Source organism: Cronbergia sp. UHCC 0137 (genome assembly GCF_034932285.1).
Taxonomy (GTDB): Bacteria; Cyanobacteriota; Cyanobacteriia; order Cyanobacteriales; family Nostocaceae; genus Cronbergia.
On sequence record NZ_JAYGHC010000023.1, the window covers coordinates 1 to 57,671 of the forward strand.

General features: G+C 40.3%; 52 protein-coding genes and 2 tRNA genes. 22 read left to right on the top strand and 32 right to left on the bottom strand.

Annotation, left to right across the window (positions count from 1 at the left end; all coding sequences use genetic code 11):
• The 7 genes from VB711_RS13565 to VB711_RS13595 all read right to left on the bottom strand — a co-directional run.
• A partial coding sequence (locus VB711_RS13565; RefSeq protein ID WP_323286606.1) for a protein kinase domain-containing protein occupies nucleotides 1-1,219 on the bottom strand: 1,219 nt, incomplete at its 3' end.
• Between the two features lie 237 nt (nucleotides 1,220-1,456).
• Nucleotides 1,457-2,896, bottom strand: a complete 1,440-nt coding sequence (locus tag VB711_RS13570; RefSeq protein WP_323286608.1) for an MlaD family protein — start codon at nucleotides 2,894-2,896, stop codon at nucleotides 1,457-1,459.
• Nucleotides 2,897-2,958: 62 nt separating this feature from the next.
• On the bottom strand, nucleotides 2,959-3,741 hold the full coding sequence (locus VB711_RS13575; RefSeq protein WP_323286609.1) for an ABC transporter ATP-binding protein: 783 nt from the start codon (nucleotides 3,739-3,741) through the stop codon (nucleotides 2,959-2,961).
• A 130-nt stretch (nucleotides 3,742-3,871) separates the two neighbouring features.
• The gene (gene prmC / locus VB711_RS13580; RefSeq protein WP_323286610.1) at nucleotides 3,872-4,759 is read right to left on the bottom strand and encodes a peptide chain release factor N(5)-glutamine methyltransferase; all 888 of its coding nucleotides are present in this window, start codon (nucleotides 4,757-4,759) and stop codon (nucleotides 3,872-3,874) included.
• 336 nt (nucleotides 4,760-5,095) lie between these two features.
• Nucleotides 5,096-5,866, bottom strand: coding sequence for a Tic22 family protein (locus tag VB711_RS13585; protein ID WP_323286611.1), 771 nt, complete (start codon nucleotides 5,864-5,866; stop codon nucleotides 5,096-5,098).
• 638 nt (nucleotides 5,867-6,504) lie between these two features.
• Nucleotides 6,505-6,578, bottom strand: a tRNA-Pro gene (locus tag VB711_RS13590).
• Nucleotides 6,579-6,941: 363 nt separating this feature from the next.
• The gene (locus VB711_RS13595; protein ID WP_323286612.1) at nucleotides 6,942-7,469 is read right to left on the bottom strand and encodes a GNAT family N-acetyltransferase; all 528 of its coding nucleotides are present in this window, start codon (nucleotides 7,467-7,469) and stop codon (nucleotides 6,942-6,944) included.
• Between the two features lie 665 nt (nucleotides 7,470-8,134).
• On the opposite strand from VB711_RS13595, the gene VB711_RS13600 reads away from it, so the two are divergent.
• Complete coding sequence (locus tag VB711_RS13600; protein WP_323286613.1) at nucleotides 8,135-8,854, top strand: hypothetical protein; 720 nt, start codon at nucleotides 8,135-8,137, stop codon at nucleotides 8,852-8,854.
• A 52-nt stretch (nucleotides 8,855-8,906) separates the two neighbouring features.
• Entirely contained in the window at nucleotides 8,907-9,821 is a 915-nt protein-coding gene (locus tag VB711_RS13605) for an alpha/beta hydrolase (RefSeq protein ID WP_323286614.1), read from the top strand.
• A 134-nt stretch (nucleotides 9,822-9,955) separates the two neighbouring features.
• Here the strand turns inward: VB711_RS13605 and tsaD are convergent, their stop codons facing one another.
• Nucleotides 9,956-10,999 (bottom strand): tRNA (adenosine(37)-N6)-threonylcarbamoyltransferase complex transferase subunit TsaD, encoded by a 1,044-nt coding sequence (gene tsaD / locus VB711_RS13610; protein WP_323286615.1) that lies wholly within the window; start codon nucleotides 10,997-10,999, stop codon nucleotides 9,956-9,958.
• 273 nt (nucleotides 11,000-11,272) lie between these two features.
• Here tsaD and VB711_RS13615 point away from each other — a divergent pair, with 273 nt between their 5' ends.
• The 3 genes from VB711_RS13615 (at nucleotide 11,273) to VB711_RS13625 (ending at nucleotide 12,662) form a co-directional block, all read left to right on the top strand.
• Nucleotides 11,273-11,767 carry a Photosystem I reaction center subunit III gene (locus tag VB711_RS13615; protein WP_323286617.1) on the top strand — a complete coding sequence of 165 codons (495 nt, stop codon included), beginning with the start codon at nucleotides 11,273-11,275 and terminating at the stop codon, nucleotides 11,765-11,767.
• Between the two features lie 49 nt (nucleotides 11,768-11,816).
• Complete coding sequence (psaJ, locus tag VB711_RS13620) at nucleotides 11,817-11,966, top strand: photosystem I reaction center subunit IX (protein WP_010994285.1); 150 nt, start codon at nucleotides 11,817-11,819, stop codon at nucleotides 11,964-11,966.
• Nucleotides 11,967-12,140: 174 nt separating this feature from the next.
• The gene (locus VB711_RS13625; protein WP_323286618.1) at nucleotides 12,141-12,662 is read left to right on the top strand and encodes a photosystem I reaction center protein subunit XI; all 522 of its coding nucleotides are present in this window, start codon (nucleotides 12,141-12,143) and stop codon (nucleotides 12,660-12,662) included.
• A gap of 605 nt (nucleotides 12,663-13,267) precedes the next feature.
• Here VB711_RS13625 and gmk read toward each other — a convergent pair.
• The 5 genes from gmk to hetZ all read right to left on the bottom strand — a co-directional run bounded on the left by gmk (nucleotide 13,268) and on the right by hetZ (nucleotide 19,422).
• Nucleotides 13,268-13,867, bottom strand: a complete 600-nt coding sequence (gene gmk / locus VB711_RS13630; RefSeq protein WP_323286619.1) for a guanylate kinase — start codon at nucleotides 13,865-13,867, stop codon at nucleotides 13,268-13,270.
• 131 nt (nucleotides 13,868-13,998) lie between these two features.
• The gene (gene remA, locus VB711_RS13635; RefSeq protein ID WP_323286620.1) at nucleotides 13,999-14,265 is read right to left on the bottom strand and encodes an extracellular matrix/biofilm regulator RemA; all 267 of its coding nucleotides are present in this window, start codon (nucleotides 14,263-14,265) and stop codon (nucleotides 13,999-14,001) included.
• A gap of 267 nt (nucleotides 14,266-14,532) precedes the next feature.
• The gene (locus tag VB711_RS13640) at nucleotides 14,533-16,863 is read right to left on the bottom strand and encodes a DUF3488 and DUF4129 domain-containing transglutaminase family protein (protein ID WP_323286621.1); all 2,331 of its coding nucleotides are present in this window, start codon (nucleotides 16,861-16,863) and stop codon (nucleotides 14,533-14,535) included.
• Between the two features lie 401 nt (nucleotides 16,864-17,264).
• Nucleotides 17,265-18,239 carry a PatU gene (locus VB711_RS13645; RefSeq protein WP_323286622.1) on the bottom strand — a complete coding sequence of 325 codons (975 nt, stop codon included), beginning with the start codon at nucleotides 18,237-18,239 and terminating at the stop codon, nucleotides 17,265-17,267.
• Complete coding sequence (gene hetZ / locus VB711_RS13650; RefSeq protein ID WP_323286623.1) at nucleotides 18,232-19,422, bottom strand: heterocyst differentiation protein HetZ; 1,191 nt, start codon at nucleotides 19,420-19,422, stop codon at nucleotides 18,232-18,234. The genes VB711_RS13645 and hetZ overlap by 8 nt, the downstream gene beginning before the upstream one ends.
• Nucleotides 19,423-19,695: 273 nt before the next feature.
• Between hetZ and VB711_RS13655 the strand changes: the two genes are divergently transcribed.
• Nucleotides 19,696-20,166 (top strand): hypothetical protein, encoded by a 471-nt coding sequence (locus VB711_RS13655; RefSeq protein ID WP_323286693.1) that lies wholly within the window; start codon nucleotides 19,696-19,698, stop codon nucleotides 20,164-20,166.
• Between the two features lie 192 nt (nucleotides 20,167-20,358).
• Here VB711_RS13655 and sds read toward each other — a convergent pair whose 3' ends face one another.
• Nucleotides 20,359-21,330, bottom strand: coding sequence for a solanesyl diphosphate synthase (sds, locus tag VB711_RS13660; protein WP_323286624.1), 972 nt, complete (start codon nucleotides 21,328-21,330; stop codon nucleotides 20,359-20,361).
• Nucleotides 21,331-22,277: 947 nt separating this feature from the next.
• On the opposite strand from sds, the gene VB711_RS13665 reads away from it, so the two are divergent.
• The gene (locus VB711_RS13665) at nucleotides 22,278-22,427 is read left to right on the top strand and encodes a hypothetical protein (RefSeq protein ID WP_323286696.1); all 150 of its coding nucleotides are present in this window, start codon (nucleotides 22,278-22,280) and stop codon (nucleotides 22,425-22,427) included.
• Nucleotides 22,428-22,804: 377 nt separating this feature from the next.
• On the opposite strand, the gene murI is transcribed toward VB711_RS13665, so the two are convergent.
• From murI to VB711_RS13700, 7 genes are all read right to left on the bottom strand, one after another.
• The gene (murI, locus tag VB711_RS13670) at nucleotides 22,805-23,653 is read right to left on the bottom strand and encodes a glutamate racemase (protein WP_323286625.1); all 849 of its coding nucleotides are present in this window, start codon (nucleotides 23,651-23,653) and stop codon (nucleotides 22,805-22,807) included.
• Nucleotides 23,654-23,924: 271 nt separating this feature from the next.
• The gene (ccsB, locus tag VB711_RS13675) at nucleotides 23,925-24,977 is read right to left on the bottom strand and encodes a c-type cytochrome biogenesis protein CcsB (protein WP_323286626.1); all 1,053 of its coding nucleotides are present in this window, start codon (nucleotides 24,975-24,977) and stop codon (nucleotides 23,925-23,927) included.
• 253 nt (nucleotides 24,978-25,230) lie between these two features.
• Nucleotides 25,231-25,560: a helix-turn-helix transcriptional regulator gene (locus tag VB711_RS13680; protein WP_323286627.1), complete on the bottom strand. Its 330-nt coding sequence runs from the start codon at nucleotides 25,558-25,560 to the stop codon at nucleotides 25,231-25,233.
• Between the two features lie 10 nt (nucleotides 25,561-25,570).
• The gene (locus VB711_RS13685) at nucleotides 25,571-25,927 is read right to left on the bottom strand and encodes a type II toxin-antitoxin system RelE/ParE family toxin (protein ID WP_323286628.1); all 357 of its coding nucleotides are present in this window, start codon (nucleotides 25,925-25,927) and stop codon (nucleotides 25,571-25,573) included.
• A 22-nt stretch (nucleotides 25,928-25,949) separates the two neighbouring features.
• Nucleotides 25,950-27,596 (bottom strand): DUF3352 domain-containing protein, encoded by a 1,647-nt coding sequence (locus VB711_RS13690; RefSeq protein ID WP_323286629.1) that lies wholly within the window; start codon nucleotides 27,594-27,596, stop codon nucleotides 25,950-25,952.
• A gap of 16 nt (nucleotides 27,597-27,612) precedes the next feature.
• Nucleotides 27,613-28,239, bottom strand: coding sequence for a chorismate lyase (locus VB711_RS13695; RefSeq protein WP_323286630.1), 627 nt, complete (start codon nucleotides 28,237-28,239; stop codon nucleotides 27,613-27,615).
• Between the two features lie 363 nt (nucleotides 28,240-28,602).
• Nucleotides 28,603-28,683 (bottom strand) — tRNA-Leu (locus VB711_RS13700).
• Between the two features lie 270 nt (nucleotides 28,684-28,953).
• Between VB711_RS13700 and accC the strand changes: the two genes are divergently transcribed.
• The gene (gene accC / locus VB711_RS13705; protein ID WP_323286631.1) at nucleotides 28,954-30,306 is read left to right on the top strand and encodes an acetyl-CoA carboxylase biotin carboxylase subunit; all 1,353 of its coding nucleotides are present in this window, start codon (nucleotides 28,954-28,956) and stop codon (nucleotides 30,304-30,306) included.
• Nucleotides 30,307-30,480: 174 nt separating this feature from the next.
• Here the strand turns inward: accC and VB711_RS13710 are convergent, their stop codons facing one another.
• Nucleotides 30,481-30,774, bottom strand: a complete 294-nt coding sequence (locus VB711_RS13710) for a YggT family protein (RefSeq protein ID WP_323286632.1) — start codon at nucleotides 30,772-30,774, stop codon at nucleotides 30,481-30,483.
• A gap of 579 nt (nucleotides 30,775-31,353) precedes the next feature.
• The gene (locus VB711_RS13715; protein WP_323286634.1) at nucleotides 31,354-32,082 is read right to left on the bottom strand and encodes a choice-of-anchor E domain-containing protein; all 729 of its coding nucleotides are present in this window, start codon (nucleotides 32,080-32,082) and stop codon (nucleotides 31,354-31,356) included.
• A 680-nt stretch (nucleotides 32,083-32,762) separates the two neighbouring features.
• Here VB711_RS13715 and psbX point away from each other — a divergent pair.
• The 4 genes from psbX (at nucleotide 32,763) to VB711_RS13735 (ending at nucleotide 35,365) form a co-directional block, all read left to right on the top strand.
• Nucleotides 32,763-32,882 carry a photosystem II reaction center X protein gene (gene psbX / locus VB711_RS13720; RefSeq protein ID WP_028083398.1) on the top strand — a complete coding sequence of 40 codons (120 nt, stop codon included), beginning with the start codon at nucleotides 32,763-32,765 and terminating at the stop codon, nucleotides 32,880-32,882.
• A 415-nt stretch (nucleotides 32,883-33,297) separates the two neighbouring features.
• Complete coding sequence (locus VB711_RS13725) at nucleotides 33,298-34,209, top strand: Ycf66 family protein (protein ID WP_323286636.1); 912 nt, start codon at nucleotides 33,298-33,300, stop codon at nucleotides 34,207-34,209.
• Between the two features lie 44 nt (nucleotides 34,210-34,253).
• Nucleotides 34,254-34,814, top strand: coding sequence for a hypothetical protein (locus VB711_RS13730; RefSeq protein WP_323286637.1), 561 nt, complete (start codon nucleotides 34,254-34,256; stop codon nucleotides 34,812-34,814).
• 14 nt (nucleotides 34,815-34,828) lie between these two features.
• Nucleotides 34,829-35,365 (top strand): Tol biopolymer transporter periplasmic protein, encoded by a 537-nt coding sequence (locus VB711_RS13735; RefSeq protein ID WP_323286638.1) that lies wholly within the window; start codon nucleotides 34,829-34,831, stop codon nucleotides 35,363-35,365.
• Between the two features lie 26 nt (nucleotides 35,366-35,391).
• Here VB711_RS13735 and VB711_RS13740 read toward each other — a convergent pair whose 3' ends face one another.
• On the bottom strand, nucleotides 35,392-36,387 hold the full coding sequence (locus VB711_RS13740; RefSeq protein ID WP_323286639.1) for a succinate dehydrogenase/fumarate reductase iron-sulfur subunit: 996 nt from the start codon (nucleotides 36,385-36,387) through the stop codon (nucleotides 35,392-35,394).
• A 1,421-nt stretch (nucleotides 36,388-37,808) separates the two neighbouring features.
• Here VB711_RS13740 and VB711_RS13745 point away from each other — a divergent pair.
• From VB711_RS13745 to lpxD, 6 genes are all read left to right on the top strand, one after another.
• Nucleotides 37,809-38,255, top strand: a complete 447-nt coding sequence (locus VB711_RS13745; RefSeq protein ID WP_323286640.1) for an AbrB family transcriptional regulator — start codon at nucleotides 37,809-37,811, stop codon at nucleotides 38,253-38,255.
• Nucleotides 38,256-38,430: 175 nt separating this feature from the next.
• Nucleotides 38,431-39,306 (top strand): CPBP family intramembrane glutamic endopeptidase, encoded by an 876-nt coding sequence (locus VB711_RS13750; protein ID WP_323286641.1) that lies wholly within the window; start codon nucleotides 38,431-38,433, stop codon nucleotides 39,304-39,306.
• 61 nt (nucleotides 39,307-39,367) lie between these two features.
• Nucleotides 39,368-40,030, top strand: a complete 663-nt coding sequence (locus VB711_RS13755) for a ParA family protein (protein ID WP_323286642.1) — start codon at nucleotides 39,368-39,370, stop codon at nucleotides 40,028-40,030.
• A gap of 9 nt (nucleotides 40,031-40,039) precedes the next feature.
• The gene (locus VB711_RS13760; RefSeq protein ID WP_323286643.1) at nucleotides 40,040-40,501 is read left to right on the top strand and encodes a hypothetical protein; all 462 of its coding nucleotides are present in this window, start codon (nucleotides 40,040-40,042) and stop codon (nucleotides 40,499-40,501) included.
• 7 nt (nucleotides 40,502-40,508) lie between these two features.
• Entirely contained in the window at nucleotides 40,509-40,976 is a 468-nt protein-coding gene (locus VB711_RS13765; protein ID WP_323286645.1) for a restriction endonuclease, read from the top strand.
• A 44-nt stretch (nucleotides 40,977-41,020) separates the two neighbouring features.
• On the top strand, nucleotides 41,021-42,067 hold the full coding sequence (gene lpxD / locus VB711_RS13770; protein ID WP_323286646.1) for a UDP-3-O-(3-hydroxymyristoyl)glucosamine N-acyltransferase: 1,047 nt from the start codon (nucleotides 41,021-41,023) through the stop codon (nucleotides 42,065-42,067).
• Nucleotides 42,068-42,107: 40 nt separating this feature from the next.
• On the opposite strand, the gene VB711_RS13775 is transcribed toward lpxD, so the two are convergent.
• Nucleotides 42,108-45,404 (bottom strand): HsdM family class I SAM-dependent methyltransferase, encoded by a 3,297-nt coding sequence (locus tag VB711_RS13775; protein ID WP_323286647.1) that lies wholly within the window; start codon nucleotides 45,402-45,404, stop codon nucleotides 42,108-42,110.
• A 123-nt stretch (nucleotides 45,405-45,527) separates the two neighbouring features.
• Here VB711_RS13775 and VB711_RS13780 point away from each other — a divergent pair, with 123 nt between their 5' ends.
• Nucleotides 45,528-45,800, top strand: a complete 273-nt coding sequence (locus tag VB711_RS13780; RefSeq protein WP_323286648.1) for a hypothetical protein — start codon at nucleotides 45,528-45,530, stop codon at nucleotides 45,798-45,800.
• Nucleotides 45,801-45,910: 110 nt separating this feature from the next.
• Here the strand turns inward: VB711_RS13780 and VB711_RS13785 are convergent, their stop codons facing one another.
• Both VB711_RS13785 and VB711_RS13790 read right to left on the bottom strand, forming a co-directional pair.
• Nucleotides 45,911-46,816: a CoB--CoM heterodisulfide reductase iron-sulfur subunit B family protein gene (locus VB711_RS13785; protein WP_323286694.1), complete on the bottom strand. Its 906-nt coding sequence runs from the start codon at nucleotides 46,814-46,816 to the stop codon at nucleotides 45,911-45,913.
• Nucleotides 46,817-47,099: 283 nt separating this feature from the next.
• Nucleotides 47,100-47,660, bottom strand: a complete 561-nt coding sequence (locus VB711_RS13790; protein ID WP_323286649.1) for a pentapeptide repeat-containing protein — start codon at nucleotides 47,658-47,660, stop codon at nucleotides 47,100-47,102.
• A gap of 280 nt (nucleotides 47,661-47,940) precedes the next feature.
• Here VB711_RS13790 and VB711_RS13795 point away from each other — a divergent pair, with 280 nt between their 5' ends.
• Both VB711_RS13795 and fabF read left to right on the top strand, forming a co-directional pair.
• Complete coding sequence (locus VB711_RS13795; protein ID WP_323286650.1) at nucleotides 47,941-48,192, top strand: acyl carrier protein; 252 nt, start codon at nucleotides 47,941-47,943, stop codon at nucleotides 48,190-48,192.
• Nucleotides 48,193-48,443: 251 nt separating this feature from the next.
• Nucleotides 48,444-49,694, top strand: coding sequence for a beta-ketoacyl-ACP synthase II (gene fabF, locus VB711_RS13800; RefSeq protein ID WP_323286652.1), 1,251 nt, complete (start codon nucleotides 48,444-48,446; stop codon nucleotides 49,692-49,694).
• Nucleotides 49,695-49,840: 146 nt separating this feature from the next.
• Here fabF and VB711_RS13805 read toward each other — a convergent pair whose 3' ends face one another.
• Together VB711_RS13805 and VB711_RS13810 are read right to left on the bottom strand one after the other, a co-directional pair.
• Entirely contained in the window at nucleotides 49,841-50,020 is a 180-nt protein-coding gene (locus tag VB711_RS13805) for a hypothetical protein (protein ID WP_323286653.1), read from the bottom strand.
• Between the two features lie 143 nt (nucleotides 50,021-50,163).
• Nucleotides 50,164-50,934: an Rpn family recombination-promoting nuclease/putative transposase gene (locus VB711_RS13810; RefSeq protein WP_323286654.1), complete on the bottom strand. Its 771-nt coding sequence runs from the start codon at nucleotides 50,932-50,934 to the stop codon at nucleotides 50,164-50,166.
• 244 nt (nucleotides 50,935-51,178) lie between these two features.
• Here VB711_RS13810 and tkt point away from each other — a divergent pair, with 244 nt between their 5' ends.
• The gene (gene tkt, locus VB711_RS13815) at nucleotides 51,179-53,191 is read left to right on the top strand and encodes a transketolase (RefSeq protein WP_323286655.1); all 2,013 of its coding nucleotides are present in this window, start codon (nucleotides 51,179-51,181) and stop codon (nucleotides 53,189-53,191) included.
• A gap of 349 nt (nucleotides 53,192-53,540) precedes the next feature.
• On the opposite strand, the gene VB711_RS13820 is transcribed toward tkt, so the two are convergent.
• From VB711_RS13820 to VB711_RS13830, 3 genes are all read right to left on the bottom strand, one after another.
• Nucleotides 53,541-54,125, bottom strand: a complete 585-nt coding sequence (locus VB711_RS13820) for a heme-copper oxidase subunit III (RefSeq protein ID WP_323286656.1) — start codon at nucleotides 54,123-54,125, stop codon at nucleotides 53,541-53,543.
• 219 nt (nucleotides 54,126-54,344) lie between these two features.
• On the bottom strand, nucleotides 54,345-55,982 hold the full coding sequence (ctaD, locus tag VB711_RS13825; protein WP_323286657.1) for a cytochrome c oxidase subunit I: 1,638 nt from the start codon (nucleotides 55,980-55,982) through the stop codon (nucleotides 54,345-54,347).
• 35 nt (nucleotides 55,983-56,017) lie between these two features.
• A complete protein-coding gene (locus VB711_RS13830) occupies nucleotides 56,018-56,956 on the bottom strand; it encodes a cytochrome c oxidase subunit II (RefSeq protein WP_323286658.1) in 939 nt (312 codons plus the stop codon).
• Between the last annotated feature and the right edge of the window lie 715 nt (nucleotides 56,957-57,671).

The following is a 57,671-nucleotide window of genomic DNA, read 5'->3' on the forward strand; positions in this document are numbered from 1 at the left end:
GTAATAAAGGATCATCTCCAAAGTTGCGGGGAAGATATCCTGTTAACATATTATATAAAGAAGCTGCTGCTGCCCAAACATCTACCTCTGGTTTGGATTCTCTATATTTAAGTACCTGTTGACGGGGAATAAAACCGGGTGTTCCTCCTACGCTTTTGGTGATAGTTTGTCCACTTAGACCAGCTAAATCAAAGGATTTTGCTAAACCATAATCACCGATTTTGGCGATTAATTGGCCGTTAATAATAGAGAGAAAGATATTACTTGGTTTTAAATCACGGTGAACCAATCCTTTTCCTTTGCCAAAGCCGCCACTGGCTAATTTGACATAGGGAATTTCGGCATTATGGGTATATGTTAAACCGTCTAAAACTTGGTGAATAATTGCTAAAGCTGTATTTAAAGGTAACTTTCCTCCTAATTGCCGCATCAAATCGTAAACATTACCAGCTTCGTAATATTCCATTGTGAAGAAAAATAGATTTTCTGCATAACCATAATCAAATAATTCGACAACATGGGGATGTTTTAAGGTTTTCATGTTTTCGATTTCTCGCAAAAACATTTGTACAGAGTCTTCATTTCCAGCTATGGCTGGTAACATGACTTTTAACGCGACAAGTTTAGCAGTTTGGGAATGTTGGGCTAAATAAACTTCACCAAAACCACCTTTCCCGATAGATTTGATGATTTGATAATCGCGTAATGCTTTGAGATTTCTATTTCCACCAGCTGCTAAGTTGATTAATTTTTTAACTATGTCGAATAATTTTATTTTCCCTGGGGGCGCTGGTGTGAAGAAATTTGGAGTTTGTTGATTTGGTGGTTGAATTGGAGGGGTAGGATTAACTGGTTGTGGAATTTTAATTGTAATTCGTATGACGGTATCACCTAAAGTAATTTGATCACCGTCTTGTAAATTATATTCAGGAAAGTTTAATTTGGTGGCTTCTTCTGCGGTTTGATGAGATTGTCTTCCACCAATTTTTTGATTATTTACATAAGTACCGTTTAAACTTCCTAAATCTCGTATTTGTATTTCTGGAGGTTTGATATCTAATAAACAATGATAACGGGAAATACGGTGGTCAAATTCATTGGCAATTGATAGGTAACAATCATCATTTCTGCCAATTAAACAAGTAGTAGGACTATCGAATACATATTGTTTACCGGAGAGTTTACCTGTGGTAATGGTGAGAGTAATGGTAGATTGCATAATTCGTAGATTGCATAATATAGTTAAAATGGCTGAATAGTTTGATTTTGTGGTTTAGAGGATGTTTGAAAAGTATCAGAATTTATTTAGATCCCTCCAACCCCCCTTAAAAAAGGGGGCTAAATTTTTCAAAGTCCCCCTTAACAAGGGGGATTTAGGGGGATCTAGAAGTGTTATATACCACACGAAAAAGTTTTCAAATACCCTCTTATAGTTCTCCCCAGTCTGTATCCATGATTATTCACTTTCACTACCCAGCTTGACATCTTCAACTTTATTTCTATATTCTCGTAACTGCTGCAATAACTGTTCTTCAGAGGAATTGGGGATAACTGGAATCGCAATTGGTTCGAGAGGTTGGTCTAGATTTTCAGTTGTTGAAGGTGAAGGATTAATTATTAAAGCCTGTTTTTTGGGTATAACGGGAGAAACTACCACACCGGATTTATTTACAGATGCTTTCAGAGAATCTAAAGTCACAGCCACCTTTGCTTGTTGCTGTATTTGATCTGTAGAGGATACTAACTTACTCAGGCCATTCACCAATTGCAAGAGATTTTGCCGAAATTTGGGATCACCCGTCAATTCATCTAAATCAGAGGTAATTTTTTGGGTATTTTCAAATGTTACCCTGGCAGAATCTAGGGTTTGTTGTAAAAGTACAATATTTTTAGGGTCATTTAAAGTTTTAGAAGCGTCTTTTAAATTAGCTGAAGCTTCGGCTGCATTAGCTGAGAGAGTTTCTAGATTTTTTAATAATTCCCCTTGGGTTAAACGATTAACTGTCGGTGATAAACTGCCAAGAGTTAGACGTAATTGGTTACTGATTTCGGTGATATTTTTTAAAGTCCCAACCAGAGAAGAACGATTTTCTGTCAACAGACTATCTAAATTATTCAACAACTGACCAGCTTGTTTAGCTGTGAGACTAAATTCGTTAGCTGTATTACCCAATTGATTGGCTGTTTTTGTCGAGGTGGCTGTGAGTTGATTTGTAGCCTTTTGGATGGTGACAGCAGTATCAGATAATGTGCCTATTCTTCCTTGGAAACTTTTGCTTAAACTCTGGAGTTCCTTGCTAAGTGCAGAAAAACTGGTAGCTGCATCTGAAGAGGTTTCTAAAATACGATTGACGTTGTTATAAAATTTGGGATTACTGAATTTAGCAGTCAAATCAGAAGATTCCCGAATTAATTCATCGACACTGATACCGATTTGACCTTTTAAGCGATCGCCATTACAAATAATCAGGCTAGAATTACAATCTTTATCTAAAGGGTTAGCCAGATTCGCCCCCTCAATCAGAGAACTTTTGGGTGTAATATCAATAATACTTTCACTAATCAGACCAGTTTGATTAGCTTCAATACTCGAATTACGATCCATAATCAAGCTAGATGAAGCAATCTGAATTTCTACCTCAACAGCATTTATCCCTGCTTGAATCTTAGAAATACTGCCCACTTTGACACCACGATAGCGGACTGGCGCGCCCTTTTGCATCCCCCCAGCGTTAGCAAATTCCACCACAGCTTTATAAGAACGAGTTCCAGGGGTAAATCTATTCAACCAGAGAATTACTACCCCAAAGGCTCCTAATCCTACTAAAAACAACAGTCCTACTGAACCTTCCCTCAATGTCCGTGCAGACGTGAAGCCGTGAACTAAATCTCGCATTTTTTCCTCCACCCAAAAATAAATCCTAAGTTTTGAGTTTTCAGCATAGTTTCTAAATTAAATTAACCAACTACGTGAATCGGACCATTGACTTTACCACTCATAAATTGTCTGATCAATGGCTCGTCTGTATAATCTACCTCACTGACTGTACCTTCCCACTGCACAGTACCTTGATAAAGAAATACTATTCTGTCCGATGTGCGGCGAATTGTACTCTTTTGGTGGGTAACAATAGCATAGGTGCTACAGACTCCCTCTCTACACTGCAAACTGCGGATTAGGTCTTCAATCACTGTTGAGGCTATGGGGTCTAGTCCGGCTGTGGGTTCATCGTATAATAGGATTTCTGGGGTATCTTGGGGTTGATCTGGGTTAGACATAATCGCCCTGGCAAAACTTACCCGTTTTCGCATTCCTCCAGAAAGTTCTGAAGGGTAAAGATCACCTATTCCTGGTAATCCTACCATGTCTAACTTTTCTTTTACCAGTTCTCGAATGCGCGATCGCTCTAATCTAGAATGTTGGTACAATGAAAAACCCACGTTTTCATCCACCGTTAAGGAGTCAAACAACGCTGCTTGTTGAAACACCATCCCAATCCCTACAGCGTCACCCCCATCTTCCACTAACCCTTCTCGTTTTACCCCTTGGATATAAATCTCTCCCTCGTCAGGCTGTAACAACCCGGCTATGATTCGTAAAATCGTAGATTTACCCGTTCCTGAAGGGCCAATAATTCCCAGTGCTTCCCCTTGGTAAATCGTTAAATCTACATGATCTAACACTTGATTTTTACCAAAGGACTTACACACACCTTTGAGTTCAATTAATGGTTTTTTCATTTGAGCATTGCTAAACCCCTACCAGATATTAAGGTTTTTTTGTAATCTTGTAAAAGCTAAAATCCCATCTGTGTAGAGTTGTGTAGAGTATAGATTATTCTGAACCTTTTTTGATTGCCTCTCTTGACTCCTAATTTAAATAAGCCAAGGCAAAACGCTCAATTCCCGCTAAATCGGCATGAATTTGAATATTATTATAACTACCTTGATTTACCAATAATTGACGGACTATCTCTCCTTGTCCCGCCATCATCTCTAGCAAAAATACTCCACCAGGACGCAAATAACCAGGGGAAATGGCTATTAAATGACGAATATAGTCTAAACCATCAATTCCACCATTTAAGGCTAAATGTGGTTCATGTTTAACCACTTCCGGCTGTAAGGTTAATACGGTGCTGCTAGGGATGTAAGGTGGATTTGATACCATTCCAATAAATTGGCCTTTCAGTTCGGTTAGGGGATTCCACCAAGAACCCGGATAAAAATGAATGCGATCGCTAAAACCCAAATTTTTAGCATTAATTTGAGCGATCGCTAGTGCTTCTAAACTAATATCAACCGCATATATTTCCGCTGCTGGTAAAGCTTCAGCCAACCCCACAGCGATCGCCCCACTACCAGTCCCCAAATCAGCCCAAAGTCCTTTTTTCGCCTGATCATTAGCAGCATCCACCGCTAAATCAATCAAATACTCTGTTTCTGGTCTGGGAATTAACACCGCACTGGAAACCTTCAAGTTAAACCTGCGCCAAGGTGTACTACCACTAATATACTGTATCGGCAAGCGATCGTCCAATCGCCTCTGCCACAACTGCTCTAACTCTTGCCAAGATAACCGGCTCTTAATTTGTGTCCATTCTTTGAAAGACTCTAAACGCAGGGTCAACCGATCTAAACCCGCTATTTCTGCCAATAGCCAATCCACTTCCTCTGGTGGCACATCATGAGCGATCGCTCCCTCAATTGCCCCATTTCTCCACTGCCAAAGTTGTAACCCAGAAATTAGGAAACTCAAGATATCATCAAAAATACAGGTTAGTTAAAAAAATTGTGGGTTGGGTTAAGCATTGCTCTTTAGCCATTGGTGTCAACTTAGGCTCTAATCGTTGTCCCACAGCCGTTTTACCCCACCCCTTAATCCCCTCCCCTCTTGAGGGGAGATTTTGCTTTAGCAAAAGCGGGGGCGGGGTTCTTCTTGATTGTTGGGGAACTGAATAAGTTTGATCTAACGGCATTACAAGAATTTCATGTTAAGTTGACACGTATGCTCTTTAGCCTACCACAACCCAACAAAACCGAGAAAATGTTGGATTTCCTGACTTCAACAGCCATTAAAACCCTTCAAAATTTACTATTTCTTAGGTTTAGACGACGCTGGAACAAGAGAACGGATAAAATCAATAGATTCCCGTGATGGAAACAAGAAAATCTTATTCAAATTAGTATCATTGCTACTATTAAGATTTTCAATTACACCATACAAATCGACTACCTGGATTTCCGTATTACTTGCCTTATCTGGTGAGCTTTTTTTAAACTCATTTAACAAAGCCGATGCTTGCTCTTTTTCAAAATAGAACGGGATATATTGCTCTTTGCCCCGCAAAATCGTTAAATAGCTATTATCAGCCTTAAATTTTGGTACAAATAAAGGAATCCCGTTGAATTTCTCCCCTGGTTGACCACTGGCAGTTAGTAAATTTCTAGCCAACTCTACCTGTTGCTGCGTCGGAACTAAGGTAAATACTACAGAAGAATCAGCTTTCTTTTTATTTTCTAGTAACAGTTTATAGTAGTCTGCTAAAGATATCGGTCTTACCTGTAAGGTTTTACCCAACTCTGGATTTTCTTTTTTGATCCGATTATCCAGAAACCTCTGAGCATCTTGCTTACTAATAAAAAACCCTATTTGTGAAATAGTCTTAGAAGCATTCTTAGTTGGAAAAACTACAAATTCGCCTTTAGGATAAGTAAGCGTAAAAATAGGTACTTTTTGTAACACTTGTACTACTTGGGCTTCTGGTAAAGCGATCGCTCGCAAATTACCCACACCACACAACCCTGTTAAAATTACACTCCCCGCAATACCCAACTTCAATCCCCACCGCATCAGTGATTTCATGACTGCTCCTTGCGTCAATAGTTTAAGTCAATCAATTTCAGATTAACGATTTACTTAAAAATACTCTAGTCGATCCATTATAAGCTTATTGTCTTTCTGAGTTTTAGGTGACGATAGGACTTAATCTATTGTTCCAACTACTAACTCAAGTTGCTACTTATTAATTTTTCCGATATTTTGTACTGTGTAGGGTGTGGTTCGGCAAGCTCACCAACCACGTCAGACAGAATAATTTAGGCTAAAATCGCTAATTTTAAGTTTCTGACGCACCTTATTTGGTCTAAGAAGATGTTTTAAAAGTTTTGGGCGAATATAATAGAGCCTCCGGCTCCCGTAAGGGATACACTACTACACAAGCCAAGTCCACCTACGTGGACTAAGGAAAGATTAAGGGTTTGAAACCCACGGAGGTGGGTTTTGTATGTGTAGCCGCGACTTCTAGTCGCCAGGGCGAGTATAAATTTAGACTTTGCAAACACCCTCTTACGCTGTCGCTCTAGCGTAGCCATGCCCGAAGGGCTTTACACACCCTACTTTTGCACTTTATTTAATTCATATTCCTAAATAACCACAGAAATAATAGGTCTACGCAATAAAACCTTCAAACTTTGTTGTTTTCTTTAATAAATTCAAACAAATCGGGATGACAGGATTTGAACCTGCGGCATCCTGCTCCCAAAGCAGGCGCGCTACCAAGCTGCGCTACATCCCGAAAAAATCACACTCTAGTTTTAGCTAAACATAGCTTAACTTCAACACTTCTCTTACTATATCATATAAAAGACTAATTGAACAACTTTTAAATTTAGAAAAATTGAGAATTTAATTTTCCTGACCACTAAGACCAGAGATTGAGCGATGCCCAAATTTCCTACAATCGCTACATCCCCAGCATTATAGCTACTTAACTAAACGTTAAAAGGGCGGGTTTTATCCGCCCCCACAGAGTAATATAGCAACCGCCAAGGTGGTTAGGACATTGATTGTTAGAGCAGCTTGACATAAACCATTAATGAAACTCGTTTCACAACAGGGTTTGACTCCTGACTCCTGACTCCTGACTCCTGACTCCTGATTATTGAGGATACCAAAACATCCCCTTAATACCTTCTGGATCAGGCATAAACCCCATAGTCCGGTAGAAATCCACAACCTGGGGGTCAGCAAAGAGAGTAACATTGCTAATCTCTTCATTCCTCAACTTTTTAAGAACATATTTCATCAGTGCCTTGCCCAGCCCTTGACTTTGGAAGTCTGGGTGAACTACCACATCCCAGATAGTCGCATTAAAAGCATGATCTGAAGTAGCACGAGCAAACCCAATCAAGCGTTTTTTGTTTCCTCTCACTTGCCACATTGAAGCTACGAGAAAACTATGCTCAATAGCCTTTTTTACTTTTCTGAGAGGGCGGCGCGACCAGCCTACTGAGTCACATAGTTCTTCTAATTCATACAGATCGATATCTCGCTCCGTACTAAAAACTATCTGATCTTTGCTGGAAATAGAATTTCCTCTAGGCTGAACTATCTGCTCATCAAAAGCAGTTGTTTTATTTGTCGCTACAGATTCAGCAGGACTAAACCAAGTTTTCCAAAAACCCATGCCAACGTGGTTCGGGTAGTATGACTGATGTGATTGTCACTCATTAAGAATGTTAATTCACGCTTAACTTGACATTGCTATACAGAAATTGGCTAAACTTATTTAAAGTTAGTCATTCAACTAAAGAGAAATTTCTTTAGAGGGTCTGTTTCTTGTTTCAACCAAGGGAGTCGGCTCCTTCTTGTCCACAAGCTTAAATTGGGGATTAGCCCACTCTATATAATAATCCATATATTAAATAAAGCTTGCCTTACCTTAAAATTTTTAGATTCTAAGGGTTATTTATCGCCTAAAAAGGTATTCTAGATTAAATAGTTTGCCTTTGTCAATATCTGGGTTACTTAAATTTCCTCAATTTTAAGTAGATTTAGCTAAAATTTTGACTAGAGTTTTTAGTATCAGTCGGCTAATGCTTTAATTGTGAATGCTGACCTTAATAAGTTTGTCAATGCGTAAGTCCTAGCTTAGACTTAGGCTTAGTGGGTAAACGGTGTTTGACGACCGTAGTGAGAGTTAGACTTTGGCTATTACCGTTTGACGGCGTTCAGGGCAAAGCCTCGGTTTACTTTGTCAGTATAATCTCAGTGTCTTTAGACTTGAGACTTTCAATACATAACAACGTTTTTAGCTTTAGCTGATAAATAAAGTAAGTATTACCCTTAAAGATGGCTTCTGGTTTAAAATCTTCGACCTTGGAACTTCTAAAACGCTTTAATAGAGCGTTCCCTCAGTTTTATGAACAATTTGTTAGCAGTGAAATTCAACTACAAAATTTACGACTGGCATATCGGCTTTATAAAACCAAACGGGCTGTAATAGAGATCAAACCGGAAGGTAGCAAAAGCGCCCTGCATTTTGCCTACCGTAACCAGTCTTTTCTCCTGAGTGATATTTTTGGGGTATTGGCAGCCTATGGACTAACTATCCACGGGCTGAGTTTATACGGTCAAATCAGACCACCAATGTTAGTTTTTATCAAACTGTTGGTTTCTCGTGGTAGCAAAGCCCTAACAGAAAAAACAGCAGATAATGTTTGCCGTGCTATTCGTGAGGCTTTAGCAGGTCGGTTTGAGGTAGAAGAAATGCTGGCTGTAGAATTTAATCTTGATGCTGGTTTAGAGCAAGTACAAACCGAGTTCTACGTTGATCCGGTTTTTCATCTCCCGGCTTTAGTGATTGAAGCTGATAATCAACCAGGATTATTTTATAAAGTGATGTACGCCATTTGGCAAGAAGACCTACTGGTGGTTAATGCTAATTTGCTAGTTTGGAGGGGACGTACAAGACTGATACTCTACTTGCTTGGCCCTAACGAAAGCCTGATTCCAGAATATCTTGGTCATAAAATTGCTGAAGGAGTGCGACAAAGGCTACTTGGTCAATGAATTTACCAGTTTCAGAGTTGGAATTGGTTTTCTCTTTCGGTACGATAGAGGTATGGCAACAATAGAAATTTTAGGCGTTTCACATACTTATGAGTTGACGGCCCCCACGTCTTGCTCTCATGTTTTGGTGTTTATCCATGGTTGGTTGAATAGTCATGAATACTGGCAACCTGTAATTTCTCGCCTATCAGTTGATTTTCAGTGCTTATCTTATGATTTGCGCGGTTTTGGTGAATCTCAGTCTCAGGCAGGATGGGAGTTGGAGCGCGATGAAGCTTTTTTGCCGCGTAATTCGACAGATTTTAGCGAAGTTGGGACTGGTTTTGATTCTCTGTATTCTCCTTCTGCCTATGCTGATGATTTAGGGATTCTCTTAAAACAGTTGAATATTTCTAGCGTTTGGTTAATTGGTCATTCTTTGGGAGGTACTATTGCTCTTTGGTCTGCGGCTCAATTACCAGATTGTGTTAAAGGAGTGATTTGTATTAATTCTGGTGGTGGGATTTATCTTAAAGAATCCTTTGAGCAGTTTCGCTTGGCTGGCCAAAAGTTTTTACAGGTTCGGCCGCGTTGGCTGTCTCAGGTGCCGTTGATTGATTTGCTGTTTACTAGGGCGAGTGTAGCTCGTCCTTTAGATCGTAATTGGGCGCGTCAAAGGGTTGTGGATTTTGTTGTGGCTGACCCTGAAGCTGCTCTGGGAAGTCTTTTAGATTCTACGACTGAGGAGGAAATTAACCGTTTACCTCAGTTGGTGTCACAACTCAAGCAGCCTGTTTATTTTTTGGCTGGTGCTGAGGATAAGGTGATGGAACCTAAGTATGTGCGGCATTTAGCGAGTTTTCATCGACTTTTTCAATATATTGGCGATAATGTGATTGAAATTCCTGATTGTGGACATTTAGCTATGTTAGAACAGCCGGAGGCTGTGGCTAATCATGTTCGGACGATTGTTGGTCGTTATGAATAGGAGGGAACAGGGAAGAGGGGTTGTCTGAATCAGGATGTCCAGGATTAAAGGATTTACAGGATTAAAACCCAATTTTATTTAATTGCCAACCAATCCCTAAGAAATTAAAAAATATTAAATTTTTTGACTGCTGCCTAGTGTTGATATAACTCCATGATTTGGGTCAGAGGTAGCCGAGACTGGACGCTGAGGGTGAGGGGTGAGGTGTGAGCAAGGGCAAGGTGTTCGGAGGCTGCACTACCGATCATGGCGGCGTTATCTGTACAAAATTTTAAGGGGGGAAAGAGGACGCGGATGTGATGCTTTTCTGCTGCGGCTTGCAGGTGCTTTCTTAATCCACTGTTGGCTGCTACACCACCACCTACTGCTATGGTGTCTAATTTGTGGTCATGGGCGCAAGCGATCGCTCTTTTGGTCAGCGATCGCGCTATAGTTTCTTGAAAGCTGGCCGCTACATCAGCTATTGGTATTTCTCCCGGCTCTTTCTCTAATTGCTGCACTAACCGCAATACTGCTGTCTTTAACCCACTAAAACTACAATCGTAGGGATGATAACCCCCTCCGGGTAAAGAAATTTTCCCTTCTGGCAGGGGGAAGGCTTGGGGATTCCCTGTTTGTGCTAATTTGTCAATCACTGGACCCCCAGGATAATCTAGCTTTAACAACCGCGCCACCTTATCAAAGGCTTCACCTGCTGCATCATCACGGGTTTGTCCTAAAGTTTCGTAAATACCACATTCTTTGACATAAATCAAGCTTGTATGTCCACCAGAAACGAGTAAGCTAAGAAATGGGGGAGTTAAACTAGGTTCGCTCAAGTAAGTCGCATAGATATGACCTTCAAGGTGATGCACTCCCAAAAATGGTTTTTGATGTACCACTGCCAGGGTTTTAGCAGCCGTTAACCCTACCAACAGCGCCCCTACAAGTCCAGGAGCGCAAGTGGCGGCTATGCCATCAATTTGCCCCCATTCTAAGCCACTTTCTGCCATAGCTTGGGCGATCGCTATATTGACTATTTCTAAATGCTGACGCGATGCCACCTCCGGCACTACCCCCCCATATTGCTGATGAACGGCAATTTGTGAAGTTATAATACTGCTGTAAACTTGACGATTGTTAACAATTGCGACGGCAGTTTCATCACAACTGGTTTCGATTGCTAAAACAGTTGGCATAGAGATTAGGAAAGAATGGGCAAAATAGGAGACTAGAAATGGAAAGGATAGGAGAAATAGGGAAAAAACATTTTTTACTCTCTTCCCTGTTCCCCGTTCCCCGTTCCCTGTTCCCTCTGTTTGATTGAGAAGCTTTAACTTTTATTTACTTAAAGTTTACTCTGTCACCGCCTAAGAGTATGATGGCTTGCTAGTTATGTAAATAAAAAACCGTACAAGCCGCTTCGTTTTGTACAACAAACTTCTTGTTTTGTAATAAAAGGAAACAACTCCATGAAACGATTGTTTGCTTTGATTTTAGCGATTGGTCTTTGGCTCAACTTTGCTCCTCAAGCTCAAGCTTTAGGCGCTAACCTTGTACCCTGCAAAGACTCTCCCGCATTTCAAGAGCTAGCACAAAATGCCCGTAACACCACTGCTGACCCCGAATCAGGGAAAAAACGCTTTGAGCGTTATTCTCAAGCCCTGTGTGGTCCAGAAGGTTATCCTCACCTAATTGTAGATGGTCGTCTTGATCGGGCTGGCGATTTCTTAATTCCCAGTATTCTCTTCCTCTACATTGCAGGTTGGATCGGCTGGGTAGGTCGCGCTTATTTGCAAGCGATCAAAAAGGAATCTGACACTGAGCTAAAAGAAATCCAAATCGATCTTGGTTTGGCACTATCTATCATCGGCACAGGTTTTGCTTGGCCAGTAGCAGCACTCAAAGAACTACTTTCAGGCGAATTAACAGCTAAAGATTCAGAAATTACTGTTTCTCCACGCTAATTCATCTGGAATTATTTGGACTCATTCAATTGTTTTGGAGACTAAATTCATGGCTGACAAAGCTGATCAATCATCCTACTTGATTAAGTTCATTTCTACAGCACCTGTGGCAGCTACCATCTGGCTGACAATCACCGCAGGCATTTTGATTGAATTTAACCGCTTTTTTCCAGACTTACTTTTCCACCCCCTACCGTAGAGGTTTTGACCTGAGATTGTCTATTGGGGTTAGTTGATTTAATCTAGATTAATCACTCTCTCAGATAGGCAATTTGAATAATTGTTGAAACTCGTCAGGCTTTCTACAGCTTACGAGTTTCAGGTCATTAAATATGGAAATGCTACCGTTCTAAATTGAGAGGAAACATAAAATATGGCTCAAGCTGTAAATGCTTCAAAAAATCTGCCCAGTGACCCCAGAAATCGGGAAACTGTTAGACCTGCTGGCAATAACCCACAGGATGGCAACCTAGAAACCCCAATCAATTCTTCTCCATTGGTTAAGTGGTTTATCAACAATTTACCTGCCTATCGTCCAGGTTTAACTCCTTTCAGACGTGGACTAGAAGTAGGAATGGCTCATGGTTACTTGCTATTTGGACCATTCTCTAAATTGGGTCCCCTCCGTGATGCTTCTAATGCTAACTTAGCTGGATTATTAGGAAGCGTTGGTTTGGTTGTAATTCTGACAGCTTGTTTGTCTCTGTATGCCAATAGTAACCCTTCCAAGGCACTGGCCAGCGTTACTGTACCCAACCCTCCAATAGATGCTTTTACCTCTGGAGAAAGCTGGAATAACTTTGGTAGTGCTTTCTTGATTGGTGGTATCGGTGGTGCGGTAACTGCTTACTTTTTGACTGGTAATTTGGGATTATTCCAAGGTCTATTGGGTTAATTCCATTTTTAATAATGGGTAATATCGCTATTACCCATTACTTATAGCAGGGAACAGGGAACAGGGAACAGGGAACAGGGAACAGGGAACAGGGAACAGAATTTAAAGGTATCTTTTAATCTACCTGGGAACTGCTATATATCTAACATTAATGATTGTAGGAGTTACGCACCGTACAAAATGCAGATGATATATATGAACGAAATTGCCTAGTTTCAGTCTTTTGGAATCCCATATTAGTGCGGTGCGTCAGATAGAGAAAATCTGTTAGATGCCCAATTATCGGGTCTGACGCACCCTACAAGAGATAAAATAATCCTTATCTATACTAAAAACGGTTGGGACATGGACTTTTACAAAATTACGAAAAACCCAGATTTGTAGGGGTTTAGCATGCTAAACCCTTACCCACAGAATCAAATGATTAAGCCGTGTTTAGTATAATAGATTCTGTCAATGCGTAACTCCTAGATTAGACTTCTTGCAAAAGTCGTGATTTTCAAATTCTTCTTTGCGTCTTTGCGCCTTTGCGTGAGCTTTTCAAGAATATTATTGGCAACACCAAAGTATTTATGCAAGAGGTCTATTGTTTGAAAACTGTTCAATTATCCAAATAAAGTCATTTCAATTTCCTGTAAAGCCGTGTCGAAATCGTCATTAACGATTTGAATATCAAATTCATCTGCGGCGTTAAGTTCTTCTTGGGCGCGAGTTAGACGACGAGAAATAGCTTCTTCAGAATCTTGTCCTCTACTGCGTATGCGTTTTTCTAATTCTGAAAATGACGGTGGTAAAATAAATATGCTGAGGGCGCTAGGAAAAGAAGTGCGGATTTGTCTTGCTCCTTCTAGTTCTATTTCTAACACCACCAACTGCCCCGATTGAATATGGTTAAGCACGGGTTGACGGGGTGTGCCGTAAAAGTTACCAGCAAATTCTGCCTGTTCTAATAATTCATTGTCAGCAACCAATTGTGCAAATTTACTGCGGCTGATGAAGTAATAGTTTTCTCCGTCTATTTCTCCTGTCCGGGGAGAACGGGTCGTTACGGATACTGAATAATACATTTCTGGATGACGTTGGAGGAGCGATCGCATTAAAGTACCTTTGCCTACTCCACTAGGGCCAGTTAAAACAATTAGCCTACCTTGACGCGGGCTTTCTTTGGTATTAGCACCATCCTGAATCGGTGAAACTTGCATCATCCCTTCAACGTGTGAATTAAATAGACATTATTAACCAATCTTAATTCCTCTGTGAACTCTGTGCCTCTGTGGTTCTTTTTTTGGCTTTGATTGACACTCATTAGGGGTGGGCTGATATACCCACCTCCAAATTAATTATCTACAACATGATGATCACGAGAAACAACAAAACGATTTGCTACTGTTTCCGGCTGAATAGCGGAGAGAATGACATGACTAGAATCTGTAATAATTACAGCCCTAGTCCGACGGCCATAAGTTGCATCAACCAGTTGACCTCTATCCCTGGCATCGGTAATAATCCGTTTAATAGGGGCAGATTCGGGACTAACAATGGCAACTACTCGGTTAGCAGACACGATGTTGCCAAAACCGATATTGATTAACTGAATTTCCATAACAAAAATTTACACCAAATGCACTATGTGAAGCTTATATGAAACTTATTTCCATGTTATCCCGAAAGAATGGGAGTTACAACGCTTCACACCTTGTTAGACTATGTTTTTTTCTAAACCACTGCTTTTTTTAGCTATTTATCAGTCAAATCTACTAAAAATATTTCTAATGGAATAGGTGAAACCATAGTGGTTCAACCTAAAAATCAAGGATTTTCGTCTGAGACAAAATTCCACCTACTCCAAAAGTCAGTTTTTTACCTACTGTTAATTAACCCTCTTAGTCTTCTTTAATTCTTGCCATTTTTGCTGTAGTTGCTGCCAGTTAGGGGTATGGCCACCATAACGCCAACTCACATAGGCTTGACAGATTTGATCAATCACCTGAGCGGTGTCCTGGGGATGTTGCTGGTATGATACCTGGGCATACTCCAGGGGTGTTTGGGCTGGATGTTTACCCAAACCTTTCTTTGCTGTCCATTGTAGCATTTGTTGGTAAAGGCTTTCCATTGGGGGCAATTTATTTAACCAGCGATAGTTAAGCCAATCTCGCCACTGTATCCAGCCTAACCAGGCCAAGAAAGCAGCGCAGGTAGTTAAAATTAGTCCGGTTAATACACCTAGCCAACCTTGAGAAAATAAAGTGATGAACCAACCGATCGCGCTAGATATCCATGTAAAAAGCGCACCAAACAAATAGCTCAGTACACCACTCACAGGAGAGGGCAACCAACCAGCTACCCAATTCCAAAACTGCTGGAGTACACCAAATGTTCGATCTTCTTCAATGGAAGGGGGAATAAGAGGATGTCCAGGAATTGGATCAAAGGCAAACCAGCCATATTTAGGGAAATATACTTCTGTCATTGCATAGGCATCGGTGTTGCGGACGACATACATCCCTGTAAATGGATTAAATTCCCCTGGTGAATATCCGGCTATTAACCGGGATGGGATGCCAACGGAACGTAACATCACCGTTAAAACTGTAGAAAAGTGGTCTGGATAGCCGCCTTTATTTTTAAACAAAAAGGTTTCTACCAAGTCTTCTTTTTCATCTAAATAGGGCAATTCTAGGGGATTTTCGGGGATAGAGTAATTTTGCTTGATGTACTGAGTCAGGTAAAGAACCTTCTCGTAAGTTGAATCAAGGCTTTTAGTTTGCTTAGATTGAGCAACTGTTTGTTGATTATAGTTAGTAAAAATTTCTTGGGTACGTTGACGTACTTTGTCTGCGATATTGGGGGGTATTTGTAAATAAGGTTTGAGATATTCCTGTTTAATTTTTAACGGATATTCATTAGGGGCTTGACCTAACAAAGTGCGATCGCGGTAAGGAACTTCCGAAACAACGGTGTATGTCATCCCTTCCGATAATTGTACGGGCGATCGCAATCCGTTTTCAGGATCAACTGCAATTAACGGGGCAGGAAAATATAATTCCTTAGGATAAGCTAAAGTTGGCAACAGATTAGGCAAATCTGACACCACATTATAAGTTTGTACTACCTCCCTAGTTTTAGTAGCAATGGGTGGTAAATTCAACCGAATCTGGTAAGACCAAGGGGATTGTCTAAAGGTAGTAACTTGATCGTTACGGGAAATTTCCCAGCCCTTACCTGTATAACGGTCAAAGCCCAATACACGCCAAAAACCCTCAGCTTGCGATCGCACCCGCATCACCACTTTAGGTTTCATCGCAGAACCCCGCAGATTTTGGTTCATTTGGCTATTGAAACCATAATAAAAGGTATCATCTAGCTCACCTGGTTCACCACCACTGCCCTCTCCCGTACCATTACCGCTACCATTACCGCTTCCTTGGCGCACATAACCAGGATTAATAATACTACGTCCCGTAAATTGACCCTGAATTTCCACAGGTGTACTCACAGGAAACTGTCTGAGTTGATAACCAGGAAAACGGGGCGAAACCAAGAAAATTGCCAGCCCTAGCCCCACAATTAACCAAAAATTGCCAAGTAAGAACTTCCAATTCAAATTTCCAGGATTCTTTTTGGCTGACTTTTCCTTTTTTAGCGGTTTCAGCCCCAACCGTGAGCGATAATCTAAAACTAAAGTCGGGAGAGTAGCGGCTAAAAATAACAGCAACACAGGGGCAAACCCCATAGTTTGACTTAATGTAGCCGCCACCCCCAACAAAATCAACCCAATCACAATCGAATAGCCTAAATCCTTCCGTCTAGGAGTATCAAAGCTATGTAACACCTGAAGTTGAATCAACAACTCAGACAAATTTAACCGCGTATCATTCAATTCTCCTAGAAATCGGCTAAAAAATGCCCCAAGTGCCACCAACATTCCGATCGCAATGCAAAATTTCACCGGAATATTAGAATTACGGCGACTATAATAACTCCAAATTGTCCCTAATCCACTCAGGGGTAAAGCCCAAAAACTAAATCGAGTTTCTGCCGCAATATCCGTGGCCACAACTCCCAAAATTACCAAGGCTAACACCAGCAACCGGAAGGTCAGAGAATCTTCTACTTCCTTCCAGGGCGATCGCTGGGCATTACTCCGCAAATTACCCACAGGTAACCGCCAAAACCGATTGATCCTGGATAAATTTAACATTTTGAACTCAGTAAAACTATGATGTAGACGCTACAGACACCGTGCTAAGGGCAAAAAACCCTCACCCCCCTATCCTAACTTAGACTCCCTTGATACATCTAAGGAAATCTACACATTTTTTGCCAGTGTCTGCTCATAGTTACTACTGAACCCATATCCTCATCATCCCCCATTGCAACCCTTAATATTCCGAAAAAGCCGATGATTAAAGACTGTTGATTCCCCCTAGTATCTCCTGCAAAGATACCTTGCAAACAACAGTCCTTGATCGCACTAGCTCCTCAAAACCTAAAATCCCAAATTGTGATGACGATTTGTTTTAAGGATGAGTAAAGTTTAAAACCAGGATATGATCCATCATTATTAATCGGTTGGCGGTTACTAACCTATGGTAATTTACCCTAAATAGTCAAATTAATCGCCAGCAACAATGGCTGTTGGTCTAATTCAGGAAATTCAACTTCCAGAGTATAAGTTTGGTTAGACTGCTGACAGCATAATTCTACCTTTGGATTCACCGCCAGGGCAGATTGAACCATTGTTTGGCAGCCTTTTTCCCCCAACTTCAAAACCCCTTCATAGGGTAACTGACTCTGGACACTTAACTTAGTTACCGCATCCACAGAATTTAATTCTACACGGATACTCAAATTTCCCACATCAGTTAACCATTGTCTTTCCACTACCGATTCTGTAGGTGAAATTGACAAACTCATATTTTCTAACAGTTGTTTAGCTGCCATTAATGACAACGCCATCTGTTGACGTGGAAGTAACTCTGTGTAATTACTCTCAATGCTGGGTGCAGCCTGGGGTGCCTCAACGGAACGGTAAGAACTTCTGAGTACCAAACCAGCTAAATCATTAATGACCAGAGAATCCTCATCAAAAAAGTTTTCTACTGCCTGAACTAATTTAGCCCCTAAAGGCAAGGAAGATGTCAGTAATTCCTGACACTTATCTACCAATTGCTGAAACACCTGATCTGGCAACGGAATTGGTAACTTTAGCTGTTCTGGCTTAACCAACCACCCCCAGGCAAAGCCAGGTGAACTTTGTTCAAGAGACTCAGGATAATCAATAAATTGCGTTTCCCAAGGAAATAACGGTGGGTGGTCTTGGATTTGCTTTTGTAACTGCCGTTTCAGGACGGCTTGATAACGTTCTTGCACAGTAGGAATTTCTCCTAATTGAAAGGTTTGGGGTTCTTGTCCCAACTCTTGCTTACTACTGGTGGATGCAGTGGATGGCTGAAGATGGTTTTTCACCCCGTCAACTTCCTTATGCTCCACCGTAGGATACTCGTTAGTTTTGACATCATTTATCAATAACCAATCAAGTAAACGGCGTTGTAAGGATTCTGAGTCACTATTCATGAGTAGATGCACCTGATCCGGATACTAATGAGTTACGAATTTCCCAAGCCTGTTCGAGAATTTTAAACCACTGTTTTTGTAGTTGTGCCGTAGATAATTTTAAAGTTTTAGCTATTTTATCGTCAGGTTCTCCTTGTTGCTTCAATTGTAGTAAAGACCTCTGGCGATCGTCTAATTGGGCTGTGTAAGTTTGCCATTGCTGAGGAGTCAAGCCCAGATTTTTCGGTAAAGAAGCCTCTAACCACTCATGAACCAATTCCCAGTGATGCAGTAGGGCAAAGCGAATTAAATGATACTTAAAACGCTGCTGCAAGTAGTCTCTCTGACGCGATGTTAGTCCTAAAATATGCTCAATTTCCTGGGCTGATAAATCTTGCAGCCTCAGAGAGAAATAATCAGCACAGTCAGTTTGTTGCTTTTCTTCTAGATAAGCCATTAACTCCGCAATTACCACCGATCGCAAAGTGTCTTCTTCCGGTTCTGGTTCTGGCTGCGTGGCCATCGCCGATCGCAATTGATGCACAACAGGATCTTCCCAAGATCCATCAGCTTCATTGCTGCCACCTTCCGATGCCTTGTCTATATCTACGGTAGATTCAGTTGGTTGCTGTTGAGAAAAAGTTTGCGCTCGGAGAATAATTAGCTGTTGTTGCCTTCCTGGTAAGGGAATCCGGCGTTTACCATAGCGCTCGCAAAAGGCCATGTACTCAGCTAATTCCAGTAAAGTTTGGGGTCGATAGGTGGCTAAGAGTTGATTCTCCCGACGAAAAGCATTTAAAGCTTCTAAATAAAAACTCTGGAGAAAGTCTTCTATTATAGTCAGTCGCCCTTGATAACTCAATTGCTTCTGAGGAGGATTAATGTAACGATAAACAATAGCACTCAGGGTGCTATGTAATTCAACCCTGCCCCGGCTAGAACCCAACTGATAATATCTTAGACATTGTTGGAGTCGGTGTTTAGCCAAGGTCATGGCTGCATTTTCTATATCACCAGAAGTTTGGATGCGTTTACTTTCTTGACAAATGCGTAAAACTTCGGTGGTAATTCGTGCTGCTACATCATGACAGTTTTTAGCCGAAGCTTTAGTTGACTGTTGAAGTTCTGGCAATACGAATTGAAAGATTGCCTCCACACCAATAGAATCTTCTCCCTGAGTAGTTGCAGTTGCGGCTAGATTCATAGTCTCAGTTTTCACTCATACCCTAACTTACTTAAACACAACTTGTAAAAGCTTGGGTATTGGCTTAATTAGTTTTTGCCAAGCAATCCTGTGTTAAATGGGATTATTATCATCCACTCTGCTATTTTACCAACTTGGGATGGTTAGGATGATGGGAAATGCTAGAAATAATAGGAGTATTAGCCAAAAGGCTGTTCTAACCTAGTTTTTAGTCCAAAATCTCAAACCCAAAATTGGTACTAGCCGTTACCCTAGAGCTATTTACAAGTTATGATAGATAATCAAGCTCAAATTCAATTGCTGATCGACAATGCACCCCGCGATGGTAAAACACCTCAACTTGTAGCAGCGATCGCTCCTACACTGAGTGCGATCGCTCAACAGTTACGCTACTCCCAGTACTATATTCTCCAAAGTCTACAGGAGAATTGGGTTTTAACTACCTTGAGCAACCGGGCTAATCCAAAATTAGAAAAGCGAGTGATTTACGCTTTTCCTAGATTACAGGATGTCTCACTATTCTCCCCTGCTGGGCTTGACCCTCAAATGGTAGCTAAACATATTCCTGTTATTCAAATTTTATTTCAACTGGTGGCATTAGAAACCGTTGATAGTATAGTCTTTTTTGAAACTCCAGGTACAACCACTAATGCGATCGAAATCGGGCGATCTGACTTGCAAAAATTAATCCAACAAAGTCTCAAACAACATCAAAATAGTTCAATACCTCCCAATATTGCTTGAATTTTACAAGGGCTAGGAGTCAGGAGTCAGGAGTCAGGAGAAAGAATTAGAACAAGAGAAGAACACTCTTGAATCTCGTCAAGTTATAAGTTTTTTGTAGTCTGTAGGGTGCGTCAGACGGAATAATTTAGGCTAAAATCACCAATTTTCAGATTCTGACGCACCTGACTTCATCGAAACAACCAACTGACTTTAATAGAGCCGACTAAGTACATAATCGGTTAACTCAATTAATGTCTGCCGCGACTCTGAGTTTTCTAAGATAGAAATATGTTCAGCGGCTGATTTAGCATGGTGAGCAGCTAATTCTCTAGCCTGGTTTATGCCTTGGCTATCTTGAATCAACTCTAACGCTTGTTCTAAATCCCCTTCTTGGGCAAATTCCCTTTCAATCAGTACCCCCAAGGACGGTTTTTCTTTTAAGGCAAATAACACTGGTGCAGTGAGATTACCACTAATCAGATCCGAACCGACTGGTTTACCTAAAGTATCTGTAGAACTGGTGAAATCTAAAATATCATCTACTATCTGGAAGGCCAGACCAAGATGCCGTCCATAGTTATACAAATCTTCGGCAGTTTCTGGCGAAACTTCACTGAGTAATCCGGCAGCTTTAGAACTGTTAGCAATTAAGGAGGCTGTTTTGTAATAACTCTTTTCCAGGTAATTTTCTGTAGAAAGAGTAGTATCAAACCGATTCAGCCCTTGTTGAATCTCGCCGGAAGCTAGATCCATAATCACTTCAGACAGTAATTTGACTACATCCAAATTGTTGAGATTAGCCAAATACCAGGATGATTGAGCAAAAAGAAAATCTCCTGCGAGGACGGCTATGCGATTACCAAACATACTATGAACTGTTGGTACACCACGCCGCATATTTGATTCATCCACTACATCATCATGTACCAAACTCGCTGTGTGGATCATTTCCGTAATCTCTGCTAAACGTCGATGACGGGGCGTAATATCTTGTTCTAGCATGGTAGCCCGCGATATCAGCAGTACAATTGCCGGTCGGATACGCTTTCCTCCAGCGCCAAATAAATGATCGGCAGCTGCATAGAGAATGGGGTGGCGATTTCCAACTAGCTGTTTTAGGTTATCTGCTAGTATTCGCAGGTCTGCTTCCACAGGGGTAAACAGGGAGGTGGCTGGGGTCATGGATGGGCGGACTCTGACTTAGGTTACGAAAGTTTACATATCCTTTACTCATTTTAAGATAACCTAGTTCCTACGCCAAATTTTCCTGAAAAAATCTGTGAAAAACGTAAATAATTGTTCCCAGGCTGAGAATTGGAATTTTTAATTAAATTTTAGAAATTTATTATTTACAGATTTTGCAGTTGTCATCACGACGGTGATAGATGCTATTATTGTCTAATAACTCTTGGCAATGAAGTAAATGAGTAGTACATAATACATTCTTTTTTGATTGTTCTACACTACCATTTGTTGCCACGTTGTGTGTTGCCTAATTTTCTGTGACTGAATCAGTATCTCTAAAAGTTGTGCGTAGCAATATAGAAAATTTTAAATTTAGTCTAGAATTTAGGTAAAAATTTAGGTCTATTGTGTTACGCTAGAGTCTAGAGATTTCAAATTTTTCAGACTTTCACTCGCCAAAGATAAATTGCTAAATACAAGTAATTATACTCATTGGTGATCTGGGTCTAAAATAACAAATCACCTAAAGAAGTAAGGGATTTTCCCGAATTTCCCAAGGTGACACATAAGCCTCTTGAGTTAGATTAGGTACTTCCTGCAAAGGAAAAAGTTACGTGTATCCAGCTTGAGTCAAGCGGTAGTATATCTACTGCCTGACTGGTGTGAGGACAAATAACGCAGACTAGGTAGACTGCTGATGAAGGCTGTGATGTTTTGCTATTTAGCAATTTCACTGTTTTCGGATGTTTGGTCTGCAAAAATCAGGTTAAATCATAAATTTTGTTGTCCAGGAAGAGTAAATTCTCTACTGGATGATTTGGCACAGCCAAACACAGCCATTAAGCACGTACTTAATTTGGTTGAGATTGTGGTTTTTTTGTGCAGTTAATTTTATATTCCAACGAAGGTGAAGCTGGTAAAAAATGATTTACGGGGAAATGACTATGATGATATTTATTTTAGCCTCTGGATACTTACTTACTGTTTACTTATTGTTAGCATTGGTCAAGCGAACAGGAACAGCGAAAAAGTCCGGGTTTAAAGATGATGCTGCTGGAAGTCAAAACGACATCCAGAGGTTAATCAACGGTTGATTTTTTGCTAATCAATTATAGCAGAGAATGGGTGATAAGTTAGGGGGTAAGGAATAATTTCTTCCATTTTTCCCTTAACTTACCAAAAAGGGAACAGGGAACAGGGAACAGGGAACAGATAAGAAACTTTAGTTCTGAGTTTAAAGCTCAGTAAAAAAAACGGTGTCATTATTTCAATCTCATGTTTTTAAGCATGAGTTTTTTCTGTTAAGCGTTGCCCGTTAAGAGTTCCCTCTGAATCTTTCATCTTGTCAATAAGAGTTGGTGGGCAATGCCCACCCTACCAAATAATCAGGGTTATGACTAGTCTTGATCAAGAAGACTGGTAGAAGCACCCAGATTTATTTTCGGGTAAATCCAAAATCTAAACTTATGAGTTAGGCGATTGGAGACTCAAGAAAAGATATTTGCTTGACCATAGGAGTATAACCCAAAAACTGTAATCCAGACTGAGCAAATTGTTCAGGACAACCGCTAACGGCGAAATGTGTAGGTAGTGGGGGGTGGGTATTTTTGATGCCTAAGAGGTCTAATTCTTGGGAACAGGCTATAACAACGTGTACGGCAGGATCAACTAGCTTGATGTATGAAGGGAGGAGCGATCGCAATATTGGCGCTAAATGGGGATAATGGGTACAGCCATAAACCAAGGTGTCAATTTCTTGCTGGAGTAGAGGTTCTAGATAGGCTTTGGCTACTTCGGTTGTGTAGGGGTCGTGGATGCGATTTTGTTCGATTAGTGGTACAAACTCTGGGCAACTGACTTGCCAAACTTGGGCATCAGGTTTAATCTCAATTATAGCTTGTCGATAGGCATTGCTTTTAGCTGTCGCTGGGGTAGCGATCACACCAATGCGTTTACCTTGTTGTGTGGCGGCCTTTGCTCCTGGTAAAATTACCCCCAGGATGGGAAAATTATATTCTGAACGGACAATTTCTAAAGCGAGAGCAGAACTGGTGTTGCAGGCCATGATTACCATTTTTACCTGTTGCTGCTGCATCCAATTCAAAATATCCCGCACGAACTGTAAAATTTCAGCTTGAGAACGAATACCATAGGGAAGACGAGCCGTATCACCAAAATAAATAATAGATTCTTGGGGAAGTTGTTTATAAATTTGTTGTAGTACGGTTAGCCCACCAACACCACTGTCAAATACTCCAATGGGAGCGCGTTGAGGTTCTTGGGGAGATGATGGAGTAATAAAATTGGCAGTTGAATACATAAACAATTGAAAATTTAAAATTCAAAATAATATAACAGATGAAAAGATAAAGTGATTGAAAGATGTGACTTACTCTAAAACACCCCACCCCTAGCCCCTCCCCGCAAGCGAGGAGGGGAACTGGATTTCCAGTGAATATCTCTACAAAAACCAACCGTAGGAATGTAACTGAGAAGATAAAGTGATTGTAAGATATTGCTTACTCCAAAACATCCCACCCCTAGCACCTCTCCGCAAGCGGGGAGGGGAACTGGATTCCTGGTGAATATCGCTACAAAAACCAACCGTAGGAATGCAAACCTTTACCTAAAAGATTTACACCAAGATAGCAAATCCAGACGACAACAAAACCGGTGGCGGCTAAAATTGCGGGTTTTTTACCTTGCCAACCACGAGTAATTCTAGAATGGAGATAGGCTGCAAAGACCAACCAAGTGATTAAAGCCCAGGTTTCCTTTGGATCCCAACTCCAGTAAGAACCCCAGGCTTCGTTTGCCCAAACTCCACCGGCGATAATGCCAATGGTCAGGAGGGGAAAACCCAAACCAATGACACGATAGCTGATGTTGTCGAGGGTTTCAGCTAGACTGAGGCGTTGGGGTGAGAGGGTATTAGTAGCTGTTTGAGTTGGTGTTTCAGGAACGGTTACTAAATTTAAAACGGCGGTACCATTGCCATTGTTACTGCTTTCCAAGCGAGTAAAGCCATTATTTTCTACATTGGGTGTAGAGAATTGAGTAACTAATTCCCCGGCTTTGTGAAGTTTGTAACCATTGCTGCGATAGCCACCTGTACCAACGGAACTACCTTGTAGTTGGATATTTTGGCCTCGTGTGACAATTAAAAAGGCGATCGCTAATAATGCACCCACCATCAAAGCCGAATAGCTCAACATCATAACACTGACGTGCATCATCAGCCAATTGGATTTGAGGGCAGGTACTAAGGGTTCGGACAATTGCATTGTTGATGGTAGAGTTAGAGTAGCAAAGGCAGCGATCGCCATGGCCACAGGTGAGGTAACAGCGCCTACCAACCGACTGCGACTATTGTATTCTGCCAATAGATGAACAGCAGTGATACCCCAAGTCAAGAAGAACAGAGACTCATAGAGATTACTGAGGGGAAAATAACCACCTTCTATCCATCTTGCTCCCAGTAGAGTAGCAATACACAAATTAGCGATCGCCATTCCAGCCGTCCCCAAAGCAGCAGTCACCGATAAGTTCGGAAAAGCTACCCCCACCCAATACACCAGCATGGTGCAGAATAAAACGGCAAAGGAAGCATTATCTAGCCAGTTCTGGAGTACAACCAGATTCATAATTTATTCTCCCTAGCGGACACTTCAAAAATATCAGTTCTGACTGTTTTCATCCTAATCTGCTTTGCGGCGGTTATTCCAGTTCATATAACTTTTCTGGGTTTCATGCCTTCTATTATTCAAACAGCAAAGTGCTGTATTAACTCTCTTTTTTCTGCATACCCTAGATGATGTGCTTGATATAAGTCTAAAAACTCTGCCATATCTTCACTGTTGTTAAACTTATGATCAAGGCTTTTAGTATCAACTGTGATTAGGCAATTTTCTGATAAACAACATTAATTTTAGGTTGAGATTTATCTTGTTGTTGATTTGTTACCATTATCTCTACATTTTGACCTAATTTGATTAAATAATTTAATAAATTCTCAATTGTAAATTCTTTCAGAATACCGTTGCTTAAATTATTTACTTTCTCAATTTCTAAACCTAAAATCTGTCCAGCTTGTTGCGGTGTAATTTGCTGTTGTTCTAAAATATCAGCAATCAAGGAAGCTAATTTAACTTTGGCTAATTTTTCTTCTGCATTAGCAAATCCTAAAGCTTCAAAGATATTGCCAGAACTGATTGTATAATCTAACATAATATTTATCTCATGATTGTCTAATTTGTGAAATTTGGATTGCTGTTTGTAACCTCTGCTGAATTAGATCAATAGTTTGTTTAGGTGTTTTAATACCTTTGGGGGATTTTTTCTTAAAAGCATGGAGAACATACACAGCATCATCTATTTTTATAGCATAAATAGTGCGGTAAGTGTCGGTTTGATAATTACTGCGAATTTCAAAAACTCCATTAAATCCTTTTAATGGCTTTATTTTAGGATGAGTTTGATTAGTTTGGACTCTATAGAGAACATACCCAACTTCATCAATTACATCTTCAGGAAATTCCAAAAGTTCTTCTTTGGCAGAATTTACCCAAATCACTATGTTTACTGAATCACTCATCGTAATTTAGTTAATAAATAATCTACTTATCTACCTTTTTAAAAGATAAAAAAACATCATAACGTTGACTACGACTATCGTTGATTGCAGTTGTGACTCCAATTGTGCGTATTGATTGGAGAAAAGTTTGTTGATTACCAGGTAAATTATTAGGAATAAAACTTTTAACAGTCTGCTCCACATCTAAGAAAAACTGACCATTAGGTGGATTTAATTCTGTGATCACTGTTTGTTGAAAAGAGGGGGTGTTAACTAACGGGTTATTGGGTCGAGAAAGAATTTTATCACTAATGGGAGCGCCCACAACTAAAAAAACTATATTATCATCTAACCAGCCATGAGTAGCTGTTAAAGCTCCAAAAGGTGAAATCCAGTTAACTACAGGTTTACCTGCAACTGTTTCTGGTTGAATTTGAAATTGGTATTGATTTTTCATCACCTCATCTAACTTTTGTAGAGCAGTTTCCGCAGCTTGACGCTGACTTATTTTAGACATAAATACTAAACCCGCCTGAAAATTTTCTCCTAACGCATTTTTCGGGGTTTTGGGAATCACAGCCAAAGCAAATTCCCCTTGTAACCAACTCAATAAATCTCGCTCTAAATCCAAACTCGTCAGCGATTTTACCCCCTCGCGGACTTCTTTGGGTGTAATTGGTGATAAAGGATTACCCTCAGATGTAGAAACATAGTCACCCCACCACCGTTGCAAATTACTACCAGAAAGCATCATTAAAGTTTCCCCTGGTAGACGATTTTTCATCCCTCCAGCGTTGTTTTCTACAGCCAAGAGCCTCTGACTTTGGGGATTTAACCACGAAATTCCCTTAAAACGCATTCCTTGGGGTTCTAGGGTGACAGTACCGGCTAAACCTTGATTATTTTGAAGTTGAGTTAAAACCTGAGCAGGTAAACGCCGATTAGGAAAACCCTGCGCTATTTTAGCTGCCGTAGGTACATTCAGATAAAATTGAGCAAAAGATTGATAACTGGCAATTTTAGGGAAATTATGTTTAAAACTTGCTAATTGTGCTAAAGATGTCTTATTTTTATAGGCAGCGATCGCTCTCTCGATTGTTGTAGAATTATCACTAATCACCAAAAAACGCTGATCTAATAAAGCCACTGAAAAAATTTTCCCTGACTTCTGAATTTCTTTAATCACAAACCCCTGATAACTGCGTTCAACCCAATTACCAGGCTTTGATTCGCTCAAAATCTTCTCAGCCACTTCCAGATTTTTGATCGGTAGCACCATCACCAGGGATTCTTGATTACCATCTCCCCTTGGTGATAACATGGCGATCGTCACCCCATCACCAACCCAAGGTTTCACATCCTTTTGGAAATCATAACCATTATTAGTGAAAAGACGTTCTCGCCATATCACTAAATTTTTATCCAGTTCTCTTTGAGCTTCTAGTGTACCAAATTCCCGTAACTTTTGCCATTGTTGATGATCAGTTGTCAAGGACACCGCAAACAAGGCATCATCAGGAATAATATTCGCCCCTATAGGTAAATCTCTAGACAATGGCTGTCCTTGGGTAAATAGCCAATATGCTGCTATTCCACCACCAATTAACAACCCAGCAGCCGAGAGAGTCAACACCAAAGACGGTTTCTTCTTTCTTCGATTTCTTCGACTAGATACAGTAGGCAGCGTCATTATTAAAACTTATACATTACACCTTATAATGGTTAATCATCTGCATAGCCCCTAAATATTTAGTTAAATAAGGCGAAAACACCTCATAAATTAAAGTTAGGGGTTGCCCATGATGCCAAAATAAATAATGGCGACCCCAAAAAGGGCCTACTTCATTAAAGCCCGACTCTAAAGCCGAAGAATAACCATAATAAATTCCTTGCACATCTCTATACAACTCAGTTCGCAAACGAGCCAAACTCGCCCAAATTGGTAATGAACGGTTTTGTAAATACTCATCTACATGACTAGCTTCCCACCATGAGGTAGCATAAGCTAACCTTTGACCGGAGGGAGTACGCAGCCATACCTGTCTCCGTAGCCTTGGACCCGGAATAGCTTCAATTAATTGAGGAGCATCATCTCCATCCATATCAATCAAAGACATATCAATTATATCCACTTCCGTTGGTTCACCGGTTAGCAACTGTAAATGCCTTGTAGGAGAACCATCTCCTAAAAGTAGCAATTGCCAAGCGGGTGCTAACTGGGTGTGGGGTAAACCTTGTTGAATCACTCCTTCATCACCTTTCCAAATGGGATTGAGGCGATGCCAAACGGTTGGACTGGTTAAATTGTTTATCGGCTTAACAGTTTTGGTCAACTTTCTTCATAAAAATTTATCTATCTCTATCAAAGCACAAAAAACCATATATAGCAGGAGTCAGGAGTCAGGAGTCAGGAGTCAGGAGTCAAGAGTCAAGAGTCAAGAGTCAGGAGTCAGGAGTCAGGAGTCAGGAGTAAAGCCCTGTTGTCGTAGGAGTTTGATTATTACTTGATGTCCTAACCACCCTGTCCATGGCTATACCCCAAATAGTTGAGATTTTTAGACCAAAAATTTCTTCCTTTGCGCCTTTACGTGAGATATATATCGTGCGGGAAATAACTCTAAGAATATTTAAATAGTTGAAAGTTTTAAAAAAGCAATGACCAGCATTTTAACTGCCGATCACAGCTTTTTAAATAATGCGGATGGCGAGACTCGAACTCGCAAGGCAAAGCCACACGCACCTCAAGCGTGCGCGTATACCAATTCCGCCACATCCGCACAGGTTGCCTAGATTCAGAATATAGCATAAAAAATAAATAAGGTGCAATATTTTGCAAATTTTTGAGAAAATTTCTGAGTGCGGATATCAAGCTGATGGTAATTTGATTGCCGGACAAATGATATTAAAAGCAGTAAAGTAACTAAAAGAAGGGTATGGGAGCAATTGAGTTGGGGATTTTTTATCAGAATTTGCATTAAAGAGACAGCTTTATGTCGATGGGATGGGAGAAAATGTCAATCTACAGGTACTAATATCGAAGCTAGAAAATGAAGTTTGATAAAATATTAATTGCTAATCGGGGAGAAATCGCTCTTCGTATTCTCCGGGCTTGTGAAGAAATGGGAATTGCGACGGTAGCTGTTCATTCTACCGTTGACCGGAACGCCCTCCATGTTCAACTGGCAGATGAGGCGGTTTGCATTGGTGAACCTGCCAGTAGTAAAAGTTACTTGAATATCCCCAATATTATTGCGGCGGCTTTGACGCGAAATGCTACGGCCATTCATCCTGGTTATGGCTTTTTGGCGGAAAATGCCAGATTTGCGGAAATTTGTGCTGATCATCATATCGCTTTTATTGGCCCTAGCCCGGAGTCGATTCGGAAAATGGGGGATAAGGCTACAGCCAAAGAGACAATGCAAAAAGCAGGAGTACCAACTGTTCCTGGTAGTGATGGATTGGTGGAATCGGAGGAAGAAGGATTAGCGATCGCTAAAGATATGGGCTATCCTTTAATGATCAAAGCCACGGCCGGGGGTGGTGGTAGAGGTATGCGGCTTGTCCGTTCTGAAGACGAATTTGTGAAACTTTTTCTAGCAGCCCAAGGGGAAGCAGGAGCAGCTTTCGGTAACTCCGGCGTTTATATAGAAAAGTTTATCGAGCGTCCCCGTCACATTGAATTTCAAATTTTGGCGGATAACTACGGTAATGTGATCCATTTAGGAGAAAGAGATTGTTCAATTCAGCGTCGCAATCAAAAACTCCTAGAAGAAGCCCCCAGTCCAGCCCTTGACTCAGACCTGCGGGAGAAAATGGGAGAAGCAGCCGTTAAAGCTGCCCAATTCATCAACTATACTGGCGCTGGGACAATTGAATTTCTACTTGACAAATTCGGCAAATTCTACTTCATGGAAATGAACACCCGGATTCAAGTTGAGCATCCAGTTACGGAGATGATTACCGGGATTGATTTGGTGACTGAACAAATCCGTATTGCCCAGGGTGAAAGATTGAAACTGACTCAGGAACAGGTTGTTTTGCGTGGTCATGCTATTGAATGCCGCATTAACGCCGAAGATCCAGATCATGATTTTCGTCCAGCCCCAGGCAAAATTAGCGGTTATCTCCCCCCCGGAGGTCCAGGTGTGCGGATTGATTCTCATGTTTACACAGATTACCAAATTCCCCCATATTATGACTCTTTGATTGGTAAGTTGATAGTTTGGGGTCCTGACCGCGCTACGGCTATTAGTCGAATGAAACGCGCCTTACGGGAGTGTGCTGTTACTGGTTTACCCACGACTATCGGATTTCATCAAAAAATTATGGAAAATCCACAATTTTTGCAGGGTAATGTTTATACCAGTTTTGTCCAGGAGATGAATAATTTAGGGCAGTAGAGGGGGCAGGGGGCAGGGGGCAGGGGAGGCAGGGGGCAGGGGGCAGGGGAGGCAGGGGAGGCAGGGGAGGAATAATTAATTTATTACCTATCACCAATCACCAATCACCAATCACCAATCACCAATCACCTATCACCAATCACCTATCACCTATCACCAATCACCAATCACCTATCAAACATGACGAGATAACATGGTCAGTAATCCTTGCTGACCGAGTAAAATTTCTCGGATTAAACTGATGATACCGACCCAAATAATGGGGGTGATATCTACTCCCCCAATGGGTTGTATTAGTTTTCGCAATGGGACTAAAAAGGGTTCTGTTGGCCAAGCAATTAGATTAAAGGGCATCCGGTTGAGATTCACTTGTGGATACCAAGTAAGAATGATGCGGAAAATAAATAAAAATGTCATCAGTCCCAAAATGGGTCCGAGAATCCAAGAGGTCAGGTTAACACCAGTCATGGTTTTGAGCTACTATCTGTGAAGAATATTTTAAGCTTTGTAAAGCAATATCTCTTTAATTTTAACTAAATGCTGGGATTTTCTCCGACAACAGAAAACCTTTATTTATGAGCAAAGGTAGGGAACAGGGAAGAAAGGTATAGGCGTGTACTGAGTTGATTGGGGTGCTGGGATTAAATTAGAATTTCCAGATGATATGGGAGGTAAATGAAAAATATCAAAATATTGTGTTGCTTTGAAGCGAATATCTATGATATGAAAATATTTGTAACGTCAAATTTTAGAGTGAAAAAGCCCTAGATAGTGTTATTCTTACGGAGTGCCTCGTTATCGCACTATCTATAGGTCATCGTACAGGTCGATTTGTCAGAGTTCCTCACTAAATCGGTTTGTATACTGAATATAATGTCCCAAAAATGAGCCAAAAAGGGTACGTTACAAGTTATTAACTTACCTCATAATTTTCACTTGGACTTGATTCTCTTAGAGACTTCCAACTAAAAAAATATCCCGTCGTTGTGACGGCAGGGGGGCAGGGAGCAGGGGGAAGAAAAGTCGCTTTGATTTGGTGAAATTGGATCATCTTTTTTGTGGAGTTCTCTTAAGAACTTTTTTACCAACAAACAGCCCAGCTAAAACAGACAGACCTAACCCGGAGTTAAACTCGAAAGGAACTGCTATGGGATCGTAGTTATAGGTAATAGAAACGTTACCGTCAGCAGATTGCTGAATCTGAGAAAGTAGATTTGCAGCACCTGTGAACGACGATGAACTTATCGAAGAAAAAGTTAAATTGTAACTCCCTACCCCAGTTATGGCTGGTAAGTTTGTAGTTAAGCCGGATAAAGAAATACTGCTCGGAGCTGTAAGTCCGTTCACAGTGCTACCAGACGTACCACTAAAGTCTAGTATTCCGTCAAAGTTGCTAACATTATAGTAAGATGATTGAGATGGATTTAACACTACATCAGGAATACCAAAGATAGAAGTATCTAAGGTACTAATAGCTGCAAGGTTAAATATTACGATTGCAGGGCTTGCCTCTAGACTCTCGAATCTAATGACACCTTGTGTATTAGAAGAAAAAGTAAGATCGAAACTAGTTAAAGTTCCCAAGCTTGGGTCAAATTTACTTAGCGTTAGATTATTGTTAGAAAAATTTAGTGGACTGGCCGGCAGACTATCTGTAAAAGTCATAGATAAAGCCGAAGCAGAATCAGTGAACAACATGACTAGAGATGCAGCCAGAACAGGGGAAAGACATTTGAAATTGATACGATTTCCCCAAATCTTAAAATTATTGGTCATTAAAATGCAATACCCAAATCTACATACTAAAGTGTAGCAGATAGATTGCATTAATTTATATTGAATTACTTACTCCCTTCCCACCCAAAAAATACCGATTGAATAAACCACGAAGGCAGGAAGAAAGAAGAGAAGAAGATAGGTAATCTTATTGTGGGAAGGGAGTAATTAAATCATTTTTGCCGTATCCGCTCAATAAATGGGCGCAGACTACCTAGGGCTTGCTGAATAAATCTAAACCCGTTTATTAATAAGGGTTTCGATGATTTTTGTCACAAAAAGGTGCAAAGTTTTGGCTAATAGTGTCTCAAAACGGTTGCATTTTTCCTTGTCGGATCTAGGAAATTGAGGATATCAAGATAGCTAAAACTGTTCCCTGTTCCCTGTTCCCTGTTCCCTTCCCTCACAGATAACTTTTTCAGCAACCCCTACCTATTCGGGAACGATTTTACGCTATTTGAGGCTTGTCATTGAACCCACCAGCCGGTATAACCAGTACCTTTAGACCGCTTATGGTAAAGGAAAAGCGATCGCTACTGAGTCTAGTAACGTAAATTACCAGTAAGGTGATGCGCTTGTTTGCTATCTTTCGTGATATCTGATCTTGAATAACTTCTCAAGAAAGCGATGCACGATTAAAATAAAATTAAAATGGATTGTGTAAAAAAAGGTTGAGAACTATGACACCCTCTTTAGCAAATTTTCTTTGGAGTCTTGTTTGGGGTACTGCTATTGTGGTTATCCCCGCAACAGTTGGTCTAATTTTCATTAGCCAAAAGGATAAAATTCAACGTTTTTAAGCAAATAAGGGGCAGGAGGCAGAAGTTTTAATTTTTGGATTTTTGACTTGTCTCTCCCTTTCCTATCTTCAAAACGGTTAAAAAATTAACTTTTTCCAAAATGCTTAATTGTTTGACCTGATAAAATAGGGGTTTAGCAGTGCTAAACCCCTACCACAGGTAAGGTTTTTCGCAATTTTACCAAAGGACTAGGAAATGCTATAAACGAACCACAGAGACACAGAGGACACGGAGGAATGAGAGTTTGAGAGATTTTTTGCGTTAGGTGGTTGAGTGTTTTTTATTTGGAAGTCGGTGAACGGCTTGAGAGCTTGTTGATCAGATGCTTTGCAGCCTGAATATATTATGTTGATAGGCTAAAGTAGAGAAATTAATTGTAACTCGCTAACATAGATTTGATATTGGGAAAATAGCAATGGTAAATTTCGGGCTGAACTCAGCCAGTGTTTTGGCTCAGGTAAATTTTGGAGCGAACTCAGCCAGTATTCTAGGAATCTTCTTGGCTGTGGCTGGGGCAGCACTGTATTTTCTTCGCACTGTGCGTCCTGAATTGTCAAGGGATCAAGATATATTTTTTGCGGCAGTGGGTTTGCTGTGTGGCTTTATTTTGATTTTCCAAGGATGGCGGTTAGACCCAATTCTGCAATTTGGTCAGTTGTTGTTGGTTGGTACTACTGTATATTTTGCTTTTGAAAGTATTCGTCTACGGGGTATTGCGACTCAACAAGCGAAGCGGAATACTCCGATTGTGGATGATGAGCGAGAGGTGAGCAGAAAGTATTCTTACTCTGAACGCCGCAATTATCAAGCTGAGATGGATGCTGATTTAGAACCACTACCCTATGAATATGAGGAGGAAGAACGTCCTCCACGGCCTAGGATTCGCGGTACTAGAGATCAACGTTTAACTCGTAATGATGATTATGAGGAACAACCCCCTCGTAGTTCAGAACGCCGAAATAGTAGGACAAAACCAGAAACAAGTCAAAGAAAGCGTCGTCCCACTTCTGAAAGGCCAGCGAGTCGTCCAACTCAGAGTTATGAAGATGAAAATTGGGGTTCTGTTTCTAGGGAGGTAGATAGTTGGGAAGATTCGGAGCAGGAAGCCAGAAAACCGCCACGTCGCAGTAATAACCGACCCCAGCGCTCAGAAACTCGTGAGGAAGATGTTACTCCCAGGGTGAGAAAGCGTCGTCCACCTGCTAATTTTTCTCCCCGTGAACGGGATGATGATGAGGCGATTCCTACTGATTATGTACCATATAACCCAATCGAAAAACCAAATGATGCGCCTGATAATTCGACTGATTTTGATGAGGATATTTAAAGTATTTGGGGTGCTGGTCTTAAAGACGACGGAAAATTTTTGAGGTGAAAGTATTTAGGCTTGCATTCTGGCTCCAAACATCTATTCGTTGGAGCCTGGTTTTTGGGTTAACAGGGTTGCTGATATCTTGCGGTGCTGGTGATGTAATTTTGGGGAGCAATGCTCTCAATACTCGCTACACTGAGGAGCAACCTGCTTTGAGTGGCAATGGTCGGTTATTGGCGTTTGTATCTAATCGTAATGGTAATCAGCAGTTGTTGCTGTATGATTTAGAAAATCAAAGTTTTATTGCGACACCGGGTTTAAATCGTCGAGACACTGTTGCGGAAAGTCCAAGCCTGAGTTATACGGGGCGTTATGTTTGTTATATGACTAGCGACCAAGGTAGAATGGTGGTAGGACTTTACGATCGCGCTAATCAAAAGTCACAAATTATTACACCTACTTATCGCGGTTGGCTCAAAAGTCCTAGTATTAGTCCTGATGGGCGTTATGTGGTTTTTGAATCTGCTGGTCGGGGACGGTGGGATATTGAAGTTTTAGATCGCGGTCCAACGGTTGAGTTAGATATTCCTAATGGTGCAAGTGTGAATCTACCGCAATAAGAAAAGTGGGTGAGATGGGGAGAATTAGGAGTTACAAGTTATCAATTATTTTATTTTTATGTTCTAGTTTGTTAACTGGATGTTTTGGCTATCCCCGGTTGTTAAATTATCCCTTTGATGGGGGAGGACGTAGTTTAAATAGTCTGGCTTCAGATTTAAATCCCCAAATTTCTGGCAGATATATTGTGTTTAATACTGACCGTCGGGGTAGTCAAGATGTCTATATGTTTGATACGCTGACTCGTAATCTAGTGGATTTACCGGGTTTAAATGCGTTTGATGCGATCGCTACTCATCCCTCTGCATCAGAAAATGGTCGATTTGTGGTTTTTGTAGCTAGTCGTCAAGGTCGCTCTGCTGTTTTCTTATATGATCGCGATACTCGTCAATCACGGAATTTAACTGGTGATCTCCAAGCGGAAGTTCGCAATCCAACTATTAGTGCTGATGGTAGTCGGATTGCTTTTGAGTATACCAATAATGGACAGTGGGATATTTTGATCTATGACCGTTTTGGTCAAAGGTTGAATATTCCCCAAGATCCTAAGTAGGCAGGGGGCAGGGGGCAGGGAGAAAATTACTCAGTTTTTTGGATGGATTCGATGAGCGATCGCACTTCTTGAGTCCCTTCTGAGGGTTCAAAGGAGAGGGGGAATTTACCCCGAAGGAGCATCCGTAACCCTAACGGTGCAAGACTCAGTAATCCTTTCAGGTCACGAAAATAATTACCAACTACTTGGACACCAAATTGGCGTTCATCAATCCAACCACCTGCTTTGACTAAATCTATCAATACTTTGCGGTGACGGATGGTGCGGCTATCGCTGGCTTGTTTGCGATCGAGTATTTCTTGTTTAATTTTGGTAATTTGCTCTAATGGTGCTACTTCCATGGGACAAACTGTATCGCAATAAAGACAACGGGTACAACCCCAAACCCCTTTAGTATCTTGATTATAGTTTTCTAGACGGGTTTCTGTATCGCGATCGCGGGAATCTGCTACCATCCGATAGGCTTTGGCTAAAGCATGGGGACCAACAAAATTTGGATTGACTTCACGAGCGTTACATTCTGAATAACACGCACCACACATAATACAATTACCAGTTTGGTCAAGGAGCGATCGCTCTTCAGGTGTTTGCAAAAATTCCCTTTCTGGAACTTGTCGTCCTGCTGTACTCACATAAGGAGTAACTGCCTCTAAGTTATTCCAAAAACTGCTCATATCCACAACTAAATCTTTAATTACAGGCATATTCCCCATGGGAGCTACAGTAATTTCGGGAATCTGATTGTCTTTAGTCAAGAATGATGATATTTGTTGTAATCTAGCAACTTCACTGCCAACATTTTCCTTACAGGCTAAAGCCGAACGTCCATTGATTCGCATTGCACAACTACCACAAATCGTATTGCGGCAATTTTTGCGAAATGCTAAAGTCCCATCTTGTTCCCACTTAATCTGATTGAGACAATCTAAAATTGTATTCCCTGGTTCTACCTGCAACAGATAAGTTTTAATAATAGGGACAGAATTTTGTTGTTGTCTATTTATTTTAAAAATAACTTCCATTATTACCACCTTAATCTTATAATTTTGTCTCTTAGCCTGTTGGTGATGCCAAAATAATCATTTTTTGGCGCATGGGGAACGGTAAAGGGTTAATTAGGGCTTGCCTAATAAAGCAAAAACTGAGATATATCAAGAGTTTGAAGGTTAAAAAAGTGAATTAGATACAAGAAATAAGCGTTAAAACTACCAAAAACCTATCAGTTGATCAGATTCACGACTATTCTTCTAATTCTTCCTCCTGACTCCTGACTCCTGACTCCTGACTCCTAGCCCTAACCAAAAGACTTTTTTAGCAAGTCCTAATTACTGTTGTTTTACCAGTTTCTAGTTCCCTCAACCCCCTTATTATATAGAAGTCTTAGAGCAGATGATCAAGATATCCTAGTGATCAATAATTCCTTGATGGTATAAACCCCCAGAGTTATTTTTGGGTTCAATCCAGAATCCCTCCACTAAAAGCTCACACCTCAGTCGAAAATTTAAAATCCTTTGACTATCAAGTAGTGGGTAGATGTGGTAAATTGATTCTTTCCCCAGACAGACCTGGAGAACACTCTCTCTAGCTTTGTACCTTGTGGTAGTAAACAAGGACAAATATTCTTACGGCTTTTTGTCTCCTCTCAACCTAGAAAACTCTTAATTTAACTCACTCCCTCAAAATTGTTCACCTCAATTAGATAAATTTTTATAAATGTCTCGACACCACACTCACCACAGCATAAAGCCAGAGAAAAATATCCCCTGGTTTTCCCTAGCCAAATTTAGGGATAAAGAAAAAAATAATTACAAATTGAATTTAAAATTAAACAAATATTTTGCTATTATTAGTCCATGATAGTATTTAATATAAAATTATGAACTAACAAAACCAGTCTGAATCGCCGCACAAGCGCGACAAATGCTGCTTTGTTTATTCATAGTGTAGAGACAGAACATTTGATGTCCCTACTGGCAAGACAAAAGGGTGAATGTCTGTAAGACCTTATGCAAATGCTATGCTATCCTCACCTTGAGATGAAAAGTAGGGACAACCCTACAAATCAAAGCAAGAAAGGTAAGCACCAAAAGTGGAGAACCTGCTATTGATTGGCTCTACAACTTGTTTGTAGTAGACCAGACCTAACTTGTAAAAGTGGATTAAAATCACACTGCTACAGTAGCGCCATCAAGAAAAAAAAATAATTCTGATGGCGAATAATGGTTAAAAATGCCGTAAAATCACGGAAATTAATGTTTGTGATCACCAAGACCTCTAAATTTATTGTGGATAGCCATAGTAGAGGTAATTGGTCTGCATATCAGCAGTAATTCACCCTTCACTCTAGAGTTTTCAGTAGCTCTATACAATGGCTAAGAAGCCAATACTGGAATCAAACAACTTTGTTGATCACCTGCAATAGATTAAGGAAATTTTGAGCGTAATGACTGAAACTGCAACCGCCCCGCTAACTGGAAAAGCCCTACTTTCTAAAGTAAAAGAACTTTCCAACCTACCACGTCGAGAAAGAGCAAAACAGTGTGGTTATTACACTGTTACAAAAAATAGTCAGGTGCGTGTAAATCTGACAGATTTTTATGATGCGTTGCTTTCAGCTAGAGGTATTCCTCTGAGTCCAGAAGCACCAAAAGATGGACGTGGACGCGAACCGACATATCGGGTTAGTGTTCATCAAAATGGTCAGATTGTCATTGGTGCTACCTACACTAAGGCAATGGGTTTAAAAGCTGGTGATGAATTTGAAATCCGTTTAGGTTACAAACACATTCACCTGATTCAGCTTGGTGAAAGTGATAAAAAGTTAAGTGAGCCAGATATCGATGATGAAGATATCGACGACGAAGAAGATATGGAAGATGATGAAGAGTAAATTTATCTAAGATACATTTCCGAAAAAGTGGAGACGTTCCATGGAATGTCTCTACTGGAAGTATCTGATGTGGAAATTTATGTCTAAAAATACGATTAGACCCGTTGCAAAGTGGACTAAGTTTGATAAAGTCTTGATCAATAAGTAATCAGTCTTTTTGGAACGGAAGTCTATCGTGTTTTTTTCGTCTGTTTTGATCGAAGTGTTAGAGCCATCAGCGAAGACATTACTGGAATTTTTGCAAAATTCCCCAGTAGTGGTTTTTGTCATGGCTTTTTTTATTGTGTGGATAGGATGTTGGTTGCCCTTAGCAGCTATTATGGCAATGACTCTAAATTTACGCCTCAACAAACCTTTACAACCAGAGCAAAAAATACCTTTATTGGTATCTCTATATCTATTAGTTCCCCTGGTGCTTTGGGGGATAAATTGGCTAGGGTTGGGATCATTTGCTGATTATGGCTTAATTGCAGATTTTTCGATTTTCGGTTCTTTGCTGTTGGGTTTTGGTTTGGGTGTGTTGGGTTTAGTGGTAGTATTTATTGGGCAGTTTAATCTAGGTTGGTGCTACTTAGAAAAATCAAATATCAAGTCAATATTACCCATTTTGTTACCGATTTCATTAGTAGCATTATTTGTAGGTGGGATAGAAGAGTTAATTTTTCGGGGTTTCTTGTTGACTAATTTAGAAAAAGATTACCCGATTTGGTTAGCTGCAATGATTTCTAGTTTGATTTTTGCCGTACTACATTTAGTTTGGGAACAACGAGAAACCGCACCCCAAATCCCAGGATTATGGTTGATGGGAATGGTTTTGGTATTAGCTAGACTGGTTGATGGTGGTAATTTAGGGATAGCTTGGGGACTTCATGCAGGTTGGGTGTGGGCGATCGCTACTATAGATACAGCCGAATTAATTACCTACACTGGCCAAGTCTCTGAATGGGTTACGGGTAAGAATAAAAAACCCCTCGCAGGTTTAACGGGTATTGTTTGTGTTCTGGTAACAGGAATAATCCTCTGGTTGTTTTTCCCAGGTACTTATTTATAGTTTTTACCGAGATTGTGGTATTGTTTATATTGTCAATTTAATACTGAAAATATTAGAGAGGTTGGATTTGATTATTCTATGTACTCATAATGATGGTGGTGTAGGCAAAACTACAATTGCTGTTCATGTTGCAGGTGTTCTAGGCAATAGGTTTGAAAGCACACTCTTGGTAGATTGTGATGATCAGGCAGATTTCTGGCGATTTCATACTGGTCGACTTCCACAAAAAGCCAACGACTTGGAAAAAAATGACAACATTACAGTAATTTATAACGAAAGAAGAGAATCAATTACAAAAGATGTACAAAAAGGGCAATATGATCATATTGTGTTAGATATTGATAGTCCTTTGAAAAGTACCGTCCAAACAATTGTAGGTAATGATCCTAACTTGATTTTAGTACCAGTTAATAAATCTCAAAAAATAAAAGCACTGCGTAATCTCCCCAGAACATTAAGAGTCATTTCTCAACTGGAGAATAAAATAGGTTGTGATCCACAAGTAATTATTGTACCTTTGGGGATATCCCAGGATTCTATAGGGGAAGTTGTTTCAAGATTAGCCGATCATGATAAACCTAACCGATGTAGAATTGCTCCAGAAATGGATGATTATCAAGATCAAATGCAAACTGCCATTTACCAAGATAGGAAATATATTTGGGATTATGAAGGTTTAGATTTTTTATACGATTATTTCGCTGATTTATTATCAGAACAATAAAGGAGATAGATGATGCCTGAAGATTATATAGCTCAGAAAGCTATTGATGATGGAACGGAAAAATTAGAAGAAGATGTTAAAAAGAAAGAATCCATAGAATTGAGATTCACAGATTCAGAATTAATTAAAATTCAGCAGCTAATTTCTATTCTGACATTATCTAAAGAGCTATTTTTAGAATCAGCAATTAGTTATGTTCATTTCCATTTTTCTAACGATAAAGAAAAAACCGAAAAGATCATAAATGATGAATCAAGAAAATATGAAGCTGAATCACAGCAAATTGATTTAAATGGCAAAATATCCCCAAAAGACCGTGATAGACTGTATGGAAAAATCAAGCTATCACCGGAAACATCTAGTAAAATTGAAGAATTAAACATGAAAGATAAAATCAATCAATGTTTATTTACAGGGATTAATTTACTTTATAAACAGTTGATTGAGGAAGTTAAAACAGCTAAAGAATAAAAGAAAGATGGATTATTTAGAAATTAACGCTTTAATAAATGGAATTATTTTTTCTAGGGAAAATATCAAACAAGATTTAGGTAGAAGATTTGCTGCTTATCTTGGTTTAACACCAGGAAAATCTGGAAGTGATGGAGGAATAGATGGTTATGGAAAATTAAATAATGATATTATCTATTTTCAATCTAAATTATCCCAGAAGATATTAGATGCGTCTTTTGCAGCAGAATTTGTTGGTAATCTTGTAATTCACGAAGCTAATATTGGTATAATGTTAGCCGGTGTGGGTTATACAGATGGTTTTCGTTCTCGGTTAAAGCAAGCTTTTGAAAGTAACTTATTAAAGACAGAGTTAAACGTTCATTTATTAAGCCTTGAAGATGTGTTTGGAGAAACTCAAGTATTTGCAAAAGCAACTAACGATTTACCTCCATTGAGAAATTTAAGTAATGGTGAATGGACTAAACACAAATAGATATCTCCTCTTTGATTTAAATTGAATTTTTTCTCAGATAAATTATGAAATTTAGAGAAATCCTTGATCAATTTGGCGATGCAGCTACTAAAAACAGTCTCACCTTTCAACCAGACCAAAACCCAGAAATTACCGGGGTAGCGGCGATAGATGAAGCCATTAGTGGTAATATCAGCTATGTGGAAGGCGCAAAATTTGCTTCCTTTTTGAGTTCAACGGCTGCTAGTGCGGTAATTTTGCCCGGTGATGAAAAATTGCAAATGTTAGCTACTGAGAATGGTTTGGCTTGGATTGCTACCCCTGAACCACGACTATTATTTGCAAGAGCGATCGCTCTTTTTTATCAACCTTATCGTCCCCAAGCCACAATTCACCCCAGTGCCGTCATTGCTTCTACAGCAAAAATTGGTCATGATGTGTATATTGGCGCTCATGTCGTGATTGAATCAGGGGTAGAAATTGGTGATGGTGCAATTATTCATCCCAACGTCGTGATTTATCCAGATGCGAAAATTGGCGATCGCACTACTTTACACGCTAACTGCACAATCCATGAACGTACTCGGATCGGTGCAGATTGTGTAATCCATAGCGGTGCTGTGATTGGTGCAGAAGGATTTGGTTTTGTCCCTACCCGCACAGGTTGGTTAAAAATGGAACAATCTGGTTGCACCGTTTTAGAAGATGGTGTAGAAGTTGGTTGTAATACTGCTATTGACCGTCCAGCAGTGGGAGAAACCAGAGTAGGAAGGAATACTAAAATTGACAACTTAGTGCAGATAGGTCACGGATGTCAAATTGGTGCAGGTTGTGCGATCGCTGGCCAAGCGGGAATGGCCGGTGGGGTTAAAATCGGGAATCGGGTGATTTTAGCGGGACAAACAGGAATTGCTAATCAGGTAAAAATTGGGGATGGGGCGATCGCTTCGGCTCAAACTGGTATTCACAGCGATGTCGCACCGGGAGAAATTGTTTCTGGCTCTCCGGCAATGCCTCACAAATTATATCTGAAAGTATCTGCTATTTATAGCCGTTTGCCAGATATGTATCAAACTTTAAAACAATTTCAACGCCTGTTAGGGAAAAAATAAAATTTAATCTTCTTGATGATGATTTTGTCATGGATGAGGTTTATGTAAATCTATCTTCTGTATAAGCTTTAATTGGTCTAGGTCGAACAGTTTGCCAAGGATAACGAGGCTGAAGTTTATTTAATGGAAAACTAGCAAGACGATTTTCAATATGAGCTTTTTCTGCATCGGTAAGTCCAAACATTTCATAAACTGCTGCATCAATGTCAGCTAATACATTAAAAAAATCGGCTTCCACTTGCTGAAAATCAACAACTCTTTGCCGATATTCTTGCATTAATTCAGAGTAATCTTGAGGAATGACTAATTTTTGAATTAACCTGCCAGAAATAGATGTATCTTCATCAGAATTAATCGTGATGAGTTTATAAACCAGTTCGGCTAAGTCAGCATTTAAAAAATCAAGATAAAATAAACCTGTTTTTAGCAAACTACCATCTAAACTTAATTCCTCAGCTTGGATATCTTCAGGACACCAGTTGATGAAGTTAATATTTAAAGTGCGATCGCTCAATTTATATCGCTTAGTTCCAATTCGATTTTCCACCTGAGATAACAACCATTCATCAGGATTATTTTTAGCTATGGCTGCAAATTGAGATAGTTGATTATAACTGTCTACTAATCGCTGTTCAATAGCAGCATCTAAGTTTCTTAACCAAGGCAAAGCATCTAAATTCCGAGGATATAGAGTAGCATAATAACCCTGAATAACAGAGCTGCGTAATCTAACAGCAAAATAGAACCTAGCAAGTTTACTATTAATAAAAGCTGAAATTGATTTTGCTTTAGCACCACCTTTTTTAGGAATAGCTAAGAGAACTGTATTTACAGCAGCAACTTCCTGATTACTTTTGACAACAGAAGCAAATAGCGATTTGGCTAGAGTTGGAACAGCAATAAATTCCGAAGGATTATTTCCTGACCATAAACTCAACTTACCATTAGGTCTATTTTTAACTGCTTCTAAATCAACCCATCCCGCAGGTTCTCCAGGCCAACCAACGGCTAAACTACGTCCAGCAATTACTTGAATAGGTTGATCTCCTGTTGGTTCTGGAGTGACTTCTACCCCTCCTCTTTGAATCCCATAAGTCCAAGAAAATGGGCGATTACTACGACTAATTTGTTGTGCAACTGCTTCCTTTAATTCAACAATATTACTACCATTACCATTAGGGTATAACTTCTTCAAAATTGGTATATCTTCAGCATGAAGCAACGGTAAAAGATAATCTCCCCATCTTCCTGCTAATGGATTACTTGGATCAATATCCGTTACTCTAGGGCTAACTTTAGCATCAAAAAAATCGCCATATTTGATTTTAACAGGTGCTTCATCACTCGGCCATTGAGAAGGAACATATAACTCAATTTGATCATCTTCTTGAGCCGGAGTTTTTTCAATCACTAAAATTAGCGGTACTCGCGCTACATCCCAAATAGGCTTATCTACAAACTCTAACCAAACCACTTTGCGTAGAGCAGCTTCTTGTCGTGGATAAAGTAATTTCCAAACCTTAGCCGCAGCTTCAGAATTAGCATAACCACCGCTTACCACCATGCCCAAAAAACCACCATCTTGTAGTGATTCAGTTAAAGCACGATAGAGAAAAACTAAACCAGTATCCGCATTTTGTCCCCAAATTTGTTGCCATAATCCTCTCATTTCTTCACCATATTTTACCCGTTCGGCTCGGATATAAGGCGGATTACCAATAATATATTTCCACTGTTCAGTATCTCTTTCTTGAGAACCAGGAGAAAGATAACCATCGCCCAAAAAAGGTATTAAATCGGCATCTTTAAGTAAGCTATTCAAATTGTAAACATGAATAGTTGGGGGAGTTGAGGACGGTTTTACCCGCAACATTGCCCACATTAATTGAAAGTGACTGATAAAAGTAGCAAATGGATTTAGGTCAAATCCCCAAACATTGGTTTGTAGTTCCTGTAAAACGTCATCTTGAGCAATTCCTCTAGCTTTAATATCTTCCAGACGACGATGAACATAACGTACTAAAAATGAACCGCTTCCACAAGATGGATCAAGAATTTTACCTTCATCATGACTAAAAATAGTTTGATCTAATAACCAATCAACAATTGAGGTAGGTGTATAAAACTCTCCTAATCTTTTTCGTTTAGCTGTAGGTAAAAAGGCTTGATAAATATCACCTAATATTTCCTCAGATAATCCTGAAAAATCGTAGGCATTAAACCGCAAAATTAACCGTTGCAACGCCTGATCTAAGATGCCATTAGTTTGATAAAGCCAATCAAAAACATTACGTTCAAAGGGTTCTTTATATAAACGCCCCACATCTTCAGCTATTAACCTCACCAAAGCACGGGCATCTCCGGTAAGATGATCTACAAAGTCAGCCCAATTTTTTGGACCACCATTTGTTAATCGTCTTTTTTTAGTAAGTTGTAGATCTTCTATTAATCGAAGAAACAAAACACGAGCAATAAGTACCGCCACAGAATCGGCAACAAAGGCTTCACGTATTCGCGCTTTAACTTGTTCACCTTTTGCACTAACTTCACGCCCATACTGTTCTTCAAATTGAGGTAAAATATCTTCAAATAAACGTCTTTCAAATTCAAATTGATGATTTACTCGCATTAATGCTCGACGTTGAGCTTCTCCAGCACCAGCTAAATTCTGCTCAATCTCTTGTTTGCGACGTTGATATTCTTGATGTTGTCTGAATAATCGAGCAATAGCTTCTTCTCCTGCGATACTCAACTCAGCAAAGCTGGTTTGTAAGTCTTGTCGCAGTTGATTTAGTGTGGCTTCTGTATCCAACTTTAAATAAATATAGGGCAATTTTCCCTCAATAAAAGTTGTCCATTGATTGTGGTGTTCGGCTTGTTCAGCAGAGATAAATTTAAGCTGTTCTTTTAATTGCTCAAAAGTAGTTGCAGATAAATCAATTGGAAATTCAAAACCATCAACTGGTTCACCTGTAGGTAAAACTATCCAAAGATATTTGGCTGTGAGAAATAAAACGTATCGGGTTAAACCTTCAACATATTTACTTTTTTGATTCCACAGTTTTGTTCGTCCAATTTCTTTAGTCAGTTCACTATCATCTTTTTTTAAATCTCCTACCACCCAAGCAATTTTTTCAGGAGTCAGCAATTTAATGTCTGGATAGCCACCTCCACCACCTTTATCTTCAGTTACAACGCGCTCTTTTGGATAGTCCAACAAACCAGCTAAAAAATCACGCACATCTGGATTATAGGAACGCTCCGGTCTGTCCCAATTTAATGTTAACCACTTGACTAGGGGATTTTGTTGCTTTTTTAATTTGCGATCGCTGGACACAAGTTTACCTCTTTGCAAAATTGAAATGGCATCTTTTTAAAAGATTTTTTTGACTGAGATTTAAACTCAGAATACAATTGAGATGGAAGTCTACGGAATTTAAAGAGAAAGGATATTGGCTGTATGTCCAAGCCAAAACTTAGCGACGACGAAATTACCAAACGTGGCCAAGAACTCTATGAAAATAGCATTCGTCCTCAAGTAGAAACACCAGAAAATATCGGCAAAATTATCTCAATAAATGTTGAAACTGGCGAATATGTCATAGGTGATGATTTACTTGTAATAAGTATGCGACTACGAACCAAACAAGCAGATGCAGCACTTTGGACAGAAAGAATTGGGTTTAATGCCGTCTATGCGGTTGGTGGTACATTGGTTAGGACGGTAGAGTGATAAATGGAACTTCAAGATTATCATCTTAGTATTGATTTTTATGAAGGTGGTACAGTTATAGTTGATGCAATTTAAGCCTACAATAACGGGTAAAGTGTAGGCTTTTACTGTTAGATTCCCAATTTTTCCAACACTGGTTTTGTAGAAACAATATGACGTTCTAAACCCAATTCCTTTGGACTAATTCCTAGTGCTAAACCAATTAATTGAGGTAAATGTAAAATTGGTAAACCTAACTTTTGCTCAATTACTTTTTCTACTTCTGGTTGACGAGAATCTAAATTTAAATGACATAAAGGACATGGTGTAACTATGCAATCAGCCCCATTTGCTAAAGCTTCTTGAATGTGCATTCCTGCCATTTTAAAAGATTCTTTGGTTGCGTAACTCGACAAAGGCCAACCGCAACATTGGGTGCGTCCACGATAATAAATAGGTGTTGCACCTACTGTTTTAAATACATTTTCCATTGCCTGGGGGTTAAATGGATCATCGTAGGGCATGGATTTTTGAGCGCGGAGCAGATAGCAACCATAAAAAGCTGCACATTTGAGATTAGTTAATTTACGAGTGACACGATTCCCGATTTCTTCTAAACCGTAATCTTTTACTAAAGCGTAAAGTAAATGTTTAACTTCTGTGCTGCCGCGATAGGGTGAACAGCCTTCTTTTTTTAGTAATCCATTTACTTGATGAAAATAATCTGGGTTATTTAATTGGGATTCTTTCAGGCGTTCATCAACATGACCAATTACACCTTGACAAGTGCTACAATGGGTCAGGAGAGGGAGATTTAATTCTTCTGCTAAGGCGATATTTCTGGCGTTAACGGTATCTTCTAATAATTGAGAATCTTCTTTAAATGTCCCCGAACCACAGCAAGAGGCTTTTTTGAGTTCAATCAGTTCAATTCCCAAAGCCTGGGTGAGAGATTGGGTTGATAGGTAAAGTTCCCGACAAGCACCTTGGGCGACACAACCGGGGTAATAAGCGTATTTTAGGGTTTGAGATAGCATAAAATTAAATTTTGGTGAGAGCGATCGCTCTACAATAATGGTAGCTCTTTGAAGGTGGTGAAAATTGGAACGAGGATTGGTTGTTTCAACCTTCACAAAACCCAAAATATGAGCAGAAGTTTCAAGATGATAGCAATGAAACGACGTATTTACGATGATAGTTGATTAATGTTGGGTATAGTTCCATTGTTCCGCAACGCTAACGTTCTATAATCCAATCGACAAGATCAGCGAACTGACAAGTCAGCGCTTGCGCTATCGCACTATTGATGAAGATAATTTTTCATCTAACATCACTAATATTGCCCCACTGAGGACCGCGAACAACAATTCCATCGGGCATAGTGGTACGCCAAATCAAATTCCAACCATTACAGATCAATTCACTTCTGGTGTGAGCACCTTGGAAATTAGCATCTGCGAGAATAGCAGATTCAAAGGTAGGAAGATAGGCTCCGCGAAAACAAGTACCCGTAGCATTGATATTGTTCAAGTCAGTTCCCCGCAAATCAGTGTTGATGAACCCACTACGACAAACATTGGCACCACACAAATTGGCATCCCGAATGATTCCTTCACTCAAACAACTACTAAGCATGAAAATCCCCCCCAAATCGGCTCCAGTCAAATCGGCTCCAATCAGGTAGACCTGTTGGAAGACAGCTCCTTGCAGGTTGATATCTCGCAAAACAACACCGTCAAGATCGCTGCCTGGTCCACTATACTTAGAGGGGCGAGAGCCGTACTCAACCAATTCGACTCCAGCAAAGTTACGTTCCCCACTAGCATACCGCTCCAACAATTCATCACCAGTAATTTTCCAACGTCTTTTTTTCCATCCCATAATTTAAATTCCAATAACTTATCTCAAATACAAAATAACCCACTCAACCTCTTCAACCTAACCCTCCAAATCTCTGACCTCCCCACAGGACAACTAGCCGAAGCCCAAATCACCAACTTTAATCCCCAAGGTCGCCCCAACATCTGATTTTTTAATAGTTTTTTCGAGAACAGCCTTTGACAGTATGCAGGCGATCGCACTTTCCGATAAGATGTATATGCTCAAAAAAAACATTAATTGTAAAGAGCAAATCATAGCAACTGGTTAAGGAATTTTATCTATGAGTCAAGCAGACATTTTTGATAGGGTAAAGAAAATCGTCGTCGAACAACTAGACGTAGAAACCGATAAAGTCGTACCCAACGCCAGTTTTACAGACGATCTTAATGCTGATTCGCTGGATATCGTGGAATTGGTAATGGCTTTGGAAGAAGAATTTGACATCGAAATTCCCGACGAAGCCGCCGAGAAAATTTTAACAGTTCAAGAAGTAGTGGATTACATCAACTCCAACGTTGCTGCATCTGCTTAAAAAAGTGCTGAGTCATGAGTGCTGGTTACAAAAAAGCTCTAAGCCTCAATATAGCAGAGAACTCTTAACAGGGAAGCTGGAAAGCCTTTTGGTGTCTGAGTTCTATGATAATTGTATGTTCTCATGTAACTGACAACCGCTATATGATGTTGACCAAAAAATAAACTTTTAACTCAGCACTCAGCACAGGCTACCCTAACAGCACTTTTGATTTTTATACCTGCCGCTTTTTTGCCACATTTAACTGAATCATGACAGACTATAAACGTAAACGCGTTGTTGTAACTGGTGTTGGCGCGATTACACCGATTGGTAACACAGCAACGGAGTATTGGGAAGGATTGTTGGCTGGACGTAATGGTATTGATTACATCACTGCTTTTGATGCCTCAAACCATGATTGCCGCATTGCTGGTGAAGTGAAAAATTTCGATCCCCATGACTACATGGAGCGCAAAGAAGCCAAGCGCACGGATCGATTTGCCCAATTTGGCATTGCATCGGCAAAACAAGCCTTATTAGACGCGCAGTTAGTTATCAATGACACCAACGCCGAACAAATAGGTGTCATGATTGGCTCTGGCATCGGTGGCATTAAAGTGTTGGAAGATCAACAAACAGTTTATCTAAATCGTGGACCAGATCGCTGTAGTCCATTTATGATACCGATGATGATCGCCAACATGGCAGCAGGGTTAACGGCAATCCATACTGGTGCTAAAGGTCCTAATTCCTGTTCTGTCACCGCTTGCGCTGCCGGTTCTAACGCCATTGGGGATGCTTTTCGCCTGATTCAAGGGGGATATGCCCAAGCTATGATTTGCGGAGGATGTGAGGCAGCAGTTACCCCTTTATCATTTGCTGGATTTGCCGCAGCTAGGGCGCTTTCGACTCGGAATGATGATCCTAGCCATGCTTGTCGTCCCTTCGATCGCGATCGCGATGGGTTTGTCATGGGTGAAGGAGGGGGAATTTTAATTCTGGAAGAACTAGAACACGCCCTCAGTCGTGGCGCACGGATTTATGCGGAAATAGTCGGTTATGGTATGACCTGTGACGCTTATCACATGACTTCCCCAGTCCCCGGAGGTTTGGGTGCAGCTAGAGCCATGCAACTAGCCCTCAAGGATGGTGAACTAACAGCAGAAATGGTGAATTACATCAACGCCCATGGAACTAGCACCCCAGCCAATGATTCAACAGAGACAGCAGCCATTAAAAAAGCTTTAGGTGATCATGCTTATAAAATAGCAGTAAGTTCTACCAAATCCATGACAGGCCATCTGTTGGGTGGTTCAGGAGGGATTGAAGCAGTAGCGACAGTATTAGCGATCGCTAACGACCAAATTCCCCCCACCATCAACCTCGAAAATCCAGAAGCAGTCTGTGATTTAGATTATGTACCCCACAGCAGCCGCGCTCAAGAAGTAACAGTTGCGCTATCTAATTCTTTTGGATTTGGTGGTCATAATGTCACTTTGGCATTTAGAAAGTATCAGTAACAGGGAACGGGGAACAGGTAAAGAATTATTTCTACTCAATTACCTGTCACCTCTCCTGTGGAGATGATTTAAAAGTTTAATAAGAGTGTTCTTTACTGCAACTGCGATCATCGCACTAGGTTTTGGGCTGATTTAGATTCAGATAACTATTTACTACTTTGCTGTTTGATTGCTTGTTTCACCACTTCGATATCTAACTCAAGTACACAAGCAATTTGTTCTAAAGTTACTCCCACACTTAACAGTTTAGGAATCATTTTTAACTTAGTTTCTTCTTTTACCTCTTGATAAAATCGGGTTTGTTGCCATTCTGTTAATTCAAGCATTGCTTCCAACTCCTGACTCCTGACTCCTGCTATAGCACTCTTTTTACTATCAGAGATCGCACTGAATCCAACCTAAAAGCTTTCCAGGTATCCAAGAAACAGAGCGATCGCACTAGGTTTTGGGCTGATTTAGATCAAATTGACTATTTGCTACTTTGCTTTTTGATCGCTTGTTTCACTACTTCAATATCTAACTCAAATACACGAGCAATTTGTTCTACGGTTAGGCCTTCTTTTAACAGTCTAGGAATCGTTTTTAACTCCATCTCTTCTTTTACCTCTTGATAAAATCGCGTTTGTTGCCATTCTGTTAATCCAAGCATTGCTTCCAACTCCTGACGGCTATAGGATGAAAATTTGTAAACCAGCATTCTTTCTACTAATTCTAAAAGATCACGACTGTTGGCCGCATCTCCTTTTTTCACCAGATTGATCAAACTTTTTGCTTGTTGTATCGCCTCACCTTCCGGGGCTACCACTAATTTAATAATTCCTAAACCAATGGAAGATGATGTATCGACTAACTCATCTAAATAAACCACATAAATTTGCTTACTAGCAAGCAAGCCTTGATACGCTAAAGGTATACCAGGATCAATACTCCGATTAGCCCATAATACTACCGCTTGCCATGATCTTTCGGGTTTATATTGGTTTAAATAAAGAAATGTTTCTGTGATTAATCGCCAGTATAAATTATCATCCTTCTGGAATTGTACTTCGACAAAATAAATGGGGTCTTGGGGGTACTCTGGTTTGGGTAAAAATAAGCCATCGAGCCGACGGGCTAATTCTTTAATTTCCACAGAGGAAAATTCGTAGTGCAAAGCCAGTGTGGGTGACTGTTCTAACAATTCAAATAAAACACTAGGGAGATTTTGGAGTAAGGTGTAAAATATTGTGTCTGTCTTCATTTTATAAAAAATATGTTGATCTTAGACACATATTACGATCAAAGATCACACCCAACCAGTATTATCAAGGGCGATCGCCCAAATTATATTGTTTTGCTTGAGCTTATTCATCACAAAAAACTGATCAGATCCCGCTTGTATATGGAGGACTAGAAGTGAGATGATAATGGCGGGATCGCTTTATAATGACCCCGGCAAGAAAAAGCTACAAAGAATGCTAACCCGTCGTTAAAAACAAGAAATTATGGCTGTTGCAACCCAATCCCTCTCAGAACTTTGTATTAACTCCATCCGTTTTTTGGCTGTTGATGCCATAGAAAAATCCAAATCGGGACACCCAGGACTACCGATGGGCGCGGCTCCAATGGCTTTTGTCCTTTGGGATAAATTCATGCGGTATAACCCCAAAAATCCCAAATGGTTCAATCGCGATCGCTTTGTCTTATCTGCCGGTCATGGTTCTATGTTGCAGTATGCCATGCTGTACCTGACAGGTTACGATAGCGTTAGCATCGAGGACATCAAGCAGTTCCGCCAATGGGGTGCAAAGACTCCCGGACACCCAGAAAATTTTGTCACAGATGGTGTAGAAGTAACAACAGGCCCCTTGGGTCAAGGTATCGCTAATGCAGTTGGTTTAGCCGTAGCAGAAGCCCACCTAGCCGCTAAATTTAACAAACCCGATGCAACAATTGTTGACCACTACACCTATGTAATTCTTGGTGATGGTTGCAACATGGAAGGTATTTCTGGTGAAGCAGCTTCCATCGCCGGACACTGGGGATTAGGTAAATTGATTGCTTTGTACGACGACAACCACATCTCCATTGATGGTTCTACAGATGTAGCCTTCACCGAAGATGTTTCTAAGCGGTTTGAAGCTTACGGTTGGCACGTTCTTCATGTTGAAGATGGTAACACCGATTTAGAAGCAATCTCCAAAGCGATCGAAGCAGCAAAAGCTGTCACCGACAAGCCCACCATGATCAAGGTGACAACCACCATTGGTTACGGCGCTCCTAAAAAACAAGGTACTGCCGGCATTCACGGTGCAGCTTTGGGTGCAGACGAAACAGCCGCAACCCGCGCTAACTTAGGTTGGGAATATGCACCTTTTGAAATTCCCCAAGATGTCCTCAACCACACACGCAAAGCCGTAGAACGTGGTGCAGGTCAGGAAACCGACTGGAACAAGACCTTTGCTGACTACAAGGCTAAATATCCCGCCGAAGCAGCAGAATTTGAACGTTTGGTGAGTGGTAAACTTCCAGAAGGTTGGGATCAAGTATTACCCACCTATACCGCCGAAGATAAAGCATTACCCACCCGTAAACATTCAGAAAACTGCCTCAACAAACTAGCACCAGTTTTACCTGAATTAATTGGTGGTTCAGCCGACTTAACCCACTCCAACCTCACCGAACTCAAAGGTTTTGGCGACTTCCAAAAGGGACAATTCCAAAACCGCAACATCCACTTTGGTGTACGGGAACACGCCATGGGTGCAATCTGTAATGGTATGGCGCTGCATGGTTCGGGATTGATTCCCTACGGCGCAACCTTCTTGATCTTTACAGATTATATGCGTGCTGCGATCCGCTTGGCTGCCTTGTCTCAAGCCGGGTCAATTTGGGTAATGACTCACGACTCCATTGGTCAAGGTGAAGATGGACCAACTCACCAACCCATTGAAACTTTAGCTTCTTTACGAGCTATTCCTGATTTAACAGTAATTCGTCCTGCTGATGGTAACGAATGTTCTGGAGCTTACACAGTCGCTATTGAGAAGTCTAAAGCTCAAGCTTCTACTCTGTTAGCTTTCACCCGTCAAAATGTTCCTAACTTAGCAGGTACATCAGTTGCAGGTGTGAAAAAAGGTGCTTACACAATTGTCGATTGTGAAGGTACACCCGATTTGATTCTGATTGGTACTGGTTCAGAATTGAGTCTCTGTGTTACCGCAGCAGAAAAATTGACGGCTGAAGGTAAGAAAGTCCGTGTTGTTTCTATGCCTTCTAGCACTTTGTTTGATGCACAAGATGCAGCTTACAAGGAGTCTGTTCTACCTAAAGCTGTCACCAAGCGTCTATCTGTAGAAGCAGCCAGCAGTTTCGGTTGGCATAAGTATGTTGGTACAGAAGGCGATACCGTGAGTATTGATACCTTTGGTGCTTCCGCTCCCGGTGGAACTTGTATGGAGAAGTTTGGCTTCACTGTTGATAATGTGTTAGCTAAAGCGAAAGCATTGTTGGGTTAATTAGCAACAGTTTATTCTCTGTTTTTTCTGGGGTGGGATTAATATCCTGCCCTTTTTTTGTGGGGTGTAAAGAGCAATGTAAAATTTTCTGTGAAGGCGATCGCTAGTGTGTTAATTCTGAATCCCTTATCCCATATATCCCATATTTTCATGATAAAACCTGATATAAACTACGGTAACATTTTGACGACATAACTATCAGTGTTACTGTAGAAAGAATTAACAATAAAATCTATGAAAATCTTACGCTGTATTAGTTTTGATTTTTGACTTTTGACTTCCGCCCTGCGGTTCTAGGTTATATGAAAGGAGAGTAATTCGTCATTAGGAATTACTCATTACCCTTTTTTTACAAGGCGTTAAGAATGTAGACTAATGTGAAAAGTACAATCCAGATGATGTCTACAAAGTGCCAGTAAATTTCTGCCATTTCAATCCCTGTGTGTTTGGTTGCAGAATAATGACCACGACGTAAGGAACGCCATAACACACCCAAAATTAACAAGATGCCAATAAAGACGTGCAAACCGTGGAATCCGGTCATGATATAAAAGCAGTTGGAGAAGACGTTGGCGGTTAAACCATATCCTAAGTTCATGTATTCATAAACTTGTCCAGCTAAAAAAACTATGCCCATAATTGCGGTAATGAAATACCAAAACCGCATCCAACCAACACTATTTCTTTTAATTGCCATATCACCAAAGTGAATGACAAAACTACTAGAAACTAAAATAATGGTGTTGATTGTGGGTACATATAGTTCTACTTCTGTTCCTTCTGGTGGCCAAACTGCTGTAGTACCTCGAAAAAATAAGTAGGTGGCAAAAAATCCACCAAACATCAAGGATTCGGAAATCAGAAATGTTAATAATCCCCAAACTCTTAAATCTTGATGTCCTTCGTGATGTTCGTGCGTTGTAATGGCGGTCATAATGATTTAACCTGCTAAGAGTAAAAAATCGTTCCCGGTGCTGGAAAAATCGGTAAATTAGGGACTTCCAAAAAATAAATTATCTGGATTAACTAACCGCAGAGGCGCAGAGAACGCAGAGGAATGAGGGTTTGAGTGTTTTTTTATTTGTAAGTCCCTTGGTGAGGTAAGGGTTTAGCATTGCTAAACCCCTACAGGTGTGTATGGGGTAGGCGAAAATTATGTAACTATCTCTGCGTTTGTGGTGGAGGATTGATCGTGATTATGTCCGTAGTCGTAGGGTCCATGAGTGACGATGGGTAGGACTTCCCAGTTTTCAATGATGGGTGGTGAACTGGTTGTCCATTCTAATGTCAAACTTTGCCAAGGATTATCACCGGCAAGTTCTCCGTTTCTCCAACTGGTAATGGCGTTGTAGGCGAAGGGAATGACGGAAATACCTAAAATGAATGCGCCAATGGTGCAAAGCTGGTTTAAGCTGACAAATTGGGGGTCATACATGGCAACTCGGCGGGGCATTCCTTGTAACCCTAATTCGTGCATGGGTAGGAATGTTAAGTTAGTGCCGATTAAGGTGAGAACAAAGTGAACTCGTCCCCAGGTTTCGTTCATCATTCTGCCGGTCATTTTGGGGAACCAGTGATATATACCTGCGTAAATCCCAAAGACTGAACCACCAAAGAGAACGTAGTGAAAATGGGCGACTACATAATAGGTGTCGTGGACGTGAACATCAAAGGGGGCTGTTCCCATCGTTACGCCACTTAATCCACCCATGACGAACATGGAGAGTAGGCCAATGGCGAATAACATGGCGCTGGTGAAGCGGATTTTTCCTCCCCAAAGGGTAGCAACCCAGCCGAAGATTTTGACTCCGGTGGGGACTGCAACGATGAGGGTGGAAATGGTGAAGAACATCCGCATCCATCCGGGTGTACCACTTGTGAACATATGGTGTACCCAAACGAATAAACCGACGACGCAGATGGCTACGCTGGAATAAGCGATCGCTCTATAGCCAAATATCGGTTTCCGTGCATGGGTGGGTATTACTTCTGACATAATCCCGAAAATCGGCAGAATCATTAAATAAACTGCCGGGTGGGAATAAAACCAGAATAAATGTTGATAAATAACGACGTTACCTCCTGCATCTGGTTTGAAGAAGGATGTACCAAAGTTAATATCAAATAACAGCAAGATTAATCCTGCTGCTAATACTGGTGTAGATAAAAGTGCGAGGATGGATGTTGCTAAAATTGCCCAGCAAAATAAGGGAACTTGATCCCATTTCATGCTAGGAACTTTCATCATCAAAATGGTGATCACAAAGTTGAGTGAACCCAAAATTGAGGAAGTTCCTACTAAGACAATCGCCAAAATCCACATTGTTTGGGCGATGGGTGCTGTAACTAGGCTTAATGGTGGGTAAGCTGTCCAACCTGATTGAGAACCACCAAAGATGAAACTGAGTAGTAAGAGTAAACCTGCGGGGGGATTTAACCAAAAGGCGATCGCATTCAATTTAGGAAACGCCATATCTCTAGCACCCACCATTAGAGGAACTAGATAGTTTCCAAATCCACCAATTGCACTGGGAACAATCCAAAGAAAGATCATGATTGTCCCGTGATTGGTCATGAAAGCGTTGTACAAATTAGGATCGATGAAGTCTGAATCTGCTGTTGCTAACTCCGTGCGGAGAGCGATCGCCATCAAACCACCAATTAAATAAAATACAAACGCTGTGACTAGATATTGAATCCCAATTACTTTGTGGTCAACATTAAAGGTGAAATAATCCTTTACTTTCCACGCTGTAGGATGGGAATGTTCTGGAAGTTGTATTTGTGTCATATTTGCGAATTTGTTCAGTTAATTACCGAACACTGCTATTTTTCAATTTGAGCCAGAGTTGCTGTACTCACTCCTAAATCATCAACATAAGGAGCAAGAAATTCAGATGTCGATAAATTAGCCGGATTCACAGCTACAACTTGAGGTTTTCCTGCTTTTTGAGCAATCTGGTTTTCTGTTAACCAGTTATCAAAATCTGCTTGGGTGTGAACCACAACTTGCGATCGCATTGAACCGTGATAACCACCACACAATTCTGCACAAACTACGGGATATGTACCGGGTTTTGTGGCGACAAATCTTAACTCTGTTGCAATACCAGGAAGTGCGTCTTGTTTGAGACGAAATTGGGGAACCCAGAAGGAATGAATTACATCATCTGCGGATAGATTTAACTGCACATCAGCACCGACAGGAACGTGTAATTCACCAGCCGAAATTCCAGTTTCAGGATAGTTAAATAACCAAGCAAATTGAATCCCCTTAACATCAACTACCAAATCTGCTGGTTTTCCTTGAGTTTGGGGACTTCCACCAATTCCAATTCCTGGAGATTTAGAATCATCATTCATGGTAGCAGCCATAGCTATCTGTCCGTGAGGATGACTTCCTGGTTCTAAACCACCCATTTGGTTATAGATATCTACACTGTAAATACCCAAAGCAATCACAATAACTGTGGGTACTGCTGTCCAAAAGATTTCTAAGGCTAAGTTACCTTCTACTGGTGTACCATCGCTATTGTCTCCAGGACGACGACGATAGATAAACAAGAAAATTAGAATCGTTCCTTCTACTACTAAAAATAGAGCGATCGCAATGGTAAACATGATATTAAAAAATCCGTCCACCAAAGGCGCTTGCAGCGATGCTTGTACTGGTAGTAGAGTATGATTTTGACCAATCCAGATGCTAATAGGGGAAATTATCATCCCAGCTAAAAGCGTCCATAATGAAACAGGAACTTTTTGCATACTACCTGCTTTCTCTACCTGAATAAAAGAAGTAATTGTCTGGTTTTGTTACCATTTTGTCTGATCAGAAACTCAAACCAAGTTTAGATTTGGGATTCCTGAAATATCAATCCCAGTTCCAATTTTTTAACTACTCGATCAAAACCAAAATGGCAAATTCCAGTACATCGCATCCCAATACTTATCGGTTAAGAGTTTTTGTAGGTTGGGTTAAGCGACAGCGCAACCCAACAAAAGCCCGTAAATGTTGTGTTTCCTAACGTCAACCGTCATTCGCCACAAGCCGGGAAACCCGTCCAAGGCGATGACTCCCCAACCTACCTGATTTAATGTTTTTAGCTTAACCGACAAGTATTGCATCGCATCCTGTTTTTGATATTTACCCCTAACCCAGTATGATGTTTACGGCTAACAGGTTTAATAAATTTCACAGGATAGCGGTTTTATTTGCACTTACTAACGTTCTAGCCTACACCCATAATAAAATGCAGGAAACTTCCAATTTTTTTTATATCTATCTCTAAAAATATTACAAATTATATTTTCTCCCGGATATTTAACTTGTCTGAATCAGGATACCCAGGATTAGAGGATGTACAGGATATAATTTTTTTATTGTTTATGAGAATAATAATTTCTGGATGATATAGAATATACTATATACTGTTATTGTAATTAACTTTTTTTATCTTTCAACATCCCACCAAAAACCCAT

Excerpts from the sequence above, each read along its gene's own strand:
- VB711_RS13570 (WP_323286608.1), bottom strand. The coding sequence starts at position 2,896 with ATGCGAGATTTAGTTCACGGCTTCACGTCTGCACGGACATTGAGGGAA.
- VB711_RS13575 (WP_323286609.1), bottom strand. The coding sequence starts at position 3,741 with ATGAAAAAACCATTAATTGAACTCAAAGGTGTGTGTAAGTCCTTTGGT.
- VB711_RS13585 (WP_323286611.1), bottom strand. The coding sequence starts at position 5,866 with ATGAAATCACTGATGCGGTGGGGATTGAAGTTGGGTATTGCGGGGAGT.
- VB711_RS13595 (WP_323286612.1), bottom strand. The coding sequence starts at position 7,469 with ATGGGTTTTTGGAAAACTTGGTTTAGTCCTGCTGAATCTGTAGCGACA.
- VB711_RS13600 (WP_323286613.1), top strand. The coding sequence starts at position 8,135 with ATGGCTTCTGGTTTAAAATCTTCGACCTTGGAACTTCTAAAACGCTTT.
- VB711_RS13605 (WP_323286614.1), top strand. The coding sequence starts at position 8,907 with ATGGCAACAATAGAAATTTTAGGCGTTTCACATACTTATGAGTTGACG.
- tsaD (WP_323286615.1), bottom strand. The coding sequence starts at position 10,999 with ATGCCAACTGTTTTAGCAATCGAAACCAGTTGTGATGAAACTGCCGTC.
- VB711_RS13615 (WP_323286617.1), top strand. The coding sequence starts at position 11,273 with ATGAAACGATTGTTTGCTTTGATTTTAGCGATTGGTCTTTGGCTCAAC.
- psaJ (WP_010994285.1), top strand. The coding sequence starts at position 11,817 with ATGGCTGACAAAGCTGATCAATCATCCTACTTGATTAAGTTCATTTCT.
- VB711_RS13625 (WP_323286618.1), top strand. The coding sequence starts at position 12,141 with ATGGCTCAAGCTGTAAATGCTTCAAAAAATCTGCCCAGTGACCCCAGA.
- gmk (WP_323286619.1), bottom strand. The coding sequence starts at position 13,867 with ATGATGCAAGTTTCACCGATTCAGGATGGTGCTAATACCAAAGAAAGC.
- remA (WP_323286620.1), bottom strand. The coding sequence starts at position 14,265 with ATGGAAATTCAGTTAATCAATATCGGTTTTGGCAACATCGTGTCTGCT.
- VB711_RS13640 (WP_323286621.1), bottom strand. The coding sequence starts at position 16,863 with ATGTTAAATTTATCCAGGATCAATCGGTTTTGGCGGTTACCTGTGGGT.
- VB711_RS13645 (WP_323286622.1), bottom strand. The coding sequence starts at position 18,239 with ATGAATAGTGACTCAGAATCCTTACAACGCCGTTTACTTGATTGGTTA.
- hetZ (WP_323286623.1), bottom strand. The coding sequence starts at position 19,422 with ATGAATCTAGCCGCAACTGCAACTACTCAGGGAGAAGATTCTATTGGT.
- sds (WP_323286624.1), bottom strand. The coding sequence starts at position 21,330 with ATGACCCCAGCCACCTCCCTGTTTACCCCTGTGGAAGCAGACCTGCGA.
- VB711_RS13665 (WP_323286696.1), top strand. The coding sequence starts at position 22,278 with ATGATGATATTTATTTTAGCCTCTGGATACTTACTTACTGTTTACTTA.
- murI (WP_323286625.1), bottom strand. The coding sequence starts at position 23,653 with ATGTATTCAACTGCCAATTTTATTACTCCATCATCTCCCCAAGAACCT.
- ccsB (WP_323286626.1), bottom strand. The coding sequence starts at position 24,977 with ATGAATCTGGTTGTACTCCAGAACTGGCTAGATAATGCTTCCTTTGCC.
- VB711_RS13680 (WP_323286627.1), bottom strand. The coding sequence starts at position 25,560 with ATGTTAGATTATACAATCAGTTCTGGCAATATCTTTGAAGCTTTAGGA.
- VB711_RS13685 (WP_323286628.1), bottom strand. The coding sequence starts at position 25,927 with ATGAGTGATTCAGTAAACATAGTGATTTGGGTAAATTCTGCCAAAGAA.
- VB711_RS13690 (WP_323286629.1), bottom strand. The coding sequence starts at position 27,596 with ATGACGCTGCCTACTGTATCTAGTCGAAGAAATCGAAGAAAGAAGAAA.
- accC (WP_323286631.1), top strand. The coding sequence starts at position 28,954 with ATGAAGTTTGATAAAATATTAATTGCTAATCGGGGAGAAATCGCTCTT.
- VB711_RS13710 (WP_323286632.1), bottom strand. The coding sequence starts at position 30,774 with ATGACTGGTGTTAACCTGACCTCTTGGATTCTCGGACCCATTTTGGGA.
- VB711_RS13715 (WP_323286634.1), bottom strand. The coding sequence starts at position 32,082 with ATGACCAATAATTTTAAGATTTGGGGAAATCGTATCAATTTCAAATGT.
- psbX (WP_028083398.1), top strand. The coding sequence starts at position 32,763 with ATGACACCCTCTTTAGCAAATTTTCTTTGGAGTCTTGTTTGGGGTACT.
- VB711_RS13725 (WP_323286636.1), top strand. The coding sequence starts at position 33,298 with ATGGTAAATTTCGGGCTGAACTCAGCCAGTGTTTTGGCTCAGGTAAAT.
- VB711_RS13735 (WP_323286638.1), top strand. The coding sequence starts at position 34,829 with ATGGGGAGAATTAGGAGTTACAAGTTATCAATTATTTTATTTTTATGT.
- VB711_RS13740 (WP_323286639.1), bottom strand. The coding sequence starts at position 36,387 with ATGGAAGTTATTTTTAAAATAAATAGACAACAACAAAATTCTGTCCCT.
- VB711_RS13745 (WP_323286640.1), top strand. The coding sequence starts at position 37,809 with ATGACTGAAACTGCAACCGCCCCGCTAACTGGAAAAGCCCTACTTTCT.
- VB711_RS13760 (WP_323286643.1), top strand. The coding sequence starts at position 40,040 with ATGATGCCTGAAGATTATATAGCTCAGAAAGCTATTGATGATGGAACG.
- VB711_RS13765 (WP_323286645.1), top strand. The coding sequence starts at position 40,509 with ATGGATTATTTAGAAATTAACGCTTTAATAAATGGAATTATTTTTTCT.
- lpxD (WP_323286646.1), top strand. The coding sequence starts at position 41,021 with ATGAAATTTAGAGAAATCCTTGATCAATTTGGCGATGCAGCTACTAAA.
- VB711_RS13780 (WP_323286648.1), top strand. The coding sequence starts at position 45,528 with ATGTCCAAGCCAAAACTTAGCGACGACGAAATTACCAAACGTGGCCAA.
- VB711_RS13785 (WP_323286694.1), bottom strand. The coding sequence starts at position 46,816 with ATGCTATCTCAAACCCTAAAATACGCTTATTACCCCGGTTGTGTCGCC.
- VB711_RS13790 (WP_323286649.1), bottom strand. The coding sequence starts at position 47,660 with ATGGGATGGAAAAAAAGACGTTGGAAAATTACTGGTGATGAATTGTTG.
- VB711_RS13795 (WP_323286650.1), top strand. The coding sequence starts at position 47,941 with ATGAGTCAAGCAGACATTTTTGATAGGGTAAAGAAAATCGTCGTCGAA.
- fabF (WP_323286652.1), top strand. The coding sequence starts at position 48,444 with ATGACAGACTATAAACGTAAACGCGTTGTTGTAACTGGTGTTGGCGCG.
- VB711_RS13805 (WP_323286653.1), bottom strand. The coding sequence starts at position 50,020 with ATGCTTGAATTAACAGAATGGCAACAAACCCGATTTTATCAAGAGGTA.
- VB711_RS13810 (WP_323286654.1), bottom strand. The coding sequence starts at position 50,934 with ATGAAGACAGACACAATATTTTACACCTTACTCCAAAATCTCCCTAGT.
- tkt (WP_323286655.1), top strand. The coding sequence starts at position 51,179 with ATGGCTGTTGCAACCCAATCCCTCTCAGAACTTTGTATTAACTCCATC.
- VB711_RS13820 (WP_323286656.1), bottom strand. The coding sequence starts at position 54,125 with ATGACCGCCATTACAACGCACGAACATCACGAAGGACATCAAGATTTA.
- ctaD (WP_323286657.1), bottom strand. The coding sequence starts at position 55,982 with ATGACACAAATACAACTTCCAGAACATTCCCATCCTACAGCGTGGAAA.
- VB711_RS13830 (WP_323286658.1), bottom strand. The coding sequence starts at position 56,956 with ATGCAAAAAGTTCCTGTTTCATTATGGACGCTTTTAGCTGGGATGATA.